This is a genomic window from Gammaproteobacteria bacterium (assembly GCA_041395725.1).
Taxonomy (GTDB): Bacteria; Pseudomonadota; Gammaproteobacteria; order Pseudomonadales; family Pseudohongiellaceae; genus NORP240.
In genome coordinates this window covers 4,937,343-4,994,372 of the sequence record JAWKZW010000001.1, presented here as the reverse complement: position 1 = coordinate 4,994,372, position 57,030 = coordinate 4,937,343, and the positions used below count along the sequence as shown (strand labels likewise).

The following is a 57,030-nucleotide window of genomic DNA, read 5'->3' as shown; positions in this document are numbered from 1 at the left end:
CTTCCTCGGACAGATGGAAAGGTTGCGGATCATAGCGACTGGCAAATGCGATGATTTCATCCCGCGTCACCGTGTAGTGGCCGAACTCGTCAGTGGAGCCAACTTCGAAATCCTCAAAAAAAGTCTTTTTATTCACGTCGATTTCCCTGGTTTGAATCGGCTTGCTCCTCAACCGGTTCAGTCTTGAGCCCCAAGCATGAACACTGACACGCAAGTTGATCAGTGGAGAGCGGACACCAGCCGGGCCTGGCCAGGCTGGCGGGTGTGCAACCCCGGCTGGAAATTTAAACTGTTCCTTTGCGCAGGCTCGGGCTAGAGTAGGAGGCGGTTCAACCAAGCCATTGGAGTACTCTATGAAAAATAATAACAGTATGAAAGCTGTTTCCAGCCTCACCCGGACCGTGTTCCAGCGCTGGAGACTGCGCCTGGGTATCCTGCCGATGGTCCTGTGCCTGGCGCCGGTTGCGGGACAGGCCCAGGATTTCGATGCGGTGCAGATTACCGTGACACCAGTGCGGGACGGGGTCTACATGCTGCAGGGCAGTGGCGGCAATATCGGCGTCTCTGTTGGTGATGACGGTGTCTTTCTTGTCGACGATCAATTCGCTCCCCTGACTGACAAGATAGTTAACGCCATCGCCGGGCTGAGCGACCGCGAGGTGGCATTCGTCGTCAATACCCATTTCCACTACGACCACACTGACGGTAACGAAAATTTCGGTCGTGCTGGTGCTTATATAGTTGCACAGGACAACGCCCGCCGGCGTATGGAGGCCACCCAGGTGCTGGCCAGCGGCCGGGTGCAGGAACCCTATGACCCGGTGGGGTTGCCCACAATCACCTTTTTCGACGCGATGCGCTTCTATTTCAACGGCAACGCCGTCGACCTGCTTAACACCGGTGACGGTCACACCGACGGGGACGTGCAGGTCTATTTTCGAGACAGCAACATCATGCACACCGGTGACATGTTCGTACGCTACGGTCTGCCGTTTATCGATCAGGCCAACGGTGGCACGCTGGACGGTATGATCGATGCTCTGTGGAAAATTGACGGGGTCATTAACGACGACACGATTCTGATTCCCGGCCATGGCCAGTTATCGAGTCGCGCCGACCTGCGCGCGTTTCGCGATATGCTGGTGGTGATCCGCGGCAATCTGGTGCGTGCCAAAGTGCAGGGGCTGACGCCGCAGCAAATGCTGGACAGTGCACCGGCTGCCGGTTACGCGCCGGCTAACGACAGTACCGCCGACTGGCTGCAGCGGGCCTACGCTGAGTACACTGACTGAAAAACCGGCGACTGACTGCTTACCGCTTACTGATAAAGGCGGTAGAGCAGCAGTGCCGCCCGTTTCGACTGATTCGGCAGGGCTGACAGCTGGCCGGTTTCATTGACCGTGTGTCCGGCTGAGCCGCTCATGCCAAGCCCGTCGATTGCCCGCTCTACCAGTCCGGCGGTGAACGATACATCCGCCGCGCCGGCCATCCGCGGATTGACGGCTGCCACTGATCCCAGTCCCAGATCGAGACTCACCCGGCTGTAAACATCCAGCAGCAATGCGTTGCCGTCGGTCGGCGCCAGGGGCGGATAACCGTCGCTGAAGCTGATAGTCGCGCTGGTATGGGGGAAGTTGTCCGCCACGATGGCGCGCATGGTAGCCCGTGCCCGCTCCAGCTGCTCCAGCGACACGGCGCGCAGGTCACCGGTTACCCGGGCATACTCGGCGACCACGTTGTTCTTGCCGAAGGCGGTCCCGCTGCTGCTGCCGTCATCGAAGCTTATATCCGTGCCGCCGATAATGCGGCCGGGATTGAAAGTCAGGTTTTCTTCCTGCTGCAGGTTCTGCAGGAACAGGGTGAGAATCCGGGCCGTTTCATAAATGGCACCGGGGCCGATGTCTTCCCGGAATACCTGGGAAGAATGGGCGGGTGTGCCAGTCACCTCCAGTGTCCAGCCGGAGGATCCACGCCGGGAGATATTGGCGGTGGCCGGGTTGCCGTCGCCGTTTTCAAAGCCCAGAGCGAAATCCGCCCACTCGGCCCCGTCGATAAGTGCCTTTTTGCTCAAGGTCAGCGGGTCGCCGCTCAGTTCCTCATCGCCGGTCAGCACCACCAGGATTTCCATCGGTGCCAGCGCGTCGGTTTCCCGCAGGGCTCCCAAGGCCTGCAGAATAATGACGATGCCACCTTTCATGTCGGCTATGCCGGGGCCGGTGGCATGGTCGGCATCAATCCGGGTGAAAGTCTGAAATGGACTGTCGGGTTCGAATACCGTATCCAGGTGGCCGATCAGCAGCAGCTTCGGTCCTTCACCGCCACCATGGTGTTCGGCAATCAGGTGACCCGCCCGCCCGAATGGCGCGCCGTCTTCCCAGCGGACGTCGAACCCCAGGGCTTCGAACTCCGTTTGAAACAGTTGCCCCACCTGCCGCACACCGTCGAAGTTCATGGTGCCGCTGTTGATGTTGATGCTGTCTATCAGCAGTTGTTCCGCGGCGTCATTGGTGTTGTCGATGTAGGCGATCATTGCCTGCTCAACACTATCTGGCTGAGCAAAACTGCCGAGGGACCAGCTGGTCAACAGCACCAGCAGAGCATGGGGTATTTTCAACTTGCGCATGAGTATTGCCTGTATAATTGCCCGGAGCGGAGCGCCAATTCTGCCGGATATCAGCAGACCAGTGCAAATCCGGAAGCGCAGCCTGTCAGTCGCGGAGAACGAAGAACCAATGAGCCAGCAGACTATCGATATCGGTTATGTGAAATCCTCTGACCCAGACCAGGCGGCGGTCAGGGCAATCCAGCTCAATCTGAAGCGGGCCAACCGGCATGGCCTGATAGCCGGCGCTACCGGCACCGGCAAAACGGTGACCCTGCAGGCCCTGGCGGAAAGCTTTTCCAACCAGGGGGTGCCGGTTTTTCTCTGTGACGTGAAGGGCGATGTATCAGGCATCAGCCAGCCCGGTAAGGTGCATCCAAAGATCACCGAGCGGCTCGAACTGCTTGGTTTGCCCACCGACGCATGGCAGGGTTGCCCGACCATCTTCTGGGATGTGTATGGCAAGGCAGGCCATCCGGTGCGGGCGACAATCACCGATATGGGTCCGCTGCTGCTGGCCCGTCTGCTTAACCTCAATGATACCCAGGAAGGCATCCTGAATATCGCCTTCGCCGTTGCCGACGATCAGGGCCTGTTGTTGCTGGATCTCAAAGATCTGCGGTCCATGCTGCAGCATGTGGGTGAGCGCGCCGCCGAACTTCGTACGCTTTATGGCAATGTGTCGGCCGCGTCCATCGGGGCGATTCAGCGACGTCTGCTGATGCTGGAACGCAGTGGCGCCAAACACTTTTTTGGGGAGCCGATGCTGGACCTCGGCGATCTGATGCGCCGGGACGCAGAGGGCAGGGGCTATGTCAACGTGCTGGTGGCTGACAAGCTTTACCAGGAACCGGATGTCTATGGGACGGTTCTGTTGTGGCTCCTGTCCGAGCTGTTTGAGAATCTGCCGGAGATCGGTGATCCGGAGAAACCCAGGCTGGTGCTGTTTTTTGATGAGGCACACCTGATGTTCAAGAACGCGCCCGCGGCCCTGGTGGATAAAGTCGAGCAGGTCGTGCGGCTGATTCGTTCCAAGGGCGTAGGGGTGTATTTCATTACGCAGAGCCCGGGTGATGTGCCGGATCGGGTGCTGGCGCAACTGGCGAATCGCTTCCAGCACGCCCTGCGGGCCTATACGCCTCGGGAGCAGAAAGCGGTGCGGGTTGCGGCGGAAACTTTTCGTGCCAATCCGGGGTTTTCGGTTCGGCAGGCGATCAGCGAGCTGGGAGTGGGGGAGGCGCTGGTTTCCACGCTGCAAGGCAATGGCGCGCCGTCCGTGGTAGAGCGCACTTTTATCAAGCCGCCGGTGTCCAGGATCGGGCCGGCCACCAGGGCCGAGAGACAGGCGGTTATTGCCGACAGTCCCTGCCTGGGAGTTTATGAGGAGTCGTTCGATCGCAGTTCTGCCTTCGAATTGCTGCAGCAGCGTGCCGAAGAAGCAGCCCGGGAGGCCGATCAGCATCGTCAGGTCCGCTCCAGGAAGCTGGGCACGCCCAGACCGGTCGCCCGTGGCCGGCAAAGACAGGGTCTGATGGAGGCTTTTGCTAAAAGTATGGTGCGCAGCATCGGCAGTCGGGCAGGGCGTTCCCTGGCGCGGGGTATTCTTGGCTCGATTTTCAAGGGCCGTTAGTGCGTCTTTCAGAGCCGCCGCGCAGGCGGTCACCCTTTGCCGGAACAGTATGCCGCACCTGCCAGTCTCCAGCGCCAGCCGTTAGCCTGATACCGGTGGCAGGTTCCGCTAATAAAAAGCCTGGTCCTGGCTCCGGGCTTTGTTACACTGTTTGACCTCTGCTTCAGTATTGCTGGACGATACGGTAACCAATCAGAGTTTCCAACCGAGTTTCCCCAGCCCACAGGAGAAAAACAATGAGAATAATTAACACATCCTGTCTGATATTGCTGGTGTTGGCCATGCCACTGACAGCACAGGCTCAACGCCCCAATCGCCAGCTATTTCCGCTGCAGGCCTACACGCTGACCGAGTACGTCCCCATCGAGTACGAGGAGGCGTTCGCCATGCCTGATGAGTTCGCGGGCGAATCCTATGCCGGGGTGGCGGTGAATAATCGCGGTAACCTGGTGGTCTTCAGTCGCGGCAGTACCCCGTTTCTGGAATTTGACGGTAACGGCGATTTTGTTCGTTCCTTTGGCCAGCAGGGTCTGTTCCGGAGGGCCCATGGGCTGCATATCACTGCGGATGACAGTATCTGGGCCACGGACGTCTCAGACCACCTGGTGATGAAACTTGACCGCGACGGCAATGTGTTGATGACCCTGGGAACCAGGGGACAGAACGGTGAGTGGAACGAGGCGGCCGGCGACCATCTGTTTGATCAGCCCAATGATGTAGCGATCGATTCGGCCGGCAATATTTACGTTGCCCAGGGGCACGGGCCGGGCGAGCCCCGGGTGCTGAAGTTCGGTCCGGACGGCACTTTTGTTACACAGTGGGGAAGCCGTGGCTACGACGCCGGCCAGTTTACCGTGGCGCACGCCATCGAAATTGATGAAGACGATATCGTGCATGTGGCGGACCGGGAGAACATGCGGATCCACCGGTTCGACACCGAGGGCAACCTGCTGGGGGTGTGGAATTTCGATGCCATGGTCTGTGCCATGTACCTGCACGATGATGGCCACCTTTACATCACTACCGGCTTCGATGGCCAGTTTGCCCGTCTGGCCAGTGACGGCACGGTGATGGGTGCCATAGGCAGGCCCGGCCGGGAAAACGGTCAGTTTGGCGAAGCCCATGCGCTGACCCTGGACCGGGAAGGCAACGCCTATATCTCTGATGTGATCAACCGGCGCATCCAGAAGTTCGCCAGGCAATAGGGCAGGGTAATGGGGTTCTGACCGGCTGCCACCAGATAGGGAGTTCAGAGCCGTCCCGGATAGGATTACGGATTTTGAGGGGAATCCGCTGGCCGGGAATAGAATAGAACTGCTTGGTTTTTAGAAAAATAGACCTGCCCCGATTTTTCAGGCTACATGTCAGTGGACCGGGTCAGGCCTACCAGCCGGTTGAGAATGGCCTGGAACTCTTCCTGACTCATGTCGATGTGCTCCACGACCCGACCATAGAGCATGATAGTGGGCACGTTGCGCCCCTGCAGTTCCTCCTGGGTTTTCTTCAGCACGTAAAGGATTGTCCGTTCCTTGCGGTTCAGGCCGTCGCGCACGTCAGGAAGAAGGTCGGTGATGTCGGGAGGCTGCATCTGAGTATTCGACCCGTCACGGGGATGATTCAGTCGAAGAGTGTAGTCGGGTCCCGACAGAATAACCAGATCGACGGAAAATGCGCTATAGTTTGCCTAAGGAGGCTCTGATTAATTACCAGGGCATTTGGTAACTAATCGGAGCTTCCCTGGAGCCCATGGGTTCCCATGGCAGGTTACCACAGCGCTTTGTGGTAAGTAATCTGAGATCCCCCAGGGTTTGTCAGCACAAGCGGAACAATGAGTGACATGCGTGCCATCTATTTATTTTTATCAGCAATTTTACTTCTCTTCGGTGTTCAGAGTCGGGCACAGGAATCGGGTGATGATCCGGCCGCAGTCAACAACCTGACCTACGCGGTAGCCTGGAAGCAAACCGCGGCCGAATACCGGGCTCTCTATCATCAGGGCTTCAATATTGCCAGGCTCCACGTTGCAGCCGCCATCGCCGGCCGCAGCCGGAGCGACAAGCCCCTGGCCGTCATCGCGGATGTCGACGACACTTTGCTGTTGTCCCATGCCTACTGGGGATTTCTGCTGGCGGCGGGGCAGGATTTTTTCGACGACAGTACCTGGGATCAGTGGGTGCGCTCGAATCGTGCTGCAGCGAGTCCTGGTGCGTTGGCATTTCTGCGCTACTGTGCCGAAAATGACGTCGAGGTGTTTTATGTCACCAGTCGCGACCAGGGCGATGATACTTACGCGCTGGCGCTGGACAACCTGGTCAGTGCCGGCTTTCCCTATGCGGATGCTGGACACCTGACTGTTTTGCGGGAGTCTTCCAACAAGGAAGTGATCCAGGATGAAATCCGCCAGACTCACGAGGTGGTGGTCATGCTGGGTGATAATCTGAACGATTTTTCCAGGCGCTACTACGTCACCGATGTCGACGAACGACTGGCACTGATGGAGCAGGACAGCTCACGCTTTGGCAGCCAGTACGTGCTGTTCCCCAATCCCACAGACGGGCATTGGATTCGTGCCATTTTCGGTGAGTCGGAGCCACCCGGATCGGCGGAGAACAGGGAAGTTATCAAAGCGGCGGCAACCAGGGACAGCTGGCCTGGCCTTTAGTTGCTGGTTAACCCGCCAGCTTACTTACACGGAGGCAGACAGCAAAATTAATTCACTCTACAGGCAAAAAACCAACTTATGAGCAATGAAATGGATCAAAGTGTATCCTCCCGGTCCATGGCGAGTGATTCCATTCTGCTCACTACGGCCAGAATCCTCACTTTCAAGCAGAGTCGTTCTCTGACTAACGCCACCGGGTTCTTTTTTGAAAACCAGGGGCGATTGTTCCTGGTAACGAGTCGGCATGTCGTGATTGATGAACCGAGTGGGCACCACCCGGATCGGATTGAGATAGAGCTGCACGATGACCCGGCAAACCTTGCCAAGTCGACAACCTACTCAATTCCGCTTTATCGCGATGGCAAGGGTATCTGGACCCAGGGCCGCGATTCATCTGGTGAGGTCGATGTCGCAGCTATCGAAATCGATCGGGCAAAAATGCCGGTTAATACCCATTACCGGGCGTTTACTCCCGAGCATCTGCCTGGCTCGCCGGGCGAGATAGAGGTGGGGTCTGCGATGCTGATTGTAGGGTTCCCCCTCGGCTTCCATGATGGTCTTCACCATCTGCCGGTGGTACGTCACGCCGTGATAGCCTCGTCGTTCGGGCTGCGCTTTCAGGGCGAGGGATTCTTTCTCACGGATGCGCGAACACACCGGGGTACCAGCGGTGCGCCGGTAGTTATGCGTATCAATTCCAGTGCCTCATCGGATGATCTTCCATGGCAATTATTGGGCATACACTCTGCCCGCATGGATCTGGGAACGCGGGATGTGGTGCTGGACGAGGCGCTGGGTCTCAATTGTGCCTGGTATTCCGATATTTTACTGACTCTTACCGAGCCTAAAGACTGACCGGATTCCTGTAAGCTCCGGTCATTGGGGCTGGTGTTCGGCGCAGCGGCTGAACTGGTGAGGCTTTTAGTGGTGTTTTGCTGAAGCAAGCACCTTTTCAGCCAGGTTCATGGATATTTTTTACTACATTCAAGCGGACGATAGACATGCTATTGCGTACCAGTTGTGAGCTGACTTTCGAGATACCCGAACCGACAGTTTTTGTGCTGATGTTGCGGCCGCGCAGTGGCTACCGGCAGTGGATCACGCAGGAGGAATACCGGCTTTCGCCCCGCGTTCCAATGTTTGAATTCACGGATGGCTTCGGCAACCTGTGTCAGCGGGTGGTTGCCCCGGTCGGTAACTTCTCAGTCTCAACCGCAGCGGAAGTGGATACGCCGGAAGTTCTCGAGGAGGCTCCGGGGGCACCGTTTATTGAAGTGCAGAACCTCCCTGATGCCGTATTGGGTTACCTACTTCCCAGCCGTTACTGTGAGTCGGACCGGTTCGGTCAGATGGCGTTCGACATTACTGGCGGTCAGCTGCTGGGATATGACCAGGTCGCAGCCATTGAGAGCTGGCTGCGCAGCTTTATACGCTATGAGCCAGGCAGCAGCAATTTCCCGATCTCCGCGGTCGAGGTCAATCTCAAACAGTCCGGTGTCTGCCGGGATCTTTCCCACCTTGGCATTGCCCTGTGTCGCGCCCTGACTATCCCGGCGCGACTGGTCGTCGGCTATCGATACGGCCTGGAGCCCATGGATCTGCACGCCTGGTTCGAGGCCTACGTTGGCGGGCACTGGTATACGTTTGATGCGACCCATGCGGAGCGCAAAGGGGGTTATGTCGCGATCGGCTACGGGCGCGATGCCGCCGATGTTGCTGTCTACAATCAGTATGGCCCGCCGGTCTATCCACTGGACCAGAGAGTCAGTGTCGTACTTGCGGACTGATACCCGGGTTTCCCTGCCGGCGCGAGAAAGTATAGGAGCTAACTCTGTAGATCTGTGTTACTATGCCGCCAAGATTGCGGACAAAGGCAATTTGTCTGTAATCGAGTGCATACTCCATAGCTAAAGGTCATTTTGCCTCGATCCTTTAATCGCGGTTCTCTGAGACTTACAGTCTTCGCCTGACTTCTGATTTTGCCGTCGCGATTCAGCGGTGTCGAATTCCGAACATTATCTATCGATTGCACACCCGTGCACCTGGTCGCGAGTTGGCCGGGCATCACACTTATTCGTAGCCAGCAATTGCCGCTTCCAGAACGGGAGTGAGCGCTGTCCTGTCTGCAAAATCATTACACACGTTTTTAAGAGAATCAGATGACTTTTACTACCCTCGGTTTATCCGAATCACTGCTGCGCGCTGTTGCGCACACAGGTTACACGACCCCGACACCAATCCAGGTTCAGGCCATACCGGCGATACTGACTGGTGGCGATGTCATGGCGGCTGCCCAGACCGGCACCGGCAAGACAGCAGGTTTTGTTTTACCCCTTCTGCAAAAACTGGGCTCTGGCCCAAGGCCCGGCGCCGGCCGGGCGCGGGCGCTGATCCTCACGCCCACGCGGGAACTGGCCGCTCAGGTGCATGAAAGTATTCTCACCTATGGGCAACACGAACAACTGAAGTCCGCCGTTGTGTTCGGTGGCGTCAATATCAACCCGCAGCTGCGGGTTCTGCGCCACGGCGTGGATGTGCTGGTTGCGACCCCGGGTCGTCTGCTGGACCTGTACCAGCAGAATGCCATCCGCTTTGACGATATCGAGGTACTGGTGCTGGATGAGGCCGACCGGATGCTGGACATGGGCTTTATCCGGGATATTCGAAAGATACTCAAGCTTATTCCCAGTCGCCGCCAGAACCTGATGTTTTCTGCCACGTTCTCCAAGGAGATTCGCCAGCTGGCCGGCTCGATCTGCCGCAATCCTATCGAGATTGATGTGGCGCCACGCAATTCAACCGTGGAAGCCATTACACAGAAACTGTGCTGGGTTGAGAAGGAGCACAAGGCTGACCTTCTGGCAGACCTGATCATGGATACCCGCGAGCAGGTGCTGGTTTTCAGCCGTACCAAGCACGGTGCCAACAAACTGGTGAAACGCCTGGCCCGGGACTCGATCTCTGCCACCGCGATACATGGCAACAAGAGTCAGGCTCAGCGCACCAGGGCACTGGATGAATTCAAGCGCAATAAGGTACAGGTGCTGGTGGCTACCGACATCGCTGCGCGGGGAATCGATATAGAGCTGTTGACCCTGGTGGTGAATTTTGATCTGCCTCAGGTGCCGGAAGACTATGTGCATCGTATCGGTCGTACCGGCCGTGCCGGGGCCAGCGGTCAGGCTATTTCCCTGGTTTCCAGCGATGAGAGAAAACAGCTGAGGGCGATCGAGTCGCTGATCAAGCGCAAAATCGAACCACTCATTACAAAACACTGACTTTCCAGAGAATCGTTCGCGGACCCGTCACATCGGGTCCCTGGGCATTCAATTCCGAAGGATCGGATCGACGTAGCGCCCTGGTCAATGCTCTGTGCAGGACCAGGCCTGGCGTCGGATTGCTGATTACCGGTGCCGATTGATGGTCTATTGCAGGCGACCTTCTGTGCCCCTTTCCCAAGAGGTGAGCCTTGTCCGCACTACGCTATCGCTATCAGACCATGGAATTTGGTGCACATGACATTCACTTTCGTTCCCTGAGGGATCGCATGCAGTTCAGCGATGACCTGGGGGAGGCAGAGCTGTTGGGGATCTCGTCGGCCAGTTGGCCGATCGCCGGTATGGTCTGGCCCTCCGAAGAAGTACTGGCCCGCCTGATGGCGGATTACCCGATGGAAAACCGGCGTATCCTCGAAGTAGGTTGTGGAATCGGGCTTGCCAGCCTGGTACTCAATGAGCGCCTGGCTGACATATCCGCGACGGATATTCACCCGACCAGCGGCGACAACCTGCAACATAATACCCAGCTGAACAACGGCCGGCATATTCCATTCTTTCGTACTGCCTGGGAAGACACGCCTGGCAGGCATCTCGGTTTATTTGATCTGATCATCGGCAGTGATCTGCTGTATGAACGCCAGCATGCGAAATGCCTGACCCTGTTTCTCCAGCAAACGACCAAGCCTAACTGTGAATTCATCCTGATCGATGCCAATCGGGGGCATAGCGCAAAGTTCAGGTTCCGCATGCAGGAGTTGGGGTTCGTCTGCACTCGCCTGGATGACATTCTGCCGGTTACCGAGCCGGGAAAATACAAAGGCAGCATCTTCCGATTCCGCCGTAATTAGCTTGCAGGCTGTTGAAAAACTGTTGCGCATTGTGAATGCTGCGTTAAAAACCGGGTCAGAATGCTCACTGAACTGCACTGATTCGCCAGTGTTTAATTCGTCTATGCTGCACTCATAACGTTTTCAACAGCCTGTGACTCCGGCATTATTGCCGCGCATTGGGTAAGTGTGCTGTTACCAGGTACCGTAACGTTTTCAGGTCTGAGTCAGCCAGACAAATTCACAACCTGGAAGCATCAATTCGCCATTCCGAATATCCGGAGTTGTGCCGGTTACCAGATCTGTCAGTCGCTCCGGCATCGGGAATCCCTGCTGGCGTAAGTATTCACAGCTCACTCCCTGCATGGAGGAGTCGAAATTTGTGATTACCAGGACGTTGGCATTGGGAATATCAGCCCGGTAGCGAACAAAGGCAAATAAATGTTGATTGCCGGTGTCCAGTAATTCCCGATTGTTGAAGTCGGCAAAGGCATCGGTTTCCTTGCGTACTGCGATCATTCGCTTCAGGTTTTCATATACCCTGTACTCCACACTGCCCGGCTGCAACCTTTGTGCTGCCTGCTGCCAGTCGATGGTCGGCCGGTGTATCCAGCGGTTGTCGTAGCCGATTTCCGGGTCTTCCAGGCTCTTGTAATTGTTTATGCAGGCCAGTTCGTCGCCGTAGTACAGCAGCGGAATGCCACCGAAGGACAGGATCAGGCTGTGTAGAAGGAGAATCCGCCTGATCGCGGCCTCAATCCGCTCGTCATCGTTGGTCTCAAGGGCGCTTTCCAGACCGGCGAGAGAAGCCAGGGAACCGGATATGCGGGCATCACCAGTTTTTTCGTTCTTTGCAAACGGCATTCCCCTGGCCGGTGAGTCGGGAAACTGGCCGGTATAAAAGTCCACCAGAAATTTCCGGTGGGGTCCGGGGTCGTATCCCGCCTGGATGATGTCGGCGTCCGCGAACCCGAGCCCGATGTCGTCATGACAGCGCACATAGTTCAGCCAGGTGGCCTGATCGAGTTTAATGGGCAGGTTGGCGATAGCCTGGTTGAGCAGTTTGCAGTTCTTTGTCGCGATCGCATCCCAGAGCAGGGCCATGAAGGTGGCGTTGTAAGCGATTTCACACTCTTTGGCGATGACGGCGTCTTCGCCGAAATACTTATTGATTTCACTGGGGGCGACGATGGCTTCGGCGATAAACAGTACTCCCGGCGCCGTGACCTGGCAGCAGTCCTTCATCAGTTGCAGCAGCAGGTGTGCTTCCCGCTGGTTCTGGCAGGTAGTCCCAAGGCGTTTCCACAGAAATGCCACGGCATCCAGCCGAATGATATCGGCGCCTTTGTTGGCCCAGTAGATAATGATGTCGATCATTTCGATGAATACTTCGGGGTTGTGGTAATCCAGATCCCACTGGTAGTCATGAAAGACGGTCATCACCCACTTGTGCATTTCCTCATCCCAGGTAAAGTTTCCGGGCGAGGTGGTCGGGAAAACTTCCAGCATCGTCTCTTCAAACTGATCCGGTATATCCCGGTTGTCATAGAGGTAGAAATAATCCTGATACTTCGGGTTTCCCTGCCTGGCGAGACGTGCCCACTGGTGTTCATTGGAGGTATGGTTTACGACCACGTCAAGGACCAGCAGCATATCCCGGTCTGCCAGTTCTTCGGTAACTTCAGCCAGGTCTTCCAGGCTGCCAGCCCGTTTATCAAGCTGCCGGAAATTACTGACGGCATACCCGCCGTCGCTGTTTTTTTCCGGACATTCCAGCATCGGCATTATATGAACCAGGTTTACTCCCAGCTCTTCAAAATAACCCAGTTTTTGTTTCAGTCCCTGGAGGTTTCCGGCGAAACCGTTGCAATAAAGGGCCATGCCGACCCATTTCTGGCTCAGGAACCAGGTGTAGTCATGTTCTCTTTCGGCATCAAGCTTCTTCAGGGAGGCGGGACGGTCCAGGTAGCGCCTGGCAAGTCTCTCCACCAGGTTGGTGAGCTGCAGTTCGAAATCTTCCCGTTCGCCATAGAGAGTGCTGAACAGGTTATGGATGGCATAAAAATTTGCCCCGAGCCGAATGTAGAAAGTAAGCAGGTCTTTTTCTTCCAGTTCGGGAGACAGCCGGCTCAGGATCCGGTTCAGTATTGAATGGGATACCTGTTCGTACATCAGTTTCCTTTGAGCCCCCAGCTTAATTTGAATGAGCGATAAAAATCCATGTCGTTCAGGGTGGCGCCGCGTATCCCCAGGATTGCCTCGGCGAAATCATGCGCCCGGCAAAGAGTCTGCTCCAGATCCCATCCTTTTACCTGCCCCAGCAACAGCACGCTGCTAAAAGCGTCGCCAGCGCCGACACTGTCTTTCACGTTCGTTAGTCGGGCAGGTTTTACGGTGCACTTTGATCCATTGCTGGTTATTACTTCGGCACCGTGCTCGCCTCGCGTTATTACCAAAGTTTTCAGATCAAGATCATCCATGCGCACTGCGATGGCCTGCGCAGAATCCGGCGTGCTTGCAAAGACTTCCAGAAATTCGGCTTCGTTAAGCTTCAGCCAGGTTGCTCCTTGTATCAATTCGAGAATCTCGGTTGGATTGTAGTGTGGTTTTCGCAGGTTGATATCCACGAAGCGAGGAAGTGCCTGCCGGGAACTCAGGTAGTCGAGGGCGGTTCTTGAGTCTTCTCCGCGGCAGGCGAGGCTGCCATGGTAAAGGATGCTGTGCTCATCCAGGGCAGGCAGCTGCCTGCGGTCTATATAGTCATAGGCCTGGTGCTCGACAATGTCGTAACTGGGTTCAGTGCCAGTCAGGGTAATATTCACCATGCCGGTGGGGTGATCCCCGTCGATCTGGACCCCCTCTGTAGTCATGCCCCATGCCTGCATGGTTTTGATTGCCCGCTGGCCTGGCCCGTCGTCTCCGATGCGGGAAAGTATCAGCGGTGCGGCACCAAAGGCCTGCAAGTGCCAGGCTACATTGAAGGGGGCGCCGCCGAGCACAGCCTGGCCATCCGGAAAATGGTCGTAGAGAATTTCGCCGAACAGAACGGGCCTGGCTGTCATCGTGACTCCTCCTGTAACCATTGTTCTGCTTCCGGAATGTAGTGCACGAAACCCTCGATGATTCCTGCGCCGTAATTGCCATTCATGTTGAGGTACCCACCCTGCGCAATATACAGTGCATCGGAATGCCCGCTTAGGGCGGCTTCCTGCAGGGCGGCTTCCCGCACAGCAGGGCTGGCATTGGCAACCAGTACCGAATGAATGGGGCTGGTAAGAACCGGCAGGTCGTTGCCGCTATCACCGGCAAACACGGTATCGGCCAGTTCAAATTGCTGGTTTTCTATAAGGAAATCGATGGCATGTTTCTTGGTGGCGCAGGCTGGCAGTATATCGAGCAGGCCGGTCGCGGCGGCTTCGTCGACGCTCCAGATCAGACTCGCTTCAATGTCCGCCCGGGACAGAATGCTCCGCAGTGTATCGAGCAGTTCTTCTACATCAATGCCCAGCGCCACATAATAACTTGACTTGAAGGTGCTCTGTTTATGGGCTTCCTGTAATTCAAGCTCGGGAATGTCATTAAGCAGTCCGGCGATGTCCTGGCCTGATCTGCCCTTCCAGTCCGGCGCGATCTCCCTGTCCCAACTCTCCCAGCGGTGCCATTTAAGGCTTTCGCTGTCTGTTTCGCTGTCCATTGAAGGCTGCTTTACTTCCGTCACCGCCTCGAGGGCGGTGGAGGCGGCAAAAATGCTGGTTCCTACATCGCCGAGAATAAAATCCGGGCAGGGTAATTGCCAGCTGTCAATGGCTTCCTGCACCAGTGCAAGACTGCGCCCACTGACATAGGCCAGTTGTAATTCCGGTCTCCCAACGAGCCGCCGGAAAAGTTCTCGCGCCAGGGGTGACTCCGGCTGAGATCCGTTTGGAATCAGCGTGCGATCGAGGTCGGTACAGAGCAGATAGCGAGAAGTCATGAATGATGTGCCGGTCAGATGTTGAGGAAATCGTAGTGCTCGATTGCCTCGAGAATGCCGCTGGCATAGGGCTTCTGGGTAAAATAAATGCGGTCTATATCAATCAGGTCCGACAATTCTTCCTCCTGCCGATTGGCAACCACCACGGCAAGAGTGTTACCACGCATTATATCTTCGTCGGCTCCCGAGCCTCCGGCCACCAGGATGTGATTCAGGGGGATATGCCACAGCGAGGAAATATAGCGCAGAGCCAGCCCCTTTGAGGCTCGAATCGGGACAATGTCGATATATCTCCCGAAAGAAAAAATCACGTTTACGGAATGCTCACCCTTGCGAAGCAGAGTATGAATGTCATGTACCGACGGTGTCTCAGCCGCTTTCGTGTCGAGCACATAGGACAGCTTAAAATCACTCTGCTGATCGGCTTCCTGCAGCGTAAGGCCCGGCAAGCCATCCAGCAAGCGGAGAATATTCCTGCGGTTCCAGAGATGATCCACGTGATTCTGCCAGTTTGTGCTTGGTGTCAATTTGGGAGCGTAGTAGATCTCAGTCCCCAGGCTGGTGATCAGAATATCCGGCATGGGGATATCGTACTGCTTCAGCGCCGTGAGGGCTGAGTCAAGACGCCGGGCCGTGGTGATGCCAAAGGTTGTGGTGCTGCGGTGTTCTTTCAGAAAGTTGCGAAAGTCTGCCAGCGCATCCACATCACCCAGCAGATTCTGGTCAATGTCCGTAAAGATGGCCTTGTTGTGCTTCTCCATCGGGCGTCTGGTTTTGGGGATCTTGGGCAGCAGCGGGACTTTATCGAGCAGTGGATCGATTCGCGCCAGATAGGTTTTCGCATGGGCGGCCCAGGAATAAAATCTGGGGATGTTGTCAAGGCCGTTGGTGGAGCACTGCCGCCAGGTGAAATTTTCCTCCAGCAGTTTGATCAACGCCTCTGTCATGGCGGCCTTGTTGAGCGGGTCTATCAGAATTCCGTTTTCACAGTTTTTAATGATATCCACCGGGCCACCGTTTTCAGTCGCAACGACGGGGACCCCGCTGGCCGATGCTTCAAGAATGGTCAACCCGAATGGTTCGGTCAGTGCCGGGTTGACAAAAACACCGCCGGATCTGGCTGCCAGTCGATAAATACCAGGTACTTCATCTGACTCGTGATGCTTGGGAATGGCGATTTTTCCGTACAGGTCATGGTAATCGACCGAAACCAGCAGTTCGGTCAGAACTGTCCGGGCGCCTTCTTCCATCGTTCGAATATCATCGCGATTGCCGACGATTATCACCAGGTTTGCCAGTGACTGCAGACGTTCGGATTCCCCGAAGGCATCCAGCAGGGTAGAGACATTCTTGCGGGCATCCGGTCGGGACAGGGCAAGGATCATGGGCTTGTCGGGTTCGTCCAGGAATCTGCGGATGTCCCTGGCCACGGCGGGTGGCGATTCGCCCAGGACGGGGGGATGAAATTTGTCCAGATCGACGCCCGGCGGAATCACTGTCATGCTGTCCGGGTTGTAATAGTCGTAAATTTCGTATTGATCTTCAATTTCATTCTGGGTGCTGGTGATGAGCAGATCGGCGGTAGCCAGAACGTCTTCCTCGGCTTCGATACGCCGGTACATGTTGTAAACGCGGTCTATTTCATCCAGGGTCATTCCCGTCGCCAGCAGACGGCGTCGCTTGTCCCTGCCCAGGGAGTGGCCAGTGTGGACCAGTGGGATTCCCGTCAGGTTGCTCAGCATCACCCCTACCTGCCCGGCGTCTGCATAGTGAGAATGAATCAGATGGGGCATACGAGACTGCTGCTGAAACCAATCAAGGGTGTTGTCGGCAAAATTCTCGATGAAATCCCACAGCAACTCCTTTGGAATGTAGGCGTCAGGCCCGGCGTTCAGGCGTACGATGCGGGCATGCTCGGAAAGAGGTTCGATCTGGCGGGCATAATCCGGGCTTATGTCGGCATCCACAATCCGGCGGGTAATCAGATCGACCTGCTCCACTTCTTCCAGTTCACCGAGAGCGCGTGCCAGTTCTACAACGTATTTGGTCTGGCCGCCGGTGTCGGCGTCACGACCGAGTTCCAGATTGGTGCCTCGGATCAGACCGTGGATGCTGATGAGGGCAATGTAGAGTCTGCGTGGTTTGTCCGTAGACATGGGTCTCCTGTAAAAACCGGTGATTCAGTTGCGCGCTATGCCGGTACTGATAATAAGGACTGTCAGCATGGCTAATAACTGCCGGCGCTGCTCCATAGACGCAGGCTGCGCGTCAGAACTGCTGCTGGTACGTAGTGCAGCAGTTAGAATCAGGGGGTTAAAACCTGATTTCTTCGCGGTATCCCGGGGTGATAACTGATTATCGTTCCAGAACCGCCGACAGTCAGGCTGAGTTTGTGTCAAAAGGCGAGGCGCGAAGTATAACAAAAAAGCCTTCAGTTTTAAAGGCCGGGCTGACAGCGAGTCTCCGTTTCCGGGGCAGGCAATCGCAGCCCGTCGCTTGATATTCTTATCAACTTCGCCACAGGGATATAACGTAGATACTTCAGTGCAGGTTATTTTTTTCGCGCATCCCGGACCAGATAGGAATTGCCAGGGCCACGCTTTATCTCAAACAGATCGATGGCTTTCAGCAGGCTGCTGAGGTTTTTGAATCCGTAATTTCTGCTGTCAAAGGAAGACTGGTTGGAGATGTGCGATCCTACCGGGCCGAGTGCTGCCCAGCCCTCGTCATCTTCGTTGGCTTCGATGGCGGCCCGTAACAGGTTGATGAGTCTGGAATCTGACTTGACACTCCTGGGCCGGGTATTGACCTTGGCCGCCTTTTTCTCCTCGTCCAGATAGAGAAACCGCGAACAGGCGTTCACGAACGGGGAAGGGGTCTTGCGTTCACCAAACCCCAGCACCACTTTTCCCTCGGCCAGAACCCGGGTCACCAACGGCGTAAAGTCGCAGTCGGAAGAAACGAAGCACATGACATCGATATCCTTGGTGTACATGACGTCCAGAGCGTCGATGACCAGGGCAATGTCCGACGCGTTTTTTCCCTTGGTCAGGTCGTATTGCTGGATGGGTTGAATGGCGTATTCGTGTAGAAGTTCCTCCCATTTTTTCAAGGTGGGTGACTTCCAGTTTCCATAGGCCTTGCGAATGGTGACCACGCCGTACTTGGCAACTTCGCTGAGGACTGCATCAAATTTCCCGGCCGGCGCATTATCGGCATCGATAAACAGTGCTATTTTCTGTTTCAGTTCACTCATGGTCAGATTGCCTGGTCAGTTTCAGGCTGGCAGCGGTTACTGTGTGCCAGCGGATTCAAAGTTCTTGATGGTGTCGGTTATATCACGGATCAGTGCGTTGGGAATGGGCAGGGTCAGGTTGTACTGGGAAATCTTCCAGCCGGCCGCCGTTCTGATCAGCACTCCTGTGCCTCTTGCTGTGCCGAAATTCGCACTGTCCAGCAGTTCGTCGAACCAGGCGCTGTTGCCGTCCGGGGTCAGGTTCAGATGTCGCTCCAGGGGCCGGTAGACCCAGCCGCTGCGGGATTGGGCATAGGCCTGGAACTCCGCCTTGGGCCAGCGCTCACCGGCATCGGTCCCCAGGAAAACGCCGTCATCACTCATCAGGTCGAAATAACGGGCCCAGTCGCCGTCGGCCGCTGCCGCATGGTAGGCGTCCAGCACCGTGGCGATTTCAGTCCGGGGGTCGGTCGATTGCTCGGCGCCATTGACGGCACCGGCAAAAAGCATGGAGAGTCCAAGCAACAAACGATCAGCACGCATGATCGGGCCTCATTATCTATCAGGTTACGGCCCAGGCCGTTGAGAAACTCACAATACACCATTGAATCGGTCAATATAAGCCTCTACACAAACCGCTGGAGCCAATCGACACACGGCAGCTCCACCACGTTGTAGGGCTTGGCGGGTCTGCAGTTCAGGCATTCGCTGTTGTCCGCAATTGCGCGCAGAAAGCGTGTCGTCGCACCACTTGTTCATCACGGCACATCGCCCTGCGGATCGGCCGCAGATCACCTCTACGGTTTCTCGGCCGGCCGCTGGCAGCAGTGCAGCAGAATGTTGTCGACCGAGAGGTCTTTCAATTTGCTGCCGAGGCGAGTAATTTTGGTGTCGAGAATAATAAAAAGGAGGATCCCATGAAAAATCCCGCGCTAACCCTGCTGGGTGCCATTACCACCACTCTTGCAGTCTCCACTGCACTGGCCCAGTCCGCTGACGTCCCCCGCACGGAGTATGGATTTCCGGACCTGCAGGGCACCTATACATTTCGCACCATCACACCCCTGGAGCGTCCGCCGGAACTGGCTGACCGGCCGACCCTGACGCCGGAAGAGGCGAAAGAATGGGAGGCTTACGAAAACCGTCGCCAGAACCGCGACCTGATCATCGACTCGGTCGGTGGTGCGGGATACCCGCCGGGCGTGATTTCCTATAACGAGTTCTGGTATGAGCGTGGCAGCGAGACCGTCGCGGACCTGCGCACCTCGCTGGTTTACGATCCACCCAACGGCCGCTTGCCACCGCTCAATGAAGCAGGGCGCGCCAGGAACGCCGAGATCAACGAAATGCGCCGGCTCAGTGCCGGGCCGGAGGCGCGTACCCTCAATGACCGCTGTATAGTCAATGCCCGTACCGGTCCGCCGATGATTTCAGGCTCCTATAACAACAACATGCAGCTGGTGCAGACCAGGGACCATGTCATGATCCTCAGCGAGATGATTCACGCTGCCAGAATAATTCCCTTCGCCAGCGAGCACACTGTGCAACAGCCAAAATGGGAAGGCGACTCCATCGCCCGCTGGGAAGGCGACACTCTGGTTATTGATACCAGAGGAGGCTTCTACTATTGGTACGGCTGGCGTAATACGTCCCCGTCATTGCATGTGGTGGAGCGCTTTACGTGGGTTGACCAGAATACCCTGGATTACGACTTCACGGTTGAAGATCCGCTAAGCTGGGATCTGCCCTGGTCGGCCCGACTGCCCATGCGGCGGATAACAGATCCAATTTACGAGTACGCCTGTCACGAAGGCAATCATGGCCTGACGGGCATCCTGGCAGGCTGGCGTCGCTACGACGTCGAAGGCCTGGATGAAAATGGAATACCACAATCGGCTCTGGGGGATGAGGAATAGCAATCAGCGCCTGCTCTGCACAACTACCAACCGGGCCGCAGTGAGGCTCGATCAGCAATAACCGGGACAGCTGGATAGAGAAGAAGGGGCAGATGTATTTTCTGCCCCTTTATTATCACTGGAAAACAAATCCGTCCTTAATTTATCTAACTTTTTGTAAGTTTATGAGCTGGAATTCTGCCAGGCTGGCAGTCAAGGAGCCTCTGATTGAATACCGGAGCATTGTGGTGCTAAATCAGAGGTTCCCTGACCCGCTGTACATGAAGCCGATCTCGGTGGAGAATTCTGTTCCACAGAGCCTCATAAATGTTCATGTTCTATCAGGGTGACCAGCATGCAGGAAAGACAAGGGTGGCGATTTGACAATACTTACGCGAGATTGCCGGAGCGGTTCTACGCGCGCCTGAGTCCGACACCGGTAAGCCAGCCCCGTGTGGTGGTCAATAATCGCCAGTTGGCCGCGGAGCTGGGTCTGCCGCTGGCCGATCTTTCCGAGGACGATCTGGCCCAGCTCTTTGCCGGTAACCGCCTGCCGGACGGTGCGGAGCCCATTGCGCAGGCTTATTCAGGCCACCAGTTCGGCTACTTCACCCAGCTGGGGGACGGGCGCGCTCATCTGATCGGTGAGCACCTGACCCCCGGGGGTGAGCGGGTCGATATTCAGTTTAAAGGCTCGGGCAGGACTCCGTTCGGCCGCGGCGGCGACGGACGCGCGGCACTTGGTCCCATGTTGCGGGAATACCTGATCAGCGAAGCCATGCATACACTGGGGATAGCGACCACGCGCAGCCTGGCGGTGGTGACGACTGGTGAAGAGGTGTACCGGGAGTCGGTTCTGCCCGGCGCCATTCTCACCCGCACCGCTGCCAGCCACCTGCGGGTTGGTACCTTTGAACACCTTGCGGCCCAGCGGGATAACAGCGGACTGCAGCAACTGGCCGATTACGCCATCGCCCGTCACTATCCGCCTCTGCAACACTCCGATCAGCCCTACCTTGAACTGATCAAAGCCGTCATGGAGAAGCAGATTTCGCTGGTGGTGGACTGGTTGCGAGTCGGCTTCATCCACGGTGTGATGAACACCGACAACATGACCATCTCCGGCGAAACCATCGACTACGGTCCCTGTGCCTTCATGGACGAGTATGATCCCGCGACCGTGTTCAGTTCCATTGATCATGCCGGGCGCTATGCCTACGGCAACCAGCCGTATATCGTAAAGTGGAACCTGACCCGTTTAGCTGAGGCCTTGCTGCCGCTTTTACACGATGATGTCGAGGAAGCGGCGACCAGGGCAGGGGAGATGATCGATTCTTTTGACGCGCTTTTTCATCAGGCACGGCTGGCCATGTTGCGGAGTAAGCTGGGACTGTTCGGCGAACGGCCAGAAGACGAGTCGCTGGCTGATGAACTGCTGGACATGATGCAGCGTCAGCGGGCCGATTACACCAACACTTTCCGGGATCTGATTGCCGACACTCCGACAGGCAACGAGTTTTTCCAGACAGAGGAAATGCAGAACTGGTGGGAGCGCTGGCAGCAACGGCTTGAGCTCAATGACCGGCCCCGCGAGTCTGCTTTTTCCCTGATGCGCGCCAGTAATCCGGCGGTCATTCCCCGTAATCATCGAGTCGAGGCCGCCTTGTCGGCAGCGGAAGCGCAAGCTGATTACTCCCGGTTTTTTAGTTTGCTGGACGTCCTGGCCGAGCCTTATGCGGATGAGCCGACGCGCCCATTACAGAGCGCTGCCGAAGATTATGAGGATTACCGTCAGCCTCCCGAACCCGGTGAGAGAGTCCGGCAGACTTTTTGTGGCACATGAGCCACTTTCAAGCGGCCAGCTTGACCGGGCGCCAGAACTGAGGTGGAGGCAGCGGTTCCTTAAATTTTTAGTGTCCTCGATCCCGGTTTCCCGGCAATACTGCCAGGTGAATCGGTCAACCCAATTCAGGCAGCAGGGAGTGAATTGATGAGAGAAATATTTCCGCAGCGTATGAGTGCTGAGATCGACGGTGACTTCGTGCTGTTCCTGATCGGCATGCGTATCAACAGATTCTGGAAGATTCATAAGTGGCTGCCGGTAGTGCGCGCCATGCCCCGGATGCTGAAAGAGCTGGACGCCAATCCGGACATTGGCTGTCTGGGCCATTCCTCGCTGGGCCCGGTCATCGTTCAGTACTGGCGATCGTTTGAAGCATTGGAAGACTACGCCCGCAGCAAAGAGCGCGAGCATCTGTCGGCCTGGGCTGATTTCAATCGCCGTGTTGGCAAGAGCCGCGGCGATGTGGGTATCTGGCACGAAACCTACCTGGTGCGGGAAGGTGAGTACGAGGCGGTATACAGCGGCATGCCTGCCGTTGGCCTGGGGGCTGCGGGTTCCTTGCATCCTGCCGAAGGAAAGCGGGAAACCGCGCGAAGTCGCCTTGGTGGCAGGGATTCGGTGTAACCGGCGCACCCTGGCTCTTCGGTCCTGAGAAGCGTAGCCAGTCCCATTGGCGTGGAGTACCCCCGCCTTGTTGTCCGGTGCAGGTTTGACTCCTCGTGCAGCGAATAATGGTAAGCTTCGCAACCAGTCACCAGTCATTGACGTCAACCCGACCTGGCAGGTCGGGCAGTGGTCTCAGTAATGCTTGAGTTAGATCGTGTTTCACTGCAGGTAAACGGCAGCACTTATCTCCAGGATATCTCGCTGAGGCTGGAACGCGGGCAGGTCAATGTGCTGCTGGGACCCACCCTGTCCGGCAAGACATCGGTGCTGCGGGTCATGGCCGGGCTCGATCACCCCAGCAGCGGGGAAATCCGCTTTGATGACCGGCCAGTGAACGGTATACCGGTGCGACAGCGCAATGTGGCGATGGTCTATCAGCAGTTTATCAACTACCCGACACTGACCGTGTTTGAAAATATTGCCTCGCCGCTGCGAGTCGCAGGGCTGCCTGGAGAGGAGATAACTGCGAGAGTCCAGCGGGCCGCCTCGTTGCTGCATCTGGAAGAGTTGTTGTCCCGCCGGCCTCTTGAACTGTCAGGTGGACAACAACAGCGGGTTGCTATCGCCAGGGCACTGGTGAAACAGGCGGACCTGGTGCTGCTGGATGAACCCCTGGCCAACCTGGACTACAAGCTACGGGAAGAGCTGCGCGGTCAGCTTCCCCGGCTGTTTGCCGAACAGGGAACAGTGCTGGTGTATGCCACCACCGAGCCTGCCGAAGCTCTTGCGCTGGGGGGCAGGACCGCCTGTCTGCACCAGGGTCAGCTGGCCCAGTATGGCCCGACCCTGGCGCTCTACAATAAGCCTGCCATTCTGCAGACTGCCAGAAATTTTTCCGATCCCCCCCTCAATGTCATGGCGGTGAATGTTACCGCGGGCAGCTTTGCCGGCACCGTTGAGGGCTGTGATATCAGCGCCCTCAATGCCCGGTTTGCCGGACTCCCTGGCGGGCGCTACCGGATAGCTGTCAGGCCTCATCATCTTGAGCTGGCGCCGGCGTCAGCGAGCGTGCTGCGTTTCTCCGGACGTGTTTCGGTCACAGAGCTTACCGGTTCAGAGAGCTTTATCCACTTTGACTGCGCTGATGAGCCCTGGGTTGCCCTCGTTCACGGGGTCAAAAACCTGGATTTGGGAGCTGATGTCACATTTTACGTTGATCCGGACAGATTATTGCTGTTTGATGAAGACGACCGACTGGTTTCCGGTCCTGCCGCGCGAGAGGTGGCGTAATCCGTGGCTGCCATAGCGCTTCAATCAATCGCCCATCGGTACGATACCCGGCCCGGGGCCGCCTATGCGCTGAACAACATCAGCGAAGTATGGCAGGACGGCGGTGCCTATGCCCTGCTGGGGCCGTCCGGCTGCGGTAAAACCACCTTGTTGAATATTATCTCCGGTCTGCTGCAGCCCAGCGAAGGGCGCGTGCTGTTCGACGACATTGATGTCACCGATCTGCCCCCAGAGCGCCGCAACATTGCCCAGGTATTCCAGTTCCCGGTGGTTTACGACACGCTGACGGTGGCGGAGAACCTGGCCTTTCCCCTTAAGAATCGGGGCCTGCCCCGGGCTGAAATCGATCTCCGGGTTCAGCAGGTGCTGCGCATGCTGGATCTCACCCACAACGCGCAACGCAAAGCCAGCAACCTGTCCGGCGATGACAAGCAGAAAATTTCCCTCGGCCGCGGCCTGGTCAGAACCGATGTGCGGGCGATCCTGTTTGATGAGCCGCTGACGGTCATCGATCCCCATCTCAAGTGGCACCTGCGCACGGAACTGAAAAAAATCCACCAGGAGTTTCAACACACCATGCTTTACGTGACCCACGATCAGACCGAGGCTCTGACCTTTGCCGATAAGGTGATCGTGATGCTGGAGGGAGCGGTGGTGCAGGTCGGTACGCCGCCGGAGTTATTTGAGTGTCCGGCTCATACTTTTGTCGGGCGCTTTATCGGTGCGCCGGGCATGAATGTCATCAAGGCAAACCTGCAGGGGTCCATGGCCTGGATCGGCAGCCAGCCGGTCAGCCTGGAAAAAACCTACCGCCTGGACGATGGGCCGGTGGAGCTGGGTATCCGGCCGGAATACGTCCAGGTAACTGCAGAAGAGGGCATACCGGCGCAGGTAATCCGGATCGAGGACATGGGGCGCCATGTGGTGCTTAAAACCCGGGTAGAGGATCAGGCCATCGATGTAATTCTGAAAGAGGGCGTGCCGATACCGGCGGAACCCCGTCTTCTATTTACTGCCGGTAAACTGAATGTCTATCGGGATTCATACCTGCTGGAGCCACGTGACCGTTGAAGACGCAAAATAACAGAGCCTGGCTGTTTGTCCTGCCGGTGCTGGCGCTGGTCGCTTTCAGTGCCATTATTCCGCTGATGACGGTGGTCAATTACTCCTTTCAGGATTCGTTCGGCAATAACGAGTTCTTCTGGGTCGGCACCGAATGGTTTCAGGAGTTGCTGGCATCGGAGCGTTTTTATAATGCTCTGCAGCGCACGCTGCTTTTTTCCGGGCTGGTGCTGCTGATCGAGATACCGCTGGGCATTGCCATTGCACTGGCCATGCCGCGGCGCGGGCCGGGGGTGTCGTTGTGCCTGGTGCTGATGGCCCTGCCGCTGCTGATTCCCTGGAACGTGGTGGGCACCATCTGGCAGGTATTCGGGCGCGTGGATATCGGCTTGTTGGGTTACGGGCTGGCCAGCGTGGGTGTGGACTACAACTACACCCGTGATGTGGTGGATGCCTGGATCACCCTGGTGGTCATGGATGTCTGGCACTGGACCAGTCTGGTGGTGCTGCTGTGTTATTCGGGGCTGGTGGCGATACCGGAAGCCTATTACCAGGCAGCCCGGATTGACGGCGCATCCCGCTGGTCGGTATTCCGCTACATTCAATTACCAAAAATGAAGCGCGTACTGCTGATTGCTGTGTTGTTGCGTTTCATGGATTCCTTCATGATCTACACCGAGCCGTTCGTGGTGACCGGTGGCGGTCCCGGCAATGCCACGACATTCCTGTCCATCGACCTGGTACAGATGGCGGTGGGGCAGTTCGACCTTGGCCCGGCTGCCGCCATGTCGCTGGTGTATTTCCTGATAATCCTGCTGGTTTGCTGGGTGTTTTACACCGTGATGATGAACTACGACCAGGGCCGGAAGCAGATGACTGACAATCAGCCGGGAGGGCCGTCCGATGGTTGACCGCTTGAGAGGCCTCAAACGCCTCACCCTCGTAATCTATATTGTTTTCCTGCTGCTGCCGATCTACTGGTTGTTGAATATGAGTTTCAAAACCAACCAGGAGATTCTTTCCACCTTCTCCCTGTGGCCCCGCGAGTTTACCCTGCAGAACTACATTACGATTTTCACCGACCCGGCCTGGTACTCCGGTTACTTGAACTCGATTATTTACGTGGTCATGAATACCGTCATTGCGGTCAGCGTTTCTCTGCCCGCTGCCTACGCGTTTTCCCGCTACCGCTTTCTGGGCGATAAACACCTGTTCTTCTGGCTGTTGACCAATCGTATGGCGCCGCCCGCCGTGTTCGTGTTGCCGTTTTTTCAGCTGTATTCAGCATTCGGGCTGATCGATACCCACATTGCCGTGGCGCTGGCACACTGCCTGTTCAATGTGCCTCTGGCGGTCTGGATCCTGGAAGGATTCATGTCGTCGGTGCCGAAAGAGATCGATGAGGCTGCCTACATCGACGGTTATTCCTTCCCACGCTTTTTTTTGAAAATATTCGCGCCCATGATCGCCTCCGGGATCGGGGTGGCCGCGTTTTTCTGTTTCATGTTCTCCTGGGTGGAGTTGCTGATTGCGCGCACTCTGACCGTGACCGATGCCAAGCCCATCAGCGCGGTCATGACCCGCACCGTATCGGCGTCCGGGCTGGACTGGGGGGTGCTGGCGGCGGCTGGTGTTCTGACACTTATTCCTGGTGCGCTGGTGATCTACTTCGTCCGTAACCACATTGCCAAGGGGTTCGCGCTGGGGCGGGTATGACAGCCAGTTCCGGCTTTCCTGGGCTGCCAGTGCGGACTGGGATGCGTGTCATTCAGGGCAGCCCGGCACGCCGATAGTCGCTGCCTGCCTGGACCGGAGCAATGCCGATCGGGTGACCACCACAACACGTTATTGGGAGATGAAGTAAACTTTGTTAAGCTCAATTGAACTGAATCAGGAAACTGAGCAATGATTGACCTTTCCTGGATGGCGTGGACACAGCCTACCGCGATCTTCTTCACCTGTATTGCCGGGCTGATCATGGCCATGGGCATCTGGGAGTATTTCAGCCCTGGGGGTGGTCCCCGGGTCGGCGTGCTGCGGTTCGAAACCACCCGGGGTGACCGGCTTTTTATTTCGCTGCTGGGCAGCGCGTTTATCTGCCTGGCCTGGCTGGGGCTGGCCGGCAGCAGTTTGTGGTGGGGGCTGCTGGTCTGTGCTGTGTATGCCCTGTTGGTATTTCTGTTCATTTAATTCTGTCCGCACAGGACTGTGAAAAACAGGAGCGAGAATGACCGCTGGAATAAATGCAAAAAACAAGAAATGCACGACAGGTCGGGATGCAACGAACTGCTGGGGCAGATTACTGGCGGCAGCGACGCTGCTGAGTACGGGTATTGCCTACGCCGATATCGAGGATGCCAGGCGCTGGCTGCCGGAGTTTCAACCGTCGACCCTTGCTGAACAGCAGCAGCTGGATGAGCTGGCCTGGTTTGTGGAAGCCGCCAGACCATTCGCCGGGATGGAGATCAAGGTAGTATCCGAAACCATCACCACCCACGAGTATGAGTCTCAGACCCTGGCCCGGGCGTTTACCGAAATCACCGGTATTCAGGTGACTCACGATCTGATCGGCGAAGGGGATGTGGTGGAGAAGCTGCAGACCCAGATGCAGTCCGGCGAGAATATTTACGACGCCTATGTGAACGACTCCGACCTGATCGGCACCCATTTCCGCTATCAGCAGGTCAGAAACCTGACCGACTGGATGGCCGGGGAGGGGGCCGATGTCACATCTCCCACTCTGGACCTGGACGACTTTATCGGCATCTCCTTTACCACCGGCCCCGATGGAAAAATCTACCAGCTGCCCAGTCAGCAGTTCGCCAACCTGTACTGGTTCCGCTACGACTGGTTCACTGATCCGGCTATCAAGCAGCAGTTCAGGGACCGCTACGGCTACGAGTTGGGCGTGCCGGTAAACTGGTCCGCCTACGAAGACATCGCCGAATTTTTTACCGTGCACGTCGGTGAAATCGACGGCCGCAAGGTCTACGGGCACATGGACTATGGCAAGAAGGATCCGTCGCTGGGCTGGCGTTTTACCGACGCCTGGCTGAGCATGGCGGGGGCCGGCGACGTCGGCACGCCTAACGGCCTGCCCGTTGACGAATGGGGTATCCGGGTGGAGGGATGCCGGCCGGTTGGCTCCAGCGTGGAGCGGGGCGGCGCCACCGACGGACCGGCGGCAGTCTATTCCGTAGCCAGATACATTGACTGGCTGCAGAAGTACGCGCCGCCGGAAGCGGCCGGCATGGTGTTCAGTGAAGCCGGTCCGGTTCCTGCCCAGGGCAATATCGCTCAACAGATTTTCTGGTACACAACCTTCACAGCCGACATGGTCGTGCCGGGCCTGCCGGTAATGAATGAGGATGGCACGCCGAAGTGGCGTATGGCGCCATCGCCCCATGGCGCGTATTGGGAAGAAGGGCAGAAGCTGGGTTATCAGGACGCAGGCTCCTGGACGCTGATGAAGTCCACTCCCGTGGATAGGGCCAAAGCAGCGTGGCTGTACGCCCAGTTTGTCACCTCAAAGACAGTGTCGCTTAAAAAGAGCCACGTGGGCCTTACGGTAATCCGTGACTCGGACATCCGCCATGAAAGTTTTACCGAGCGGGCCGCAGAGCTGGGTGGCCTGGTGGAATTCTATCGCTCACCCGCCCGTGTCCAGTGGACGCCGACTGGTACCAATGTGCCCGATTATCCACGGCTGGCCCAGCTGTGGTGGCAGAACATCGGTGATGCGGCGTCCGGTGCCAAGTCACCCCAGGAGGCCATGACCGCGCTGGCGGTTGCCCAGGACAGACTGATGAGTCGACTGGAGCGGGCTGGAGTGCTGGGGGAGTGCGGGCCGCAACTGAACGACCCCCAAAGCCGGGAATACTGGTTTGCCCAGCCGGGCGCACCCAAACCGCCGCTTGCGAATGAAAAGCCGCAGCCGGTTACCGTGGACTACGATGAACTGGTGCGCAGCTGGCTATAAGGAGCCATGGCGTCTGCTGTTCTCCTGCACGGTGACTGTGATCAGAGTTCCCAGGGGCTGACGCGATGCGTTGGTCCTGAATGGCCCTTGATGACTCTTGATGGCTTTTGATCAGAACAACAAAGAGATCAGTATTGGTGGAACTGTCTTCCCACGGGCCCACGGCCCTGATAGCCGGACCGCTAGCGGACAGGGCGTTTACGGCAGGGTAGCCAAAGTTTCCGGCTGTAGCCGGGGAAATAGCTGAGCCAGGGTATTCCCTGGGTTAACCAACGTGACAAGGGGTAAGGCCATGGCTTCTTTTAACCGCAGCGTCAGTCAGTTTTGCCGGAGAGTGTTGCGCTCCCATTTTTCGCGCTTTTCGAAGCGGTGGTCTGCTGCCTGGCTTTACCGCCTGCCACAACTGCTGCCGGTTCTGCTGCGCCAGCTCCTGACTCATTGTCAGCTGGCTTCGGGTTCCATCACTTTGTCCGGCAGGTGTAGCCCTGATTGGCGTCGCAGGTTGACCGGTCAGCGGGTCCTGGTGCTCGGTGTTCTGCTTTGCAGTGCTACTGAACTCATGGCCCAGAGCTCGCAGAACTCTGACGAGCCATGGAACTGGTCGGATGACTTTGTTTTCTCACAGGTCAACCGGGTGCGCGCCGGCCGCGATCTGACCCCGGAAACCTGGCCGGGTGGTGCACGGGTCGCCGTGCTGCTTTCTTACGATGTGGACAACGAAACGATTCAGGGCCTGCGCAGTGGCGAATTCAGTATCGGACCGCTGTCCCAGGGAGAATACGGGTCGCGGGTTGCGCTGCCGCGAGTGGTAAACCTGATGGACCAGGAAAATATTCCGGCAACATTTTTCTTTCCCGCCTGGAGCCTGAAACTGGCTCCGGAACAGGCAGAACTCATTCAACGATCGGGGCGGCATGAGATCGGCGTCCACGGCTGGATTCACGAATTGAACACCGCCATTGATGCAGCCACCGAAGAGCGCCTGCTCCGACAGGCGGTGGCTACCATCGAAAGCATTGCCGGCGTGCGTGCTGTGGGATACCGGGCGCCTTCCTGGAACCACAGTCCTGCCACCCTGGCGATCGTCCGCAAGATGGGTTTTCTTTACGAAAGTTCATTGATGCATGATGACCGTCCCTACGAACTGTTACAGGACGGTGAACCCACCGGCGTGGTGGAGCTGCCGGTTGAGTGGATCCTCGACGATGCGCCACTGTTCAATCCCCTGGGAGCCCGTTATATGAATCCCCGCGATGTGATGCAGGTATGGATCGACGAGTTCGATCGCGCCTGGGAGGAAGGCACCCTGTTTCTGCTCACCATGCATCCCCACGTCATCGGCCATCGGTCCCGGCTGGTCGCCCTGGAAGGGCTTATCGCCCATATCAAGGCGAAGGGTGGGGTGTGGTTCGCCACCCATGAGCAGGCGGCTCGTTATGTGAAGGCCCAGGCCGGGATGCAATAGCAGACAGAGATCGCTCGACTTCACTCCCACTGACTCACCAGGAGCAATGTTATGGGCAGAGTGAAGGTCTGAGTGAAGGTCTGAGCGGAGCTCAGTTTTTTGTACGGCCAGCTCATCAAACGAATTTACATTTCAGTCAGCGAGTGTCTCAAACGTGAACCATAAAATAATACATCCTGTAATTGTCTGTCTTGGTGCCCTGGCCAGTCTGGTAAGCCTGACCAGCCAGGCGCAGCCGCTTTTTGATGAGTCCATGATGACGGTTCCCGAGCGAACCGCCTATGGAAGGACCTCCACCCATGAGGAGGTGCTGCAGACTATCGACAGCCTGGTTCAGGGCATCGACCTGGTACACCGCGAGACTATGCTGGTAACCACTGGGGGGCGGGAGATACCCCTGCTGATCGTGGCCGATCCGCCGGTGACCTCTCCCGCCGAAGCGCGCGCCAGCGGTAAGCCGGTTATCTACATCCAGGGTAATATTCACGGCGGAGAGGTGGAGGGTAAGGAGGCTATCCTGATCCTGTTGCGGGACATTCTGCATGGTGACAAGAGTCATCTTTTAGACAATCAGATCCTTGCCCTGGCGCCAATCTACAATGCCGACGGCAATGACAATATGTCGGAGAATTCGCGGCCTAATCAGGAGTTGAGCCCGGTCATGGCCGGTGAGCGGTTCAGTCATGGTTACGACCTGAACCGCGACGGCATGGCGGCGGAAACGCCGGAGACCCAGGGCCTGTACCGTAACGTGTTGCAGCGCTGGGACCCGCAGCTGCTGGTGGATATGCATACGACCAATGGCACCTGGCACGGTTACTCATTGACCTACGCGCCGTCGTACCACAGTGCCGGTGACCCTGCCACCACTGACTACACCATGAATGTGATGTTGCCGGCAGTGAGCCGGGCGGTGAAAGACAAGTTTGACCTGGACTTTCACCTGTTCGGGGATTTCTCGCTGGAAACCTGGCCGCCGACGGAGTTCAGAACTTTTCATCATGCGCCACGCTACCTGACGAATATGATGGGGCTGCGTAACCGCATGGCAATTCTCAGCGAGACGTTCTCCCATGACCGGTTCTACAAGCGAATTCACTCCGCCAACGTGTTCATCGAGGAAATTCTCGAATACACCAACGAACACGGCGCTACGATCCAGCGCATCAATCGCGAGGCGGATGCCAGGACCGTGGCCAGACTCGCGACCCAGGGGGGCGTTATCAGTAATGGTGTGGCTTATGAAATGATCCCGTTGCCGGAGCCGGCAACCATTCTGTCTTACAACCACATTCCCTATCGCCAGGCCAATGGTGAGATTGCCTATACGCGAAGCGCCGAGCTGATCGAGCTCGAAGGTGTGGCCAACTATCAGCAGTTCCAGCCGCTCCGCAGTGCCGTCATGCCAAAAGCCTATCTGCTTCCCGCGGAGCTGGCGTCTGTTGTTGAGAAACTGAGGCAGCATGGTATTGAAGTGACCCGCCTCGCCGCCCCGATTACGCTCGCTGTCGAGGCCTACCAGATTGACACTGTTGAGACCCGGCCCTTTGCTCAGAACGGTCATCGCAACACGCTTCTCAGTGGCATTTACGCCAGGGGGGAACGCTCGTTCAATTCCGGGGATTTCCGGGTGTCGCTGGAGACTCCGCTGGCCAACCTGATTTTCTATCTGCTGGAGCCGGAGGCTGATGACGGACTGGCTTACTGGAATTATTTCGACACTTACCTGGCAACACAGCAGGCTTCCGGTGAGGCGCTGGTTTATCCGGTGTTCAAGGTAGTGGAATGACGGGGGTCCCGTCCTAATCCCAATTTGAAGAAAGTTCCAATTGGTGTTCTTTGATCCGGTCTCGCACTAACCCGGCAGCTCGAGGAGGTAATTCACCTACCAGAACGTTTCCATCGAAGTCGAAAATTGCCTCATAGCTCAAGTAGTTCGCGTGACAGTGAGGGGATTATGGTCATTGAAATACATCGCTATGGCTATTCCGTAAAATCTGCTTATTACCGGCATCACTACTTCCTTGTAGTTCAATGGTTAGCAGTTAACCAGATGTGCGCCATAACGCCGTAAGCGGCGTTTCGGTAGAAATATAACGTCAGCAACAGTGGCCGGAGCCGCTAGGCACGGACTGCTTGCTCTTGTTATGCGACTGATTGCATCTTGTTTGCATAGTCGTGACCAGAGGTTGCAGGTGGTAGCGGTTTATTGTCGATCTTGTATATCTGAATAGCTTCTTCAACAATCTGGCAAAGCTCTGCAAACACAGCTTGCTCATCGTCACCGTGACACCCAGCGTAAATTAATCCAGGTGCACTACCTACATAACATTGGTCTTCTTCAGACCATTCGACGATCTTAACGTATTTGGAACTCTCTTTCATTTTTGGGCCTCCTCAATAGCCTTTGAAACAGCCCGGACCTGGTAAAGTTTAGCATCATCTCCCAATCGTCCAGAAACAGTAATTGGTCTCTGAACATTGGGGTGCGCGTAATTTCTGTGACTCCCTTTCCCGCCTCGATCCTTGAAGCCCGCACGCTCTAGCTGTGAAATCAAATCCCTGATTTTCGGTGGCATGACATTACTCTGTTAGTTTATGAAGTCGCATGACGCCCGCAACAGCGGCCGAGCGCAGCGAGGTCCGGGCCCGAAGGGCCGAACTGTTTGCGTTTGTTAGAGAGCAACTCGCTCATTCAATTCTGCGTCCGTTTTCAAACTGAGCTTTAAGAAGGGCGAAACAGTGTGGGTAGTGGTAAACGACTTGAATACTGAGCCTCTCATGATCTTTTGGAACTCCGACCGAAGCCAGCAGTTGTCCATCAATCTCTTGTTCGGTCTCGACCAAAAACTATGTTTATTCTCAATGCCAACGTCGATTCTAAACGTGGAAAATGTCGCTTCTTCGTACTTCTCAGGTATGACTAATTCCAACGTTCCGCCGTCCTCATAAAGATCATAGTCATATTTCAATTCCACTTTAGGTATATCGGTGCATTGCACCTCATCGGCCAATGCTCCGAGCGGGAGGAGAAGAATAGCTACGGATATGGCTCTAATGTTCATCTTGCTCTCTAACAGTTTGTAACAAAGGCCATCGGCCTTTTTAAGGAACCTCTGATTAATTATGGAAACGCTCTGCGGGAGTCTGTCGGGCGTCACTGCAAGGCGTCGTGCGCAGGGAATGGCCCGGCCCTTGCCAAGCGCGACAACGCCGCAGAGGCGCCCGACAGGCCCCGCCCGAAGGGGCATTCATGCGAGCCCACTGCCTTCGTTGCCTCGCCTTGACAGGCCGACGCATGCCGGCGGCAAGGCGCCTCGTCAGTGATCTCGCCTGAAAGCCAGAGCGATTCCATAATTAATCAGAGGTTCCTGAATATATTAGAAGGCATGCCTTTGTTTTTTTGGAGCTTATAAAGCTACATCACAACTCGCTATTTTGGCTAGTTATTTTGCAAGCAGGTTTTCGGTCAGGTAATTAATAAGGCCGTGGGCCCTTTTTTTGGTGTATGGCGTATCGTTGACTATTCTTGATTCGACGCTGTTGGAATGGATTCCTGCCAATGCCTGTATCGCCGTTTACTTATAGCCTGCGGCGATAGCATCGAAAAATGCAAAGGCGCCAGAGTTAATTCCTGCACCCGTATCCTCATTCCAACAAAATCAGAAACCCACGGCGAATATTGTGGCCATAAATCAAACAGCCCGGCGGAGTCACGTGTCAGTCACGGATTGCCTCATGGCTGCCCGCTCGAGTCACTGTCAGCGCCTGGTGCGCACCATGGCGTCAGCCAGGCTGGTTGAGCCGATTTCTGTCAAACGGGATTCAACCTGTGTCCGGTCCTGATCGGAGCGGTTCTGGCTTAGTTTGTACTTGCACTGAATTTCGCTGATTGTTATCTCTACGCCGACGATGGCCTGCAGCATGGTGGCCTTGTACGTGGGCTGCCAGGGCTCCGGGAAGGGCGATTCGTGTTTCAGTGTCAGAGCATCAACCAGCTTTTTCAATCGGTCCGGGGCGGTAAATACTTTTCCGTGGCCGTACAGATGTACCGACTGATAATTCCAGGTGGGAACACCCGGCGAGCTGTACCAGGACGGGGATATATAATCGTGTGGGCCTTGCAGGCTGACCAGAATCTCCTGATTTTCCAGTTCGCCATGTTGGGGATTCTGCCTGGCCAGATGCCCGTACAGGGTGGTCCTGTCGCTCGAGAGCAGAAAGGGCATGAGGGTAGCGAAGAGTCGACCGTTTACGGTGGAAATAAGCTGGCCAAAGGAATTTGCTTCAATGAAGCCATAAATCTCTTCTTTGTCGGTCACTGCAAAGTGTTTTGGGATGTACATGGTCTTTCCTTGCTTTGTAAGGGGCTGCGGAGTTTGAGAAATTTGAAATCCCAAATCCCAAATCCCAAATCCTCAAAGCCTCAAAGCCTCAATTCGAGAAATTCAGAAACCAGGCAATCAGGCAATCAGGATAGACATAAACGCGCCATAGCGAGAAAACAGAAAACTCTGGCCGATCAGCTGAATTTCTGGTTTTACCGGCCTGCCGGAAAAGCGGATCCAGGCAGTGCAGATCAATCATTCTCGCCGGATACCGCTACCGACGGCTCACCGGTCTCATCCACCTCCACGTCGAATTCGATCGGGCAGCAGCAGACCTGGCAGTCTTCGATATAGCTTTGCTGCGGGATCGAGCAATCGATGATTACCGTGATGGCTTCGCCGCAGTAGGGACAGTCAATACTCTTTTCGCGGGTTTCAAACACTGTTCAGATCTCTGTACTTTTCCATACCGGCTGTTGTTATTGCTCACACTGTCAGCAGCAGTACGCTGACGGAGTAGCCGGCAAACAGCAATGACCACAGCCGGAAGCGCGCCGGCAGGGTGATGACCAGTGCCATCAGCAGAATACCCACCGAGGGGACCACGACCGAGGGAAGGATGGCATTCTTGTACATCACGATATTCACATAGGGCCCCACCAGGAAATACAGCAGCATCGACAGGGCGGACAGGCGCCCCAGGTCCTGACTCATCTGCAGCATGTCGAGCTGGCTTTCCTCCGGCGCCGTCAAGGCCATTTCTGCCGCGCCATAGAGCGATGCGGAACCGAACACCAGGACAATGAAATCCAGGAAGGTCCACACCTCGATGGTGCGCAGCCCCCAGCCGACCCACCACAGTTGCAGAATATACAGCAGAATGCTGAACGCCCAGAGAATGGAGGCCCAGTGGAAATGGACGCGACTGTGGGCGCGGGTGATCATCGCCATGGTATGCAACAGCCGGGTGATCGCCAGACCGAGGATGATGGAAACGGCAATGAAGATGTATTCGTGTTGGGTCATTTCCGCTTCAGCGCCACCCCCGCCAGTATTGCCGTAGCAAACTCGTAAAGCAGGGCACCGTAGGTATAACTGCTGACCGGATCCGTCACCAGCAGAAAGCCAATCAGTCGCGCCAGCGCCAGTGCTCCTATAGCGATGCCGAGCAGTGCCAGGCCGGCGCGGTAATAGTCAGCATTGAGCAGGGCCAGCAGGCAGAACAGGCCCATGCCCGTCTGCAGCCCGCCGTACATGGCGCTGATCTCCGCGAAGGCGTCACCATTACTCATCGTCAGGCCGGCGAGTCCGGCGGGTGTCGCCGGTGATGCCAGGCTCACCAGGCCATAGGCCACGAAGACCAGGGCGGAAATTCCCAATACAGTTTTTCCAAGTGACACAAGGCACTCCTTTCTCAGGCTGATTGGATCCGGCAATTGACCGGATCGCTGACGGGAATCGGGACAGACTGCCGTCCTGTGGTCTCGTATTGTACTACCGAATCCGATCAGTACTCGATGCTGGTTAACAAGGTGTCATGCCGCCGCTCAGCGCACCGCAGAATCCGCAAACGCCTGTCCGAGGCTGTTGGCTGGCCGGGGGATTGGCGCGCTGTTGCCCGGGGTGAGGCGGGGAGTTCAGATGCCCGGCCGGCCTGTGCTCTGTGCAGTACGTTGACGGAAGCAATCCCGGGTTACCTGGTATTGCTATTTTCGTCTTTGGTTGCGGCGTACTGGTCCAACCTGCGCTACACTTCGTATCTGATCTACATCGCTACACCACTGAAATCAGGACCTGCTCTTGCGCTCCCTGCACCGCCCGCAATTCCGTTTCCATCCCCGACAGCTGCTCACCGTGCTGGCGTTCCTCGGCTTGTTTATCGCACTGACGCTGCCGAACCGGGTGATCTGGATGACCCCTTCGATTTTTATTTTTTTCCCGCTGGAGTTAGTGGTCATCGGCCTGTTGCTGCTGGTACCCGGGCGGGTCGGCAGCGGCCTCCGAGTTCTGCTGGCCATCCTGCTGGGTCTCGGCCTGGTGCTGCGAGGCGCCGACCTGGCAGCCTACGAAATCTTCGCCCGGCCCTTCAACCTGATTTTTGACAGCCATCTGCTGGCAGACGGCAGCCGCCTGCTGACCGGCGTGCTGGGTGACTGGGCTGCCTTTGGCGCTGGCCTGCTGCTGCTGGCGGTCGGCGCAATACTGTGCTGGCTGGCGTTTGCCATGTTGGGACGAGTCCAGCGTGTCCTGCGCGCTACGCCGCGGGAATCCAGCCTGGCCCTTGCGGTGCTGTTGCTGGTTTGGGGGCTGCTGCATGAGACCGGCGTGCCACGGGTCGGCACTTATGCCTGGGATCAACTGGTTTCCCACGGGCGGGACACCGTCGAAAGTGTCCAGGACATTCGGCGCTTCGCGGCAACGGTCAACGACGATTCTCTGGCAGTCCGTTCCGACGGGCCGCTATTCGATAGGCTGCGGGGCAAGGATGTCTTTGTGGTGTTTGCGGAGTCCTACGGGCGGGTAGTGTTGGAACGTGAACCCTTCATCGATTCGGTAACCGCCACGCTTACCCAGGCCCAGTCGGAACTGGAAGCCGGGGGAGTGCATATGCGCAGTGCATTTCTGACCTCACCCACGGTCGGCGGGCTGAGCTGGCTGGCCCATGCGTCGGTGCTTGCCGGTGCCTGGATCGACAGTGAAACCCGCTACGAGAGCCTGATGATCAGTGAACGGGTCACCTTGAATCAGCTGTTCCGGGACGCCGGCTGGCGCACCGTGGCCGCAATGCCTGCTATCAGCATGGCCTGGCCGGAGGGCCAGTTCTACGGCTACGATCAGATTTATAATGCCCACAACTTCGGCTACCAGGGTCTGCCTTTCAACTGGGTCACCATGCCTGATCAGTACGTGTTGTCCGCACTCGAGAAGCGCGAGCGAAACGGCAGCCGCCGTGCTCCGATCATGGCGGAAGTGGCGCTGATCTCGTCCCACGCACCCTGGACGCCGATTGCTGAGCTGGTGCCCTGGGGGCAGGTTGGCGACGGGCAGATCTTTAACGCCCAGGCCCGGAGTGGGCTGGCACCGGAAGTCGTGTGGCGGGAAGTTGATTCGATCCGTTACCACTACCGGGAGTCCATCGAATACATGCTCCAGACCCTGACGTCCTATGTGCTGGAATATGGCGACGAGGACCTGGTCATCCTGCTGCTGGGAGATCACCCTCCGGCGCCAATGGTTTCCGGTGACCCCGACGGTTACCAGGTGCCGGTCCATCTCCTCGCGCACGATCCCGCCGTCATTGAGGCGATTGCAGACTGGCAGTGGCAGCCGGGCCTGCTGCCTGATGCTGAAGCGCCGGTGTGGCGCATGGATCTGTTGCGCAATCGATTTGTGGAAGCGTTTTCCAGGCCCGTGGGAGCCGCGGAGTGACAATATCGACGACCTGGCGGGAGCGCTGGGGATTGTGGCGGTCACTGCTGATTTACTACGGTATTCCCGGCCGGCAGTCGCGCATGCGCCGCTGCTACGGGCAGTTTATGCGCCCTGGAGACCTGTGTTTCGACATTGGCGCGCACGTGGGCAATCGCCTGCCAGCCTGGCGGGCGCTGGGTGCCCGCACGGTGGCCGTTGAACCGCAACCGTTATTCATGCGATCACTGCGAAAGCGCTACGGGCAGGATTCCAGCGTGACGCTGGTGGAAGAGGCCGTCGGTGCCGAGACCGGCGAGGCGACCCTGTATGTCAGTACACGTACGCCGACGCTTACGACCCTGTCGACAGCCTGGTTGTCCCGTGTTCAGCAGGACCCTGGGTTCCGGGGGGTGGAATGGGACCGGCAGGTGACCGTTCCGGTAACCACCCTCGATGCCTTGATCGCCAGCTGGGGAGAGCCGCGGTTCTGCAAAATCGACGTGGAGGGCTTTGAGCTGGAGGTTTTGCAGGGGCTGTCCCGCCCCCTGGCGGCACTGTCTTTTGAATATATCCCCGCCGCTATCGATATGGCACTGGCCTGTATCAGGCGCCTGGAACAGTTGGGTAGTTACGAATACAACCTGGCAGAGGGCGAAACCCATCGCCTGGTGTCAGCGAGCTGGCGGAGCCCGGTTGCCATGGCCGAGGTGTTGCAGGGAATAACCCGGGGCAGTGGTGATGTATACGCCAGGTTGATTGACGGGGATGCCGCTCGGGCGGTCGATTCCTGAGCGACTAATCGGCCCCGGCGGCGTCGGCCAAAGCCAGCACGTCGGTATGGCCCACTGTGCAGGTGCCTTGTGGCACATTTTCCAGCCGAAAGCGGCGCCAATCCTCCAGTGCAGTCTTGTTCAGCTGCGGGTCCGATGCTACAGCGCTGGCTATTCCCTCGATCAGGGCGCTCGTCAGGCTGGCGTCCTCTGCATCCAGCACCCAGGGGCTGCTGGCAGTGCTGACCTGAAATCCCGCATTCTTTAATGAAAATTCCAGGTAGGAAGAAGCGTTCGGGCCCAGTGCCGGTCCGAAGCCCTTGTCACGTTGCTGGTCCTGGTTGAAGGCCGTCAGCACAGCGTCATCCAGGGGGTGGGGCGGGGTCCAGGCGGTCGAGCCATCGTAGTTCAGTGCCGCATACACGCCCAGGCGTTGTTCCTGGTTCTGGGATTGCAATGCGACGATCAGCTTGTCGATGAAAGCGGCCGAGACCAGATCGAACAGTGCCGAGGCGGTAACCAGGCGGGCGTCTTCCAGCGGCAGGCTGCCTGGCTGCGCAAGATCCCCGGGGCAGATCTCCACCCGGTGCGTGTCGCCGTGGCGGCGTTGGGCTTCCGCCAGCAGTGCCGGGTCGTGGTCGACCAGGCGCCATTTAAGCGCTGCTGGAACAGGACCCGCTTTACTGCACAGGGCGCGCAATGTGGAACCGGTACCGGCACCCAGGTCGACTACAACGGATTCCGCCTGGCCTGCTGGTGGGGGTGTCAGCCAGCGGCTAGCCTGCTGCAGCAGGCCCGGGTCGCGGGCGCGGCGATCCGCTTCCTCCCTGAGATTGAGCCAGTCGATGCTGAAGCCGGTCATGAAAGTTCTACCTCTTTGATGAGTGCAGCCACGTGTCGGGCGCTGTCTGCCCAGGTGGGCAGGGCGGCGGCCGCTTCCCGGGCGCCCAGTTGAAATTCCTGGCGCTGCCGGTGATCGGTCAGCAGCCGGTGCAGCGCTGTGGTGAGCGCCTCCCGATCGTCCGGCGCTACCAGGATGCCAGCCGTCGGGGGAACGACGTCCGGCACCGCGCCGGCCTGGGCCGCGATAATGGGTAAACCGGCCGCCAGTGCTTCGGCGAACACCATGCCATAGCCCTCAAAACGGGAGGGCAGCACAAACAGGTCGGCTGACTGGTATTCCTGTTCCAGGTTCTGCAGTGCACCCGGGAAGCCGATACGCCCGGCCAGCTGCTGACGGTTCATCTGCTGTTTCAGGCCGGCAGCCCAATGCGGGTCGAATGCATCCGAGCCAATGAAGCGCGCCTCCCAGCGCAGGTTGCTCAACGTGGCCAGGGCATCGATCAGCACATCGTGCCCCTTGCGCGGAATCAGCGAGGCGACAGTCAGCAGGCGCAGCGGGTCGCCATCGCAAGGGGCGAAAGCAACCCGCTCCGTGCCAGGCTGTGCCACGACAACCTGCCCGGCGGCGACGGCGAACTGGCTGACCAGCAGCTGGCGGGTATACGCGCTGGTGACCAACACAGCCCTGGCGCACTGCAAGGCGCGTTGCTCTGAAAGCCTCAAAGTGTGCTGTTGCACAGCGTCGAGTCCCGATTCCAGGGCCAGGGGATGGTGGCACAGGGCGATGAACCGCAGTCGCCGTGCCTCGGCCTCCGCCTCGGCGGCCAGCGCGCCGAAGGCCAGGCCGTCGACGATAACCACCGCCTGGTCCGGCAGCGTCGCCAGGACCTGACGGGTCAGGCTTCTGGCCGCCTGGTCCGGGAAAGGGAAACCGGCAGGCAGGGGGACGGCTTCCACTGCCAGTCCCGCGGCCCGCAGTTCACCGATCAGGCGTCGGTCGTAGTGATAGCCGCCGCTCGGCGTATCGAGATTACCGGGAAAGACGAAATACACCGGAGAAGAATTCACAGGCTATCTGATCCGCTCTGAACAGGCTGTCGTATCAAGTGGGGCTGGGAAAACAATGCTTACCAGCGACCAGAAAAAGCACCGGGCTTGCTTCGCTGCCATGCCCGGCATACTATAATTCGCCATATCAACATGTTGAGAGCACGATGTCCAAACTTTCCGTGACCCGCAAGGCCAGTGCCCGCATTCCCACCGCTTACGGTGATTTTCATCTGTGTTACTACACCAACACCCTGGACAGCAAAGAACATCTGGCGCTGTACATGGGCGATCCGGCCAGCGTTGATGCCGCCCTGGTGCGGGTTCACTCGGAGTGTTTCACTGGGGATGTGCTCGGTTCGCGACGCTGTGATTGCGGTGAGCAACTGGACCGCTCGATGGAAATGGTGGCCAAAGCAGGGGTCGGCGTGGTGCTTTACCTGCGCCAGGAAGGCCGCGGTATAGGTCTGCTGGAGAAACTGCGCGCTTATAACCTGCAGGATGATGGCTTCGACACCGTGGATGCCAACCTGATGCTGGGGCATGAGGCAGACGCGCGGGAATATTCCCTGGCGGCCCTGATGTTGCAGGATCTGGGGGTGCGTTCGGCGCGTCTCATTACCAATAATCCAGCCAAGATCAGCGCCCTGAAGGCGGCCGGTATCGATGTGAAGGAGCGCGTGTCACTGGAAGTGGCGGCCAATGCCGACAATGCCGGCTATCTGTTGACCAAGGCCCAGCGCATGAATCACATCCTGCAAATCAAATCCGCCAGCAGTCCGTGAGCCTATGGATCTCAATCAACGCATTGAGCAATGGCTTGACAAGGCACAGCAGGAATTCCACGGCGCCGTTTCTGACCCGCACAGCAGACGACCTTACGTAACCCTCAGCTACGCCCAGAGCTGGGACGGCAGCATCACCACCAGTCCCGGCGAGACTCTCGAACTCAGCAGTGCCGCCGCCATGCGTGTCACCCATCAGCTGCGCAGTCTGCACGATGGCATCCTGGTGGGTATCGGTACGGTCCTCGCCGACGACCCGCGACTCACGGTGCGCCAGTGGTCAGGCAGCGACCCGCAACCGATTGTGCTGGACAGCCAGCTGCGTCTGCCTCCATCGAGCCGGCTGTGTCAGAGTGACAGCCAGCGTTGCTGGGTCCTGACGACCTGCACAGGCGCCGAAGCGCGCAGTAATTGCGACCTGATTGAGGTGCCCGGCGATGACGCCGGGCAGGTCGACCTGCAGGCTGCGCTTGCGGCACTCTATGATAGAGGTATTCGCAGCCTGATGGTGGAAGGCGGTGCCTCCATCATCAGTGCCTTTCTGCGTGCCCGACTGGCCGATGTCATCGTGCTGACAGTGGCGCCGCTGCTGGTCGGGGGTTATAACGCCATCGGGCGCCTGTGCGATGCCGGCAGTGGCTCGTTTCCACGTATCTCGCCACTGTTCAGTCAGCAACTGGACGATGAGCTGATCGTCTGGGGCCGGCTGCGGTACGGGAATGACGGGCGGGGAGCAGGACACCCATGACAGTCGGTTCCAATCCCAGACCCAGCCCCATTAAAGCTTTGCAGCTGTGGTTCACGGCACCGTGCCAGGTCGAGGTTCGCGAAGCACTGCTGCCGGCACCGGGGCCCGATCAGGTGCTGGTCAAAACCTGCTATTCGGCGGTCAGTGCGGGTACCGAATTGCTTCTGTATCGGGGCCAGATGCCCCGGACGATGGCGCTGGACAGCAACCTGCAGTCTCTGCAGCAGTCCACCGGCTACCCGCTGCAATACGGCTACGCCTGCGTTGGTGAAGTGCAACAGATCGGCGCCGCGGTCGATCCTGCCTGGCAAGGGCGCCAGGTGTTCTCCTTTCAGCCCCATGTCAGTCATTTTCTGGCCCGCCTCGAAGAGCTCAAGGTGATACCGGCCGATCTGACTGCCCGCGATGCGGTGTTTCTGCCCAATATGGAAACCGCGGTCAATCTGGTTCAGGATGGTCAGCCCCTGCTTGGCGAACGGGTGGTGGTGCTGGGGCAGGGCATCGTCGGTCTGCTGTTGTCGGCGTTGCTGGCGGAACACCCACTGGCCTCGCTGGCTGCCGTGGACGCCCAGCCGTTCCGACAGGAGTTGGCCCGGCGCCTGGGTGTGCAAACAGTTTGCAGCCCGGAGCAAGCGGGTCAGGCGCCACAGTCCCCGGATAGCACGCATGCTGCGCTGGCCGACGCCGACCTTGTCTATGAAGTCAGTGGCAATCCGGAAGCACTGAACCTGGCTATCAGTCTGAGTGGCTTTGCCAGCCGCATTGTGATCGGCAGCTGGTACGGCAATAAAGTGGCACCGGTTGATCTGGGCGGGAAAGCGCACCGCAATCGGCTGCAACTGATTACCAGCCAGGTCAGCACCCTGGCACCTGCTCTGAGCGGCCGCTGGGATAAGGAACGCCGGTTTGCTCTCGCCTGGGAAATGATTCGCCGGGTCCGACCGCAGCAGCTGATCACTCATACGCTGCCTCTTGAAGAGGCAGGCTCCCTATACCGTCGATTGCATGAAGAAGAGTCCGGGTTCATGCAGTCCGTGTTCCACTATCCGGAATAAAAGGTTCTTATGTATACCGTCGCCGTTACCAAGGATTTTATTGCCAACCACTACCTGATCGGAGGCGATTGGGGAGACGAGAACAGCCCGCACGCCCACCACTATGTGCTGGAGGTGCGCATCGAGAGCGAGACTCTCGACCGGCACGGTTACCTGGTGGACATTGTCGAGATCGAGGCGGCGCTGAAAGACGCCGTGGATTACTTTCGTGACAGCATGCTGAACGACAAGCCGGAGTTCGCCGGGCTGAATCCAAGCCTGGAACATTTCAGTCGTATTCTGAGCGAGAAACTGCTGGCCGGTATCGAACCGCCTGGCAGCGGCGCGCTGACCGTCAAGTTGTGGGAAAACGAAAGCTGCTGGGCCGCCTATCGCACCCAATTCAGCTGAATTTTCTTAGTCGGACCGGGTGTGAATTCCGTCGCCGGCCACTGGCGATCCGGGCGCAGCCGGTTCCGCGGGCAGGGTTTCGGACCCACCCCTGGCGGCTGCATCCGCCTAGGCGGGGCGCTGGAAACTGGCCAGGCAGCCCAGCCCGATCAACAGCACCACCGCATCCCGCAGGCGGTTCATGGCGATCAGGCCGGCAGCAGCCGTCATGGGCAAGCCCAGAAAGCTGAACGACCAGAGCAGTGAGGCCTCGATGGTGCCGATTCCTCCCGGCGCCGGCAGCAGCATTGCCAGCCGCATGCCCACCATGATCAGTACCACATCGGAAAGTGTCGGTGACAAGCCCAGAAAGCGCAGTAACACCAGCAGTTCCAGTAACAGCCCCGCCCAGCCCGCCAGTGCCAGCAGCAGGGCCAGCCAGAGCCGCGGGTGGCGCCAGGACAGGTTGTTCTGCAGCAGATTGACCAGGGCCGACCAGCCTCCCTCTCTGCCGCTTGATTCCGCTTCGGTCCGCCCTGGTACCAGGCGGCGGATCCGCTTTGCCAGCCAGGTCGGGTGCCTGAAAAGCAGCCCGGTTCCGACCAGCATCAGGCTCAGCAGGCCGGCCAGGATCGCAGAGATCTGCAGCCATTCAGCGGCTGGCATGATGGCCGTGCCAAGCAGCATCAGCACGCCAGCCAACAGCACGGCAAGATTGGTGGCGGTCTCCAGCAGGCGGTCCAGGCCCAGCATGGCGGCGGCCCGGTGCAGGCGCAGGTGGAAGTGGCTGTGTAACCAGTAAAGTTGCAGCGGTTCGCCACCGAAATGCGGCCCCGGTGTCAGGAAGCTCACCGTGCTGCCGGCCTGACGCAGGCGGAATAATCGGGGTAGAGAGAGACGGCAGTCCAGCGACATGGCCAGCAGCTGCCACCTTTTGACCGATAAATACAGAATCAACAGGTTGATTGCTGTCCACAACAGCCAGTTGCCGACTGACAGGCCTCCAAGTTGCGCCAGCATCTCGTCGAACGGCAGTTGTCGCAGCGTCCAGACCACCAGGATCAGTGCCAGCAGCCACAGTGCCAGGTTGATGGTTTTCCAGTGTTTCTTCACAGCGGTGGTTCCTGGTTGTTGCCCAGCCGGCCGCTGACGTACAGCCAGTCACGCACGAAGCCGATCAGCAGCGGCAGCATGAACAGCAGGCCGGCCGGACGTGTCAACTCGGCAGGCAGGGGCGGCCATAGCGCCGCCGCCACCAGGCCCATCTGAAAGCCGGCCAACTGGCGCCGCAGGCGGCTGGGTGGCAGGGCATAGACCGGTCTGTTGTGACGCTGCCGCCAGTGAATGCCTCCCTTGAACAGGTAATAGGCGAAGCTTACCAGCAGGTAACTGAAGTGAAGCTTTCCGGTCAGAATCGCAAGCAGCGGGGCCACCAGCAGGCCCAGTGCGTCCAGGGCCGTGTCGAGTTCTCTGCCCAGCAGCGTAGTCTGGCCCTGGCGACGGGCCAGGTAACCGTCCAGAGCGTCACCCAGGGCGGCTGCCGTATACAGCGCGGCGGGGACGAACAGCAGCAGGGAGTGGGTCGTGATTCCGGCCGTAGCAAGAAAGCCGGCGGTGGCGGCGATCAGCAGACCCCGCAGCAGCGTGATGCGGTTGCCCAGCCCCAGCTGGGAATAGGCGGTGCCGTCCTCAGTGCTGTAATTTTTATGGAGGCGGCTTCGACATTGCCACACCACCAGTCCCCAGGTGGCTGTCCCGGGCAGCAGCCAGCGCAGGGCATAGCTGGCTTCTGCCAGGGCCGACAGAGAGAAAGCCATGGCCAGCAGCAGGCCGCCGCCCAGCGCCGCTGTTCGTCGCAGTTCACGCAGTAATTCCGGTGCAGAGGCTGGCAATTTGGGACCGGGCAGTGAGAAGATAGGGGCACTCCAGGGGCAGTTTAAGTTCGGTTTGCTGTTCCCGCAGTATACGTTCTGCTTACCCATCGGGACCAGTCAAAGCCCCTGGCGCTGATCCATGGCAGTTGCGAGGACGTAATGGCTCTGGTTGAAGCGGGACTGCCGGTTACCCGGCTAGACGCCCTACCCGTTAATTGCGCAAAAGTTAAAGGGTTAAGCGGTCAGGCATTGACTGCAAATAAGCAAAGTTAAAAGCAGAAAGCAAAAAGCAAAAAGTTAAAAGGTAGAAGTTCAAAGTTAAAAGTAAAAAGTTAACTGAACAAAAATTCACAAAGTCACCGAACAGGTAAAGCGGGTAACCACCACCGGGGTTCTTGACCCTGGTCAGAATTCAGCCGCCAGCGGCGGAAAGGAAGTAACACATGTTTCACCGACACGGGTTCGCTGTCTGTCTGACGACAGGGATGATGGCGATCTGCCTGGTTGCCGCCCAGCAACTCCAGGCGCAGTCGGTCGATAGTCTGAATCCGGATCGAACCAGTGCCCAGCCGTTCAGCCAGCAGTGGCTGCAGGACCGGGCCCGTCAGCTGGCGGCGCAGCCATTCCAGCCCCAGAGGCTGGCGGCGGACAATCCACTCCTGGCGCTGGATTACGATACCTACCGGCGCATCGTGTTCAATCCTGAAGCCGCTGTCTGGCGCGATGCACAGGGGCCGTTTCAGCTGCAACTGTTCCATCCCGGTTTTCTGCACGCCATCCCGGTGGGGCTGCATACTGTCAACGAAGGGCAGTCACAGCGGCTGCCGTTCTCCCCGGCCGTGTTCGATTACCCGCACAGTCTGGCTGGCGTCAATCCGGCAGACGCCGGCGGTTATGCTGGATTTCGCATCCATTACCCGATCAATTCGTCCGCGCGCCACGAAGAATTCCTGGTGTTTCTTGGTTCCAGTTACTTCCGGGCCGTCGGCAAAGACCAGTTCTACGGGTTGTCAGCGCGCGGCCTCGCGGTCAATACAGTGGGGCCCGGCGGGGAGGAATTCCCCCATTTTGCCGATTTCTGGATCGAGCGACCGGCGAACGAAGCACAACAGATTGTACTTCACGCCTTGCTGGACAGCCCTTCGGTGACCGGTGCTTTTCATTTCTCAGTCAAGCCCGGCGCGGGCACCCGCATGGAAGTGGATGCAACCCTGTACCCGCGTCGTGACCTGCCGCGGGTCGGCATTGCGCCGTTGACTTCCATGTTCCTGTTCGACACCACCAACCGCGATCGTTTTGACGACTTCCGCAACGCCGTGCACGACTCGGACGGGTTACAGATTCTGCAGACCAATGGCGAGACTGTCTGGCGACCGCTGAGCAATCCGTCGCAAGTGCAGGTTTCCGCCTTCGGTGCCGCGATGCCGGCAGGCTTCGGGCTCCTGCAACGGCATCAGGACTTCGCTGAATTCAATGACGCAGAGGCCCGCTATGACAAGCGCACCTCGTTGTGGATCGAACCGTTGGATGACTGGGGTGCCGGACATGTGGAGCTGGTGGAAATTCCCAGCGTCGAAGAGATCAACGACAACATTGTCGCCTACTGGCAACCGGCCGCCGGTCTGCAGGCCGGTAGTGAGTACCGCTTCCGGTACCGCATGCTGTGGGGTAAGGGATCACCTGCCGGGCCGGCCCAGGGGCGAATCGTCGATACCGCCGCCGGTGCCGTCGCAGGCAGCGGGGAGCGGGTCTTCGTCATTGATTACAGCGACGGCAGTCAGTTACCGGTTGCAGAAAAAGACGGCGCCGTCCGGATCATTGCGACCAGCAGTGCCGGCACGATCACTAACGTAAGCGGGACGCTGGTCGATGCGACCGATCGCTACCGGGCCTATATAAAACTGGACCCGGCCGGGGCCGAACTGGCCGAGCTGCGCGTCACCCTGGAAGTTGGCGGTCGCCAGTGGGGTGAAACCTGGTTATACCGGTGGACCCGATGACGCAGGTATCACTTTTAACGCCACCGACAGCCCCGCTGTCCATGCCGACCCAGGTGCTGTCGAGGCACCCGGATACGGTTATCGCCAGTCACGATGCCTCTCCCTGGCTGGCCAGACTGCTCACCTTCGGCGGCAGCCTGGCACTGACTGCCGCTGCCAGCTACCAGCTGTATCTCATCCTGCCTTTGAATGGGGCTGGTGCGCCGGTCTGGACTGCGCTGTTACTCTGGTTACTGCTGTGCCTGTTCACCGTTACGTTCGGGTGGGTCGCGCTGACAGCGATGGCAGCACTGTCCGGCGTGTTTTATGGTCATGACGGCTGGCACGCCGCCAGCGATGCACCACTGCGCGGCAGGACCGTGCTGCTGATGCCCGTCTACAACGAGGATTCGGTCAGCGCCTGTGCGGCGCTGGCAGCGATGGCCGAAGAACTGACGCAGCTGGACTTGCAGCAGCATTTCGAAATATTTGTTCTGTCCGACTCCAGCGAACCGGAAATCTGGTCGTCGGAAGTGGCGGCCGTGCAATGCCTGCGCGAGCGGCTGGCGGGCAACATACCGGTCTGGTACCGACGGCGTGATCGCAATACTGCTCGCAAGGCCGGCAACATTCGTGACTTTATCAATCACTGGGGCAGTCGGTATGACTATATGGTGGTGCTGGATGCCGACAGTCTGATCGCCGGGGAAACCCTGGCCAGGCTGGTCCGGGAGATGGATGCCGAACCTTCAACCGGGATTCTGCAGACCCTGCCGAACCTGTACGGTGGCGAGACGTTGTACGCCCGGCTTCAGCAGTTTGCCGGTGTGGTTTATGGCCCGGTCTTTGCCCGTGGCCTGAATGCCTGGCAGGGCCACGACGGGAACTACTGGGGTCACAACGCCATTCTGCGGGTTCGTGCGTTTGCGGAATCTGCCGGTCTGCCCTGTATACCAGGGCCGCGTCCATTCGGTGGTGAAATTCGCTCGCACGATTTTGTCGAGGCGGCCCTGATTCGACGGGCGGGCTGGAAAGTGCGCATGCTGCCGGGGCTGAAAGGCTCCTGGGAGGAATGTCCTCCTACGTTGCTGGATGCGGCGGTGCGGGACCGACGCTGGGCCCAGGGCAATGTGCAGCACCTGGCGGTGGTTTCCGCCCGCGGCCTGCGCTGGCCGAACCGCGCCCATATGCTGATGGGCGTTATGAACTACGCAACATCACCCTTGTGGCTGGCGATGGTGGCGGTGGGGTTGCTGCTGAGTACCCGGTTGAGTCAGGAGCCGTTAGTCGCATCAGCCGATGGGGGCTGGCTGCTGCTCGGAGGGCTGGTTTTCGATGCCGAGCGCATGATTCGTCTGTTTATTCTTACCATGACCCTGCTGCTGCTGCCAAAGCTGTTGGGGTTCTGTGCCGGCATCTGCCGCCGGGAGGTTCACGGCGGCCAGGGACGGGTCCGGCTTGTCCTGAGTGCAGTAATGGAACTTCTGTTCTCGATATTGCATGCGCCCATTGTTATGCTGCTGCACAGCAGACACCTTTGGGAAATTGTGCGGGGGCAGGATTCCGGCTGGTCAGCCCAGCAGCGCCGCGGCAGACGGGTATCCTGGAAAGAGCTTTTGTACAGGCATGGCTGGCACACCGCCGTGGGTCTGCTGGTCACCACGCAGCTCCTGTGGCTGTCTTCACCACTGCTGTACTGGATGCTGCCCATGGTTGTCGGCTTGATGCTGGCTATTCCCCTCTCTGCCCTAAGCGGCAGCCGCCGGTTCGCCTCGCTGCTGGCCCGCGCAGGGTTGTTGCATACGCCGGAAGAATGTAAACCACCGGCCATCATGAGACGCCGCGATGTATTCCAGGATTATTTTGTGGATGCAGTAAGCGCGGCCGGGCGAGTACTTCAGCCGGTAGCAGCCGTGCTGCCTGCTGCGGACAGATCGACAGATACCTGAGAATACCACCCCAATAATCCGCTTCCTGCCGCTGTGACATTTCCGTCAGCGCGGCCGGTCGGGATGTGCTGGTAAAAAAAGTGGTCTCTTTCGCTACGATTCAGCAGATAATAAGGGTGGCAGGTTATTCGGAGTCGGCTCCCGCCAGCCTGGGTACGGTTCGTGAGCCTGTATCGAGCGCGGCACCCAGCACCAGGCCCCGGCCCAATTGAATCAAGGTGATCGCTACATGGGGACTATCAGTATCACGATCGCGGGAATTACCGCCATCATCCTGTTTATTTTCGGCCTGGAGCATTTTTCCAGGGAAATCGAGAATATATCCGGCGAAAGGCTGAGGAAATCCCTTGGCCGTGCGACCAGAATTCCGGCGGCCGGGGTACTGATCGGCGCACTGGTCACGGCGGTCATACAATCCAGTTCCGCCACGTCTGTCATTGCTATCAGCCTGGTCAATGCCGGCGTCATTTCGTTCAAAAACAGCGTGGGCGTCATTATCGGGTCCAATATCGGCACCACGATCACCGCTCAGCTGGTTGCCTTCAAGCTGACATCTTTCGCACCGTTGCTGATTATCTGCGGCTTTTTCCTGTCCCTCATTCGATCCAGGTACGCGATTTTCGGTAAGGCAATTTTTTATTTCGGCTTCGTTTTTTTCAGCCTCAACCTCATTGCGTCGTCATTGCAGCCATTGCAGAATAATCCGGCGCTGATTAATTTATTAATCGAGCCCCGCAATCCTGTCTTCGCCATTCTCTTCGGTTGCCTGTTCACTGCCATTGTACAATCCAGTTCCGTGACCACCGGCCTGGCAATTATTTTCGCCCAACAGGGTCTGTTGGGTCTGGAGAACGCGGTGCCTCTGATTATGGGTGCCAATATCGGCACCACGGCGACAGCACTGGTGGCCATGTTCAATATGGATGTGGCAGCCAAAAAGACGGCTCTGTGCCATTTCCTGTTCAATTTTGGCGGCGTGATACTTTTTTTACCGGCCTTGCTGTTGTTTGGAAACCGGTTAAGCGATGTGACCGCAGAGCCCGCGGTGGCACTGGCCATCATCCATCTGGTTTTCAATGTTGTCACCAGTATCATTTTCACGGTTTTTGTTTCGCCGTTCAGTCGTCTGGTTGACTCGCTGCTGGGTGAAGGCAAGATGGACTTTGAGAGGCTGACGTTGCCGGTGTATGCGGAGGGAGCCAGTTTCTCGGATATAAAAATCGAGCTGGAAGGGGAAGCCAAGTCGCTGTTGCGGTTCCTGCAGGAGAACTACAGCACGGTCACCCTGAGCATCGAAACAAATTACCGGGGTGTTTTTGATGCAGCCGAGAAACGCAATGACTACATGAACTTCGTCAAAAAAGAGTACCTGGCGTATTTCTCCAGAATCGTCACTCTCGTTAATGACGAACAGGATTCGAAAGACCTGATCAGAATTATCAACCAGTTCGACTACCTGTTTCAGATACATGACTCGATTGTGGACCTGTTCAACGCCAAGAAGGTCATGGTGGAGCATTTCATCGAATTGAGGAGCGATATTCTGCTGTTGATCAGGGATCTGTCCAGCCACACCCTTAATCTTTTCGACAGCATCAACAAATCCCTGCTTGAAGAGAAGGAGCTGGACATCAAGGCCGTCTCTCAGGACCTGCAGGCCTGTATCAACCGCACCAACAGGAACCTCCTGTCACTGTTGGCCGATCCGAATCGGCGGGATGCCGGTGCGTTAACAAATTTTGTTACTTACTCACAACGTCTTAAAGACAAGCTTGTCAATTTTGCCAATACCAGCCGGCTGGATTAGTCTGGGCTGCCGGCTTTCGCTACAAATGCCGGGCTATATTCTTGAAGCCATCGCGGATTTCCTCCCCGAGCAGTTTCGCCGCCGCACCGATTTCCTTCGAAGAATCCTCTGTGGCGCTTTTCAATTCCCTGGCTTTTGTCTCGAGCCTGGCCAGCTTCGCTTCGAGTTTTGCCCATTCCTCGTTGGCTTCCATTTTGGCGAGTTTGATTTTTAACCGCAGTTCGTCACGCTCCTGTTTCAGATCGTTGAGCATTTCATCGACGCGTGATTTGGCACTGTTCATAGTGAACTCTCCGGTTTTGCTTCTGATTGATACTTTGGCGAGCCGCACTGCACAAGCCCTGGCCTTTATTCTGTAGTTTCGCAGCGCCACAGATGTTGCTCAGGATCAATAAAATCCGGCGTATTTGCAGACTAACAGCCATGGCTGGTTGCCGGCGGCGCCCGGCTACCACCGCGCCCGGTATCCCCGTGAATCGATGTGCACAAAAGGCCCGTGTGCCGGGGTGGAGTCGTAGATGCCGATTCCGCCCGGTGGCCAGTCCCGCCCCCCTTTGGCAGCCAGACTTTCGGCCAGGCCGGCCAGCGTGAAGGCATCCTGGCGGTCAATCCTGCCATCGCCATTCAGGTCATCCATCAGACCATCCTCGTCGCCATCGATCCAGACGTCTGCTGCTCCACCGTACAGGTGCCGCGAAGTTGTCGTGTTATTGCCGATCGCACGGTTGTAGAATGGTGTCCTGAAACCGCTCATCACGTACAAAGTTGGCGCACGCCAGCCCCTTTCATTGGCCGCTTCCAGCAGTGTCTCGAGCTTGATCAGCATGGCAGGCAGGACCAGCAGGTAGGTAGCGTCATCGTGCCCAGGTTTCTGCTTGCTGACAAACTGGTTGATGGAAAAACTGGGGGACACCTGAACCCCGGCCAGGTCGTCGGTCAGGTTGATGAAGCCCCGGGGGGCCGAGTACGTGGGTAATCCTCTGAACAGCTCCTTCTGGTAACTGCCAATTGTAAAGCCCTGCAGTGCTTCCTGTTCGCCGTTGAGAAATGGCGTCAGTACGAACACCCGCAGCAGGATTTCCTGGCCCGCCTGCTGGAATGAGACGCTGTAGTGCCCGGGGTGGGCCGGCGCCTGCCACTCCCAGCCGGTTTCTGTTTTTCTTAATTCTCCCTGCGGTGCCAAAGCCCCGGCGGTAGTTTTTACTGGCAGGTACTCTTCGGGCATCACCGAGGTGGTGATAATTTTCAGATCGGTTTCAATATCATGAAAGGCAATGGTGAAGTCAGCGCGATTCGAATTGCCTAAGGCGGCCGAACTGCAGACTGCGAGTAAGCAAGAGAACAACGTAACGAGTTTCATAGATTCGTACCTGCACAGAATTAATGATGAGGAGTCAGCAGCCCGTTGAGCACGGCAGCATCCCGTTGATAAATGTCGTCAAGAAAGAGTACACCGCCGCCTGGTTCGCTCACTGTGGTATGGTAAAGAATGTGAATCGGGACCCTGGTTGTAAGGTTTACCCGGGTTTCCTGTCCGCTGGCCACCACGCTGTCGATGCGCTCGCGGTCCCAGCCCGGATTTCCCTCTAGAAGCCAGCGGGACAGTTCAAGCGGGAACTGGGTGCGAATACAACCGGAGGAGAATGCACGCTGGCGCTGTTCGAACAGGCCGCGGGCAGGGGTATCGTGCAGATAGACGTTGTGTGCGTTCGGAAACATTATTTTCACCTGTCCCAGGGCATTTTCCTCGCCCGGTGCCTGACGGAGCCGATAGGGAAAATTGGCCTGGGAAACACTGTTCCAGTCAATCGTGTCAGGCTCAAGGGCCTTACCGTTACGGTCCAGTACTTCGAATCCCAGTTCCCGGATTAGTTCCGGCTCCTGACGAAAAAGTGGCAGTTTGTCGATTCTGGCGATCGAGTAGGGAACTTCCCACCAGGGGTTGAATATCAGGTATTCGATCTGATCCGAGAAGACCGGTGTTTTGCGATAATCTTTTCCCACCACCGCCAGGTGAGTCCGCAGTAGTGAGCCGTTCTCCCAGGTGGTGACGGTAAAACCGGCAATATTGACCCGGATGTGCCGTTGCCCGAGTTCTTCGGGCAGCCAGCGCCAGCGCTCCAGGTTTACCCGCAGTTTGTCCAGCTTCTGCTGGGGGCCGAAATTCAGCGCAGATAACGTTGCCGGCCCCACCAGACCATCGGGCTCCAGATCATTCTGGGCCTGGAATATTTTTACTGCCTCAACCGTCGCGGCGTCCATCAGACCCGGCTGGTAGTCCTCATCCAGAGTGCCCAACCGATCAAGGTGCTGTTGTAATACCGTAACGCGGTCATCGTAATCACCACTGCGCAGTGTCGGCCCTGCAGGTACCGTGTTGATGGGTTCAAGCTCCCTCTGCCTGAGCTGGCGGTAGTGCTCGACCAGGCTCGTGTATTGCGGCTGTCGCGGCGCGAACTGGGTCAGGCTTGCCGCAATTTCACCGGCTGCAAGGGCCTGGAGCAGGCTGTCATTGAGGTCTGCCTCCCTGCTCCCGGCAGTCCAGTCGGGCTCGACGGTCACCGGATCCAGCTTGCCGTACAGCATGTGCGCGGCCGCAGAAAACCAGGCGTCGGTAGCGTACCGGTCCCGCCTAGCCCTATCGTTGCGAAGGTCTCGGAGTGTCGCCAGGTGGTAGTGCTCCGGGTCCAGCCCGTGGTCACGCAACCCTTCCAGGGCGGTCAGTAACTGGTCAAACAGATCGTCATCCTGCCAGGCAGGCCCGGGCTGTCTGTCGAGGTAGAAAGCTTCCGTGGCACGTGGTGCGAGTAGAGTCGACTCTGGTACAGCAAGCGCGGTTGCAGGTGCTGCCTGGGCAAATGTTTGCAAGTAACCCAGGCTGAAACACAACACCAGGATCCCCACAAGGATCTGTCCAGGCAATCTGACTTTCCTGCTTGATACGGAAATCATGTGCATGCTCCTGAGGTTTGCGATTAACGACGGTGGTGTTGGAACAGCCTGCTGACCGTCTATTCTAGGGAATCTTGACTGATTACCACAACGCTCTGGTAATCAGTCTGCGGTTGCCCGGCCGCCTCAGCGGCAATTCAGTGGTGTCGTAGCAGGGCAACTTCACACTCACCCCTGGCAGTGGCCACGTAGGCGGAAGCCTCGCTGATGGTCACGGACAGCTCCATGGTGCGGTCAATCCGGTCCGCCAGGTTCTTTATTTCATTCCATTGAAACTGGAAAATCTCTGCAGGCAACGCCACCAGGGCGTCGCGATTCAGCCCCCACCAAGTGTCGGCTTTGCTGTTAAAGCTGTAGACCTTTACCAATGACGCCACCCGGGTGGCTTTCTTGATCCGCTCGACTGCTGGTTCGCCCACGTCGATCCACAGCTCCAGGTTACCATCCAGACCGCGTTGCCACAGATCCGGTTCTTCAGGATCACTGATGCCCTTGCAGAACTCCAGTCGCTCCCGGGTGTTGAAGCAGAAAGCCAGCAATCTTACCAGCATGCGTTCCATGGTCTCAGAGGGATGGCGGGCGAGGGTCAGGTTGAGACTCTCATACACGTCGCGGTCGATGTCGCTCAGAGCGACGCTGAACTTATAGATAGTCGGTTTCAGTGCCATGCTGGGGTTTCTTCTGCTGAGGCTCGTGGGGGATTCCGGTTGCTTGTAGCACGGCTTTCCTGGCAGGATCGGCGCTGTCAGTTGAGCGGATTCCATAACAGGCTCCAGCTTGCAGTAAACGGGCCGGGCAAGCAATGGCAGGGCTGAGCGGATGAAGGCTCTGCGGGTCAGCATTCGGAGCCATGCCCGGAATCCCTCGCGATGGGTTTGAAAACTCTGCTATGATGCGCGCCCCGCATTTAAAGGCCAGGCAACGAACGGAGTGGCCCGCCTGAAGGCCCCTTCGGGCACCACTGCGGCGTTGTCGACCTAGGCAGGGGCCGCGCCATTCCCTGCGCACGACGCCTTGCAGTAACGCCCGACAGACTCCCGCAGAGCGTTTCCATAATTAATCAGAGGTTCCCAAGGCAATGACTACCCTGGCATTCACGACACTTCCCCTGCGCGACGAATTACAGGCCAGCATCAGAAGCCTCGACTACGAGTCAATGACGGCAGTCCAGGCCCAGGCGCTGCCCCCGTTGCTGGCAGGCAAGGACCTGATCGCCCAGGCCATGACCGGTAGCGGCAAGACGGCGGCGTTTGCTATCGGCCTGCTGAACCGATTGGCGGTACAATCCTATTGCACTCAGGCGCTGGTATTAACGCCTACCCGGGAACTGGCCGATCAGGTGGCGACGGAGATCCGCCGGCTGGCCAGCGCCATTCCCAATGTCAAGGTGCTCACCCTCTGCGGTGGTAAACCGATGGGTCCACAACTGACTTCCCTGCGGCGCGCCCCGCACATTGTCGTCGGTACACCGGGTCGCATCCTGAAGCATCTGGAGAAAAAGACTCTGCACCTCGACACCGTGGAGACTCTGGTTCTGGATGAGGCCGACCGCATGCTGGATATGGGGTTTCATGACGATATTCTCAACATCATCGGCGCAACGCCTGCAGCCCGGCAGACACTGCTGTTCTCGGCGACCTATCCCGATGGCATCAGGCAGATCAGTCGCAGTGTGCAGCGTGACCCGGTCGATATCCGCGTTGCCAGCAGTCACAGCGGGCCGGATATCGAACAGGTGTTTTTCCAGGTGGAGGAGGGTGACCGGATTGCAGTGCTGTTCAGGGTCATTGCCCATTATCGGCCGGAATCGAGCCTGGTGTTCTGTAATACCCGGGAAAGGTGCCAGCAGCTGGTAAGTGCGCTGCGCGAGCAGGATCTGCATGCGCTGGCCCTGCACGGTGATCTCGAGCAGGCGGAGCGTGACCAGGTGCTGACTCAGTTCGCGGGCAAAAGCAGTTCGATCCTGGTGGCAACGGATGTCGCTGCCCGCGGGCTCGATGTCAAGGAGCTGGCGGCGGTTATCAACTTCGAGCTGGCCCGGGATCCTGAAGTACACACCCACCGCATCGGGCGCACCGCCCGGGCCGGCAGCAAGGGGCTGGCGGTCAGCCTGTTTAGCAATCGGGAGAGTCGGTACCTGCACGCCATCGAAGAGTTCCAGGGTGCCGCCGCGACGCTGGCCAGTGCCGCCGATCTGACTGTGCCGCCAGATTTCAAGCTGTACCCGCCCATGGTTACCCTGCAGGTGAACGTTGGCCGCAGGGATAAGATCCGGGCAGGTGACCTGCTGGGTGCGTTGACCGCCGGTGGCAGGCTGACCGGCGCGCAGATCGGCAAGATTACCCTGTTCGACAAGGTCGCCTATGTGGCTGTCGAGCAGCAGGCGGCTAAAACGGCGCTGACGGTTTTCGCTGAGGGTAAGGTCAAGGGGCGAGAGGTGCGGGCGCGGCGGTTGCGTTGATTGTCTGGCCAGGCTTTTCAGCGTCAATTGCTGTATCTTTATCCCAGTTATCCCAGTTATCCCAGTTATCCCAGTCTCAATTGAGCGCCTGCACGCTCTGCGGCAATCACTTCCCAGGTAGTCAATTACCATGTTGCAATTATTATTGTCGGGCCAATACCTGATTTTTATCACCATCCTGGTGGCGATCATCTTCTCGCTGACTCTGCATGAATTCGGTCACGCCGCCAGCGCCAGGATGCTGGGCGATGATACGGCGCAGAAAATGGGGCGCCTGACACTGAACCCCGTCGCCCATATCGATC

Annotated in this window: 54 protein-coding genes (2 of these 54 running past the window's edge); 30 read left to right on the top strand and 24 right to left on the bottom strand. The window is 57.8% G+C overall.

Annotation, left to right across the window (positions count from 1 at the left end; genetic code table 11):
• On the bottom strand, positions 1 to 136 hold the beginning of the coding sequence (locus tag R3F50_22010) for a MaoC family dehydratase (protein ID MEZ5492962.1). 320 nt of this gene lie to the left of the window's left edge; only the first 136 of its 456 coding nucleotides appear in the window; its start codon is at positions 134 to 136; the stop codon falls past the left edge of the window.
• Between the two features lie 217 nt (positions 137 to 353).
• Between R3F50_22010 and R3F50_22005 the strand changes: the two genes are divergently transcribed.
• Entirely contained in the window at positions 354 to 1,292 is a 939-nt protein-coding gene (locus tag R3F50_22005; protein MEZ5492961.1) for an MBL fold metallo-hydrolase, read from the top strand.
• Between the two features lie 26 nt (positions 1,293 to 1,318).
• On the opposite strand, the gene R3F50_22000 is transcribed toward R3F50_22005, so the two are convergent.
• A complete protein-coding gene (locus R3F50_22000; GenBank protein MEZ5492960.1) occupies positions 1,319 to 2,623 on the bottom strand; it encodes a M20/M25/M40 family metallo-hydrolase in 1,305 nt (434 codons plus the stop codon).
• 109 nt (positions 2,624 to 2,732) lie between these two features.
• Here R3F50_22000 and R3F50_21995 point away from each other — a divergent pair, with 109 nt between their 5' ends.
• Positions 2,733 to 4,232: a helicase HerA-like domain-containing protein gene (locus R3F50_21995; protein ID MEZ5492959.1), complete on the top strand. Its 1,500-nt coding sequence runs from the start codon at positions 2,733 to 2,735 to the stop codon at positions 4,230 to 4,232.
• 236 nt (positions 4,233 to 4,468) lie between these two features.
• Positions 4,469 to 5,437 carry a peptidyl-alpha-hydroxyglycine alpha-amidating lyase family protein gene (locus tag R3F50_21990; GenBank protein MEZ5492958.1) on the top strand — a complete coding sequence of 323 codons (969 nt, stop codon included), beginning with the start codon at positions 4,469 to 4,471 and terminating at the stop codon, positions 5,435 to 5,437.
• Positions 5,438 to 5,589: 152 nt separating this feature from the next.
• On the opposite strand, the gene R3F50_21985 is transcribed toward R3F50_21990, so the two are convergent.
• Positions 5,590 to 5,820: a hypothetical protein gene (locus R3F50_21985; GenBank protein ID MEZ5492957.1), complete on the bottom strand. Its 231-nt coding sequence runs from the start codon at positions 5,818 to 5,820 to the stop codon at positions 5,590 to 5,592.
• A gap of 240 nt (positions 5,821 to 6,060) precedes the next feature.
• On the opposite strand from R3F50_21985, the gene R3F50_21980 reads away from it, so the two are divergent.
• From R3F50_21980 to R3F50_21960, 5 genes are all read left to right on the top strand, one after another.
• Positions 6,061 to 6,894 carry an HAD family acid phosphatase gene (locus tag R3F50_21980; GenBank protein ID MEZ5492956.1) on the top strand — a complete coding sequence of 278 codons (834 nt, stop codon included), beginning with the start codon at positions 6,061 to 6,063 and terminating at the stop codon, positions 6,892 to 6,894.
• Positions 6,895 to 6,972: 78 nt separating this feature from the next.
• Positions 6,973 to 7,749 (top strand): serine protease, encoded by a 777-nt coding sequence (locus R3F50_21975; GenBank protein MEZ5492955.1) that lies wholly within the window; start codon positions 6,973 to 6,975, stop codon positions 7,747 to 7,749.
• A gap of 146 nt (positions 7,750 to 7,895) precedes the next feature.
• A complete protein-coding gene (locus R3F50_21970) occupies positions 7,896 to 8,681 on the top strand; it encodes a transglutaminase family protein (protein MEZ5492954.1) in 786 nt (261 codons plus the stop codon).
• 372 nt (positions 8,682 to 9,053) lie between these two features.
• Positions 9,054 to 10,172, top strand: a complete 1,119-nt coding sequence (locus R3F50_21965) for a DEAD/DEAH box helicase (protein ID MEZ5492953.1) — start codon at positions 9,054 to 9,056, stop codon at positions 10,170 to 10,172.
• Positions 10,173 to 10,363: 191 nt separating this feature from the next.
• Complete coding sequence (locus R3F50_21960) at positions 10,364 to 11,020, top strand: histidine kinase (GenBank protein ID MEZ5492952.1); 657 nt, start codon at positions 10,364 to 10,366, stop codon at positions 11,018 to 11,020.
• Positions 11,021 to 11,215: 195 nt separating this feature from the next.
• Here the strand turns inward: R3F50_21960 and R3F50_21955 are convergent, their stop codons facing one another.
• The 6 genes from R3F50_21955 to R3F50_21930 all read right to left on the bottom strand — a co-directional run bounded on the left by R3F50_21955 (position 11,216) and on the right by R3F50_21930 (position 18,750).
• Complete coding sequence (locus tag R3F50_21955) at positions 11,216 to 13,171, bottom strand: alpha-amylase family protein (GenBank protein MEZ5492951.1); 1,956 nt, start codon at positions 13,169 to 13,171, stop codon at positions 11,216 to 11,218.
• Positions 13,171 to 14,061, bottom strand: coding sequence for a PfkB family carbohydrate kinase (locus R3F50_21950; GenBank protein MEZ5492950.1), 891 nt, complete (start codon positions 14,059 to 14,061; stop codon positions 13,171 to 13,173). Before R3F50_21950 ends, R3F50_21955 begins: the two co-directional genes overlap by 1 nt.
• Positions 14,058 to 14,972, bottom strand: coding sequence for an HAD-IIB family hydrolase (locus R3F50_21945; protein MEZ5492949.1), 915 nt, complete (start codon positions 14,970 to 14,972; stop codon positions 14,058 to 14,060). The genes R3F50_21950 and R3F50_21945 overlap by 4 nt, the downstream gene beginning before the upstream one ends.
• Positions 14,973 to 14,986: 14 nt before the next feature.
• Positions 14,987 to 17,128 (bottom strand): HAD family hydrolase, encoded by a 2,142-nt coding sequence (locus tag R3F50_21940; protein MEZ5492948.1) that lies wholly within the window; start codon positions 17,126 to 17,128, stop codon positions 14,987 to 14,989.
• 395 nt (positions 17,129 to 17,523) lie between these two features.
• A complete protein-coding gene (locus R3F50_21935) occupies positions 17,524 to 18,228 on the bottom strand; it encodes an NYN domain-containing protein (GenBank protein ID MEZ5492947.1) in 705 nt (234 codons plus the stop codon).
• Between the two features lie 36 nt (positions 18,229 to 18,264).
• Positions 18,265 to 18,750, bottom strand: coding sequence for a nuclear transport factor 2 family protein (locus R3F50_21930; protein ID MEZ5492946.1), 486 nt, complete (start codon positions 18,748 to 18,750; stop codon positions 18,265 to 18,267).
• Between the two features lie 374 nt (positions 18,751 to 19,124).
• Here R3F50_21930 and R3F50_21925 point away from each other — a divergent pair, with 374 nt between their 5' ends.
• From R3F50_21925 to R3F50_21875, 11 genes are all read left to right on the top strand, one after another.
• Positions 19,125 to 20,123: a hypothetical protein gene (locus tag R3F50_21925; GenBank protein ID MEZ5492945.1), complete on the top strand. Its 999-nt coding sequence runs from the start codon at positions 19,125 to 19,127 to the stop codon at positions 20,121 to 20,123.
• 334 nt (positions 20,124 to 20,457) lie between these two features.
• Complete coding sequence (locus R3F50_21920) at positions 20,458 to 21,945, top strand: YdiU family protein (protein ID MEZ5492944.1); 1,488 nt, start codon at positions 20,458 to 20,460, stop codon at positions 21,943 to 21,945.
• Positions 21,946 to 22,092: 147 nt separating this feature from the next.
• The gene (locus R3F50_21915; protein MEZ5492943.1) at positions 22,093 to 22,569 is read left to right on the top strand and encodes a DUF4188 domain-containing protein; all 477 of its coding nucleotides are present in this window, start codon (positions 22,093 to 22,095) and stop codon (positions 22,567 to 22,569) included.
• Between the two features lie 180 nt (positions 22,570 to 22,749).
• The gene (locus R3F50_21910; protein ID MEZ5492942.1) at positions 22,750 to 23,841 is read left to right on the top strand and encodes an ABC transporter ATP-binding protein; all 1,092 of its coding nucleotides are present in this window, start codon (positions 22,750 to 22,752) and stop codon (positions 23,839 to 23,841) included.
• Between the two features lie 3 nt (positions 23,842 to 23,844).
• Positions 23,845 to 24,912, top strand: coding sequence for an ABC transporter ATP-binding protein (locus R3F50_21905; GenBank protein ID MEZ5492941.1), 1,068 nt, complete (start codon positions 23,845 to 23,847; stop codon positions 24,910 to 24,912).
• A complete protein-coding gene (locus R3F50_21900) occupies positions 24,909 to 25,814 on the top strand; it encodes a sugar ABC transporter permease (GenBank protein ID MEZ5492940.1) in 906 nt (301 codons plus the stop codon). Before R3F50_21905 ends, R3F50_21900 begins: the two co-directional genes overlap by 4 nt.
• A complete protein-coding gene (locus tag R3F50_21895; GenBank protein MEZ5492939.1) occupies positions 25,807 to 26,619 on the top strand; it encodes a carbohydrate ABC transporter permease in 813 nt (270 codons plus the stop codon). The genes R3F50_21900 and R3F50_21895 overlap by 8 nt, the downstream gene beginning before the upstream one ends.
• A 189-nt stretch (positions 26,620 to 26,808) precedes the next feature.
• Positions 26,809 to 27,093: a DUF2160 family membrane protein gene (locus tag R3F50_21890; protein ID MEZ5492938.1), complete on the top strand. Its 285-nt coding sequence runs from the start codon at positions 26,809 to 26,811 to the stop codon at positions 27,091 to 27,093.
• A gap of 37 nt (positions 27,094 to 27,130) precedes the next feature.
• A complete protein-coding gene (locus tag R3F50_21885; protein ID MEZ5492937.1) occupies positions 27,131 to 28,882 on the top strand; it encodes an ABC transporter substrate-binding protein in 1,752 nt (583 codons plus the stop codon).
• Between the two features lie 292 nt (positions 28,883 to 29,174).
• Positions 29,175 to 30,347 carry a polysaccharide deacetylase gene (locus R3F50_21880; GenBank protein MEZ5492936.1) on the top strand — a complete coding sequence of 391 codons (1,173 nt, stop codon included), beginning with the start codon at positions 29,175 to 29,177 and terminating at the stop codon, positions 30,345 to 30,347.
• A 154-nt stretch (positions 30,348 to 30,501) separates the two neighbouring features.
• The gene (locus R3F50_21875; GenBank protein ID MEZ5492935.1) at positions 30,502 to 32,136 is read left to right on the top strand and encodes a M14 family metallopeptidase; all 1,635 of its coding nucleotides are present in this window, start codon (positions 30,502 to 30,504) and stop codon (positions 32,134 to 32,136) included.
• Positions 32,137 to 32,149: 13 nt separating this feature from the next.
• On the opposite strand, the gene R3F50_21870 is transcribed toward R3F50_21875, so the two are convergent.
• The 7 genes from R3F50_21870 to R3F50_21840 form a co-directional block, all read right to left on the bottom strand.
• A complete protein-coding gene (locus R3F50_21870; protein MEZ5492934.1) occupies positions 32,150 to 32,278 on the bottom strand; it encodes a DUF4160 domain-containing protein in 129 nt (42 codons plus the stop codon).
• A 214-nt stretch (positions 32,279 to 32,492) separates the two neighbouring features.
• Positions 32,493 to 32,732: a hypothetical protein gene (locus tag R3F50_21865; protein MEZ5492933.1), complete on the bottom strand. Its 240-nt coding sequence runs from the start codon at positions 32,730 to 32,732 to the stop codon at positions 32,493 to 32,495.
• Positions 32,729 to 32,926: a type II toxin-antitoxin system HicA family toxin gene (locus tag R3F50_21860; protein MEZ5492932.1), complete on the bottom strand. Its 198-nt coding sequence runs from the start codon at positions 32,924 to 32,926 to the stop codon at positions 32,729 to 32,731. The genes R3F50_21865 and R3F50_21860 overlap by 4 nt, the downstream gene beginning before the upstream one ends.
• 1,182 nt (positions 32,927 to 34,108) lie before the next feature.
• A complete protein-coding gene (locus tag R3F50_21855; protein ID MEZ5492931.1) occupies positions 34,109 to 34,693 on the bottom strand; it encodes an FMN-binding negative transcriptional regulator in 585 nt (194 codons plus the stop codon).
• Positions 34,694 to 34,926: 233 nt separating this feature from the next.
• Positions 34,927 to 35,118 (bottom strand): CPXCG motif-containing cysteine-rich protein, encoded by a 192-nt coding sequence (locus R3F50_21850; protein MEZ5492930.1) that lies wholly within the window; start codon positions 35,116 to 35,118, stop codon positions 34,927 to 34,929.
• Between the two features lie 43 nt (positions 35,119 to 35,161).
• A complete protein-coding gene (locus R3F50_21845) occupies positions 35,162 to 35,701 on the bottom strand; it encodes a hypothetical protein (protein ID MEZ5492929.1) in 540 nt (179 codons plus the stop codon).
• A complete protein-coding gene (locus tag R3F50_21840) occupies positions 35,698 to 36,075 on the bottom strand; it encodes a DUF4345 family protein (protein ID MEZ5492928.1) in 378 nt (125 codons plus the stop codon). The genes R3F50_21845 and R3F50_21840 overlap by 4 nt, the downstream gene beginning before the upstream one ends.
• Positions 36,076 to 36,475: 400 nt before the next feature.
• Between R3F50_21840 and R3F50_21835 the strand changes: the two genes are divergently transcribed.
• Entirely contained in the window at positions 36,476 to 38,104 is a 1,629-nt protein-coding gene (locus tag R3F50_21835; protein ID MEZ5492927.1) for a hypothetical protein, read from the top strand.
• Complete coding sequence (locus R3F50_21830; protein ID MEZ5492926.1) at positions 38,101 to 38,877, top strand: FkbM family methyltransferase; 777 nt, start codon at positions 38,101 to 38,103, stop codon at positions 38,875 to 38,877. Before R3F50_21835 ends, R3F50_21830 begins: the two co-directional genes overlap by 4 nt.
• 4 nt (positions 38,878 to 38,881) lie before the next feature.
• Here R3F50_21830 and R3F50_21825 read toward each other — a convergent pair whose 3' ends face one another.
• Positions 38,882 to 39,718, bottom strand: a complete 837-nt coding sequence (locus tag R3F50_21825) for a class I SAM-dependent methyltransferase (GenBank protein MEZ5492925.1) — start codon at positions 39,716 to 39,718, stop codon at positions 38,882 to 38,884.
• Positions 39,715 to 40,767: a glycosyltransferase family 4 protein gene (locus R3F50_21820; GenBank protein MEZ5492924.1), complete on the bottom strand. Its 1,053-nt coding sequence runs from the start codon at positions 40,765 to 40,767 to the stop codon at positions 39,715 to 39,717. The genes R3F50_21825 and R3F50_21820 overlap by 4 nt, the downstream gene beginning before the upstream one ends.
• A gap of 146 nt (positions 40,768 to 40,913) precedes the next feature.
• Between R3F50_21820 and ribA the strand changes: the two genes are divergently transcribed.
• From ribA to R3F50_21800, 4 genes are read left to right on the top strand one after another with little or no spacing between them, the layout of a single operon-like run.
• Entirely contained in the window at positions 40,914 to 41,531 is a 618-nt protein-coding gene (gene ribA / locus R3F50_21815) for a GTP cyclohydrolase II (protein ID MEZ5492923.1), read from the top strand.
• Positions 41,532 to 41,535: 4 nt separating this feature from the next.
• Complete coding sequence (locus tag R3F50_21810) at positions 41,536 to 42,279, top strand: RibD family protein (GenBank protein ID MEZ5492922.1); 744 nt, start codon at positions 41,536 to 41,538, stop codon at positions 42,277 to 42,279.
• A complete protein-coding gene (locus R3F50_21805) occupies positions 42,276 to 43,334 on the top strand; it encodes a zinc-binding alcohol dehydrogenase (protein MEZ5492921.1) in 1,059 nt (352 codons plus the stop codon). The genes R3F50_21810 and R3F50_21805 overlap by 4 nt, the downstream gene beginning before the upstream one ends.
• 9 nt (positions 43,335 to 43,343) lie before the next feature.
• The gene (locus R3F50_21800; GenBank protein ID MEZ5492920.1) at positions 43,344 to 43,724 is read left to right on the top strand and encodes a 6-carboxytetrahydropterin synthase; all 381 of its coding nucleotides are present in this window, start codon (positions 43,344 to 43,346) and stop codon (positions 43,722 to 43,724) included.
• Between the two features lie 108 nt (positions 43,725 to 43,832).
• On the opposite strand, the gene R3F50_21795 is transcribed toward R3F50_21800, so the two are convergent.
• Together R3F50_21795 and R3F50_21790 are read right to left on the bottom strand one after the other, a co-directional pair.
• Positions 43,833 to 44,816 carry a lysylphosphatidylglycerol synthase transmembrane domain-containing protein gene (locus R3F50_21795; protein ID MEZ5492919.1) on the bottom strand — a complete coding sequence of 328 codons (984 nt, stop codon included), beginning with the start codon at positions 44,814 to 44,816 and terminating at the stop codon, positions 43,833 to 43,835.
• Entirely contained in the window at positions 44,813 to 45,595 is a 783-nt protein-coding gene (locus R3F50_21790) for a CDP-alcohol phosphatidyltransferase family protein (protein MEZ5492918.1), read from the bottom strand. Before R3F50_21790 ends, R3F50_21795 begins: the two co-directional genes overlap by 4 nt.
• 425 nt (positions 45,596 to 46,020) lie before the next feature.
• Here R3F50_21790 and R3F50_21785 point away from each other — a divergent pair, with 425 nt between their 5' ends.
• The 3 genes from R3F50_21785 (at position 46,021) to R3F50_21775 (ending at position 51,312) form a co-directional block, all read left to right on the top strand.
• Positions 46,021 to 47,577, top strand: coding sequence for a glucan biosynthesis protein (locus tag R3F50_21785; GenBank protein ID MEZ5492917.1), 1,557 nt, complete (start codon positions 46,021 to 46,023; stop codon positions 47,575 to 47,577).
• Complete coding sequence (gene mdoH, locus R3F50_21780) at positions 47,574 to 49,505, top strand: glucans biosynthesis glucosyltransferase MdoH (protein ID MEZ5492916.1); 1,932 nt, start codon at positions 47,574 to 47,576, stop codon at positions 49,503 to 49,505. The genes R3F50_21785 and mdoH overlap by 4 nt, the downstream gene beginning before the upstream one ends.
• A gap of 229 nt (positions 49,506 to 49,734) precedes the next feature.
• On the top strand, positions 49,735 to 51,312 hold the full coding sequence (locus R3F50_21775; protein ID MEZ5492915.1) for a Na/Pi symporter: 1,578 nt from the start codon (positions 49,735 to 49,737) through the stop codon (positions 51,310 to 51,312).
• Positions 51,313 to 51,331: 19 nt separating this feature from the next.
• Here the strand turns inward: R3F50_21775 and R3F50_21770 are convergent, their stop codons facing one another.
• From R3F50_21770 to R3F50_21755, 4 genes are all read right to left on the bottom strand, one after another.
• Positions 51,332 to 51,595, bottom strand: coding sequence for a hypothetical protein (locus R3F50_21770; GenBank protein MEZ5492914.1), 264 nt, complete (start codon positions 51,593 to 51,595; stop codon positions 51,332 to 51,334).
• A gap of 165 nt (positions 51,596 to 51,760) precedes the next feature.
• Positions 51,761 to 52,672, bottom strand: a complete 912-nt coding sequence (locus tag R3F50_21765; protein ID MEZ5492913.1) for a D-Ala-D-Ala carboxypeptidase family metallohydrolase — start codon at positions 52,670 to 52,672, stop codon at positions 51,761 to 51,763.
• A 20-nt stretch (positions 52,673 to 52,692) separates the two neighbouring features.
• Positions 52,693 to 54,264 carry a L,D-transpeptidase family protein gene (locus tag R3F50_21760; protein ID MEZ5492912.1) on the bottom strand — a complete coding sequence of 524 codons (1,572 nt, stop codon included), beginning with the start codon at positions 54,262 to 54,264 and terminating at the stop codon, positions 52,693 to 52,695.
• 137 nt (positions 54,265 to 54,401) lie between these two features.
• Positions 54,402 to 55,106, bottom strand: coding sequence for a YaeQ family protein (locus R3F50_21755; GenBank protein MEZ5492911.1), 705 nt, complete (start codon positions 55,104 to 55,106; stop codon positions 54,402 to 54,404).
• 236 nt (positions 55,107 to 55,342) lie between these two features.
• On the opposite strand from R3F50_21755, the gene dbpA reads away from it, so the two are divergent.
• Positions 55,343 to 56,725 (top strand): ATP-dependent RNA helicase DbpA, encoded by a 1,383-nt coding sequence (dbpA, locus tag R3F50_21750; protein ID MEZ5492910.1) that lies wholly within the window; start codon positions 55,343 to 55,345, stop codon positions 56,723 to 56,725.
• A gap of 130 nt (positions 56,726 to 56,855) precedes the next feature.
• On the top strand, positions 56,856 to 57,030 hold the 5' end (the start) of the coding sequence (locus R3F50_21745) for a site-2 protease family protein (GenBank protein MEZ5492909.1). It continues 464 nt past the right edge of the window; 175 of the gene's 639 nt are visible here — the first part of the coding sequence; its start codon is at positions 56,856 to 56,858; its stop codon lies off the right edge, out of view.

What these genes read in the sequence shown, in the direction of transcription:
- R3F50_21805 (MEZ5492921.1), top strand. Translation starts at nt 42,276, where the DNA reads ATGACAGTCGGTTCCAATCCCAGACCCAGCCCCATTAAAGCTTTGCAG.
- R3F50_21860 (MEZ5492932.1), bottom strand. Translation starts at nt 32,926, where the DNA reads ATGCCACCGAAAATCAGGGATTTGATTTCACAGCTAGAGCGTGCGGGC.
- R3F50_21865 (MEZ5492933.1), bottom strand. Translation starts at nt 32,732, where the DNA reads ATGAAAGAGAGTTCCAAATACGTTAAGATCGTCGAATGGTCTGAAGAA.
- R3F50_21950 (MEZ5492950.1), bottom strand. Translation starts at nt 14,061, where the DNA reads ATGACAGCCAGGCCCGTTCTGTTCGGCGAAATTCTCTACGACCATTTT.
- R3F50_21920 (MEZ5492944.1), top strand. Translation starts at nt 20,458, where the DNA reads ATGCAGGAAAGACAAGGGTGGCGATTTGACAATACTTACGCGAGATTG.
- R3F50_21915 (MEZ5492943.1), top strand. Translation starts at nt 22,093, where the DNA reads ATGAGAGAAATATTTCCGCAGCGTATGAGTGCTGAGATCGACGGTGAC.
- R3F50_21975 (MEZ5492955.1), top strand. Translation starts at nt 6,973, where the DNA reads ATGAGCAATGAAATGGATCAAAGTGTATCCTCCCGGTCCATGGCGAGT.
- R3F50_21765 (MEZ5492913.1), bottom strand. Translation starts at nt 52,672, where the DNA reads ATGAAACTCGTTACGTTGTTCTCTTGCTTACTCGCAGTCTGCAGTTCG.
- R3F50_21810 (MEZ5492922.1), top strand. Translation starts at nt 41,536, where the DNA reads ATGGATCTCAATCAACGCATTGAGCAATGGCTTGACAAGGCACAGCAG.
- R3F50_21885 (MEZ5492937.1), top strand. Translation starts at nt 27,131, where the DNA reads ATGACCGCTGGAATAAATGCAAAAAACAAGAAATGCACGACAGGTCGG.
- R3F50_21845 (MEZ5492929.1), bottom strand. Translation starts at nt 35,701, where the DNA reads ATGACCCAACACGAATACATCTTCATTGCCGTTTCCATCATCCTCGGT.
- R3F50_21800 (MEZ5492920.1), top strand. Translation starts at nt 43,344, where the DNA reads ATGTATACCGTCGCCGTTACCAAGGATTTTATTGCCAACCACTACCTG.
- R3F50_21755 (MEZ5492911.1), bottom strand. Translation starts at nt 55,106, where the DNA reads ATGCTGACCCGCAGAGCCTTCATCCGCTCAGCCCTGCCATTGCTTGCC.
- R3F50_21895 (MEZ5492939.1), top strand. Translation starts at nt 25,807, where the DNA reads ATGGTTGACCGCTTGAGAGGCCTCAAACGCCTCACCCTCGTAATCTAT.
- R3F50_22005 (MEZ5492961.1), top strand. Translation starts at nt 354, where the DNA reads ATGAAAAATAATAACAGTATGAAAGCTGTTTCCAGCCTCACCCGGACC.
- R3F50_21890 (MEZ5492938.1), top strand. Translation starts at nt 26,809, where the DNA reads ATGATTGACCTTTCCTGGATGGCGTGGACACAGCCTACCGCGATCTTC.
- R3F50_21930 (MEZ5492946.1), bottom strand. Translation starts at nt 18,750, where the DNA reads ATGCGTGCTGATCGTTTGTTGCTTGGACTCTCCATGCTTTTTGCCGGT.
- R3F50_21940 (MEZ5492948.1), bottom strand. Translation starts at nt 17,128, where the DNA reads ATGTCTACGGACAAACCACGCAGACTCTACATTGCCCTCATCAGCATC.
- ribA (MEZ5492923.1), top strand. Translation starts at nt 40,914, where the DNA reads ATGTCCAAACTTTCCGTGACCCGCAAGGCCAGTGCCCGCATTCCCACC.
- R3F50_21995 (MEZ5492959.1), top strand. Translation starts at nt 2,733, where the DNA reads ATGAGCCAGCAGACTATCGATATCGGTTATGTGAAATCCTCTGACCCA.
- R3F50_21760 (MEZ5492912.1), bottom strand. Translation starts at nt 54,264, where the DNA reads ATGATTTCCGTATCAAGCAGGAAAGTCAGATTGCCTGGACAGATCCTT.
- R3F50_21980 (MEZ5492956.1), top strand. Translation starts at nt 6,061, where the DNA reads ATGAGTGACATGCGTGCCATCTATTTATTTTTATCAGCAATTTTACTT.
- R3F50_21965 (MEZ5492953.1), top strand. Translation starts at nt 9,054, where the DNA reads ATGACTTTTACTACCCTCGGTTTATCCGAATCACTGCTGCGCGCTGTT.
- R3F50_21990 (MEZ5492958.1), top strand. Translation starts at nt 4,469, where the DNA reads ATGAGAATAATTAACACATCCTGTCTGATATTGCTGGTGTTGGCCATG.
- R3F50_21910 (MEZ5492942.1), top strand. Translation starts at nt 22,750, where the DNA reads ATGCTTGAGTTAGATCGTGTTTCACTGCAGGTAAACGGCAGCACTTAT.
- R3F50_21770 (MEZ5492914.1), bottom strand. Translation starts at nt 51,595, where the DNA reads ATGAACAGTGCCAAATCACGCGTCGATGAAATGCTCAACGATCTGAAA.
- R3F50_21880 (MEZ5492936.1), top strand. Translation starts at nt 29,175, where the DNA reads ATGGCTTCTTTTAACCGCAGCGTCAGTCAGTTTTGCCGGAGAGTGTTG.
- R3F50_21825 (MEZ5492925.1), bottom strand. Translation starts at nt 39,718, where the DNA reads ATGACCGGCTTCAGCATCGACTGGCTCAATCTCAGGGAGGAAGCGGAT.
- R3F50_22000 (MEZ5492960.1), bottom strand. Translation starts at nt 2,623, where the DNA reads ATGCGCAAGTTGAAAATACCCCATGCTCTGCTGGTGCTGTTGACCAGC.
- dbpA (MEZ5492910.1), top strand. Translation starts at nt 55,343, where the DNA reads ATGACTACCCTGGCATTCACGACACTTCCCCTGCGCGACGAATTACAG.
- R3F50_21985 (MEZ5492957.1), bottom strand. Translation starts at nt 5,820, where the DNA reads ATGCAGCCTCCCGACATCACCGACCTTCTTCCTGACGTGCGCGACGGC.
- R3F50_21855 (MEZ5492931.1), bottom strand. Translation starts at nt 34,693, where the DNA reads ATGTACATCCCAAAACACTTTGCAGTGACCGACAAAGAAGAGATTTAT.
- R3F50_21925 (MEZ5492945.1), top strand. Translation starts at nt 19,125, where the DNA reads ATGAAAAATCCCGCGCTAACCCTGCTGGGTGCCATTACCACCACTCTT.
- R3F50_21970 (MEZ5492954.1), top strand. Translation starts at nt 7,896, where the DNA reads ATGCTATTGCGTACCAGTTGTGAGCTGACTTTCGAGATACCCGAACCG.
- R3F50_21785 (MEZ5492917.1), top strand. Translation starts at nt 46,021, where the DNA reads ATGTTTCACCGACACGGGTTCGCTGTCTGTCTGACGACAGGGATGATG.
- R3F50_21945 (MEZ5492949.1), bottom strand. Translation starts at nt 14,972, where the DNA reads ATGACTTCTCGCTATCTGCTCTGTACCGACCTCGATCGCACGCTGATT.
- R3F50_21955 (MEZ5492951.1), bottom strand. Translation starts at nt 13,171, where the DNA reads ATGTACGAACAGGTATCCCATTCAATACTGAACCGGATCCTGAGCCGG.
- mdoH (MEZ5492916.1), top strand. Translation starts at nt 47,574, where the DNA reads ATGACGCAGGTATCACTTTTAACGCCACCGACAGCCCCGCTGTCCATG.
- R3F50_21775 (MEZ5492915.1), top strand. Translation starts at nt 49,735, where the DNA reads ATGGGGACTATCAGTATCACGATCGCGGGAATTACCGCCATCATCCTG.
- R3F50_21935 (MEZ5492947.1), bottom strand. Translation starts at nt 18,228, where the DNA reads ATGAGTGAACTGAAACAGAAAATAGCACTGTTTATCGATGCCGATAAT.